Genomic DNA, 57,671 nt, shown 5'->3' on the forward strand with positions numbered 1-57,671 from the left:
GTCGAATGGCGGCTGCAGGCTGGCGTGTGGGGCGCGGTGATTCTGACGCTGCTGTCTGCCTGCGTCAGCGGGCCGTGGCTGCACGGTTTGATCCGCTTTGTGATTGGCGGTGCCAGCGGTTGGGCCATGGTGCTAATCGCTGCTTGGAGTAATGAGCAACTGCTGCATCATGGACGGCCAGGCTTGTCGGCGGCGGTGTTTGCCGGACCCGGCACCGGGATTTTCATCAGCGGAATGCTGGCGGTGGCGCTGCATGCCAGCGGGGCCAGCGCGGCACTGGGCTGGGCGGCTTATGGTTTGCTGGCGCTGCTGTTCATCGCCGCCATTGCGCGTTTTTTACCGCGCACGGGACAGTTACATCGTCCCGATCAGGCGCCTGCGCCGCTGGTGCTCAACGGTAACCTGAAACGCCTGGTACTGAGCTACAGTCTCGCCGGTTTTGGTTATATTCTGCCCGCAACCTTCTTATCGCAGATGACCGCCGCGCGTTTCCCGGACAGTGCGCTGGCGCAGTTTGTCTGGCCGGTGTTTGGCTGCGCAGCGGTGATCGGCATTGTGCTCGGCATTTTGACGCGGCGCTGGGGCAGCAGCCATCTGCGGCTGGCAGTGGTGCTCTGGGCGCAGGCTTTGGGCGTGATCTCCGCCATTGTCCTGCCAGGGCTGGATGGGCTGTTGATTAGCGCGCTGTTAGTTGGCGGCGGATTCTTATGTGTGGTGCAGCTGACACTGCAATACGGTCGCGAGCTGGCGCCGCATCACGCGCGCTATCTGGCCGGTCTGCTGACCACCGGCTACGCAGTCGGTCAGTTGGGCGGGCCGTTGCTGTCATGGATCTCCAGTTTGCTGTGGCACCGCCTCGATCCTGCCTTGTGGGTAGCGGGTGGTGCACTGATTCTGGCGGGCTTACTGGTGTTACGCCGTTCGGCACCATGAAAAGCTTTCATCTCCGATTGGATTGATTGCTGGATTACGCGCGCGTTGTGTTTCACAATACGCGCTCAGAATTTCCCCCGCAGGCGACGATCTGCGGGCGCATCACCTGCCGGAGAAAGAGTACGATGAGCACCTTAAGTCAGGAAGCCGCCCTGGTTCACGAAGCGCTGCTGGCGCGTGGCCTGGAAACGCCGTTACGCGCCCCGGTGCGCGAGATGGATGACGAAACCCGCAAGCGTGAAATCGCCGGTCATATGACCCAAATCATGCAGCTGCTGAATCTGGATCTGGAAGATGACAGCCTGATGGAGACGCCACATCGCATCGCCAAGATGTACGTGGACGAGATCTTCTCAGGCCTCGATTACGCCAACTTCCCGAAAATCACCGTCATCGAAAACAAGATGAAGGTGGATGAGATGGTCACCGTGCGTGATATCACCCTGACCAGCACCTGTGAGCACCACTTCGTGATTATCGACGGTAAAGCCACCGTCGCTTATATCCCGAAAGAGAAGGTGATTGGTCTGTCGAAGATCAACCGCATCGTGCAGTTCTTTGCCCAGCGTCCACAGGTGCAAGAGCGCTTAACCCAGCAAGTGCTGGTGGCGCTGCAAACTTTGCTTGGCACCAACAACGTGGCGGTGTCGATTGATGCGGTGCACTACTGCGTGAAAGCGCGTGGCGTGAAAGATGCCACCAGCGCCACCACCACCACATCACTGGGTGGCCTGTTCAAGTCCAGCCAGAATACGCGCCAGGAGTTCTTACGCGCGGTGCGTCACAGCTAATCCTTTGGGCGGCTTATTGCCGCCCGTTTTCTCTCTCCGTCAGGTCACTCGATGCAACGCTATCTTGCGCTGGATTTCATTCGTGGTTGCGCCATTCTCGGCATTCTGCTGCTCAATATCGTGGGTTTTGGCTTGCCATCGGCTGCCTATCTCAATCCGGCGTGGCAGGGCACTATCTCGCTTTCCGATGCCTGGACCTGGGCGATCATGGATGGCCTGGCGCAACTGAAATTCCTCACGCTGTTTGCGCTGTTGTTCGGTGGTGGCCTGTGTCTGCAGATCCCGCGTGGCAGTCGCTGGATGTCGGCGCGCCTGACGTTGCTGGTGCTGCTGGGTTTTATTCACAGCATCTTCTTCTGGGAAGGGGATATCCTGCTGGATTACGGTCTGACCGGGCTGATTATCTGGCGGATGCTGCGTGAAGTGCCTTCGGACAAAGCTCTGCTGCAAACTGGCGTGTTGCTTTACCTGATCGGTTGCGGCGTACTGCTGGTATTTTGGGGCATTTCCAGCCCGGAACCGGGCCGTTCGTGGCTGCCGGGTGCTGCCGATATCGAGTATGAAAGCTACTGGAAACTGGTCGGCGGCTGGGAAGCGATTCAGAACCGCCTCGACCATCTTTCATCCGGCTTGATGGCGCTGGCCGCGCAGTACGGCTGGCAGCTGGCGGGATTGATGCTGATTGGCGCGGCGTTGATGCGCAGCGGCTGGCTGAAAGGCGAGTTCAGCGTGCAGCACTATCGTCGCTCGGCCGCGCTGCTGCTGACGATCGGCTGGCTGATAGCCATTCCCGGCATTGTGGCGCAATGGTTACTGGACTGGGAGTTTCGCTGGAGCGGCTTCTTACTGCAGGTGCCGCGCGATCTCGCCAGCCCGTTTATCAGTCTCGGCTATGCGGCGCTCTGTTTTGGCTTCTGGCCGCAAATCGGTGCCACACGTTTCAGTTATGCGCTGCAATGCGTTGGCCGCATGGCACTCAGCAACTACCTGTTACAGACGCTGATCTGCACCACGCTGTTCTATCGCTTCAATCTGTTCCTCAAGTTTGATCGCCTGCATCTGCTGGCACTGGTCCCGGCTATCTGGTTGGTTAACATCCTGTTTTCTGTACTCTGGCTGCGCTTTTTCCCGCAGGGCCCAATGGAGTGGATCTGGCGCAAACTGACACGTCTCGCCGCCGGCAAAACGGAACCTTCCTCCCGCATCAGATAATGATGTTCATCACAAAGGTTGCAGATTTGTATGTAACCGTTTTCATCTGTGTGACGTGATTCACGCAGCTGAATAAAATGCCCTGACAAAATAGCGCCGTTACGCGCTTGTCGCGCATTTTCTCCTCTGTGGAACAGCTGCATGATAACGATTCGAGATGTCGCCCGTCAGGCCGGTGTATCAGTAGCCACCGTGTCGCGTGTGCTCAATAACAGCAGTGCAGTCACCCCTGATACCCGTGAAGCCGTACTCCAGGCGGCGGAATCACTGGGTTATCGCCCGAACGCCAACGCGCAGGCACTGGCCACCCAGGTCAGTGACACTATTGGCGTGGTGGTGATGGACGTATCCGATCCCTTCTTTGGCGCGTTAGTAAAAGCGGTAGATACCGTGGCGCAGCGCGTGCACAAACACGTGTTAATCAGCAATTCATGGCATCAGGAAGAGAAAGAACGTCATGCGATTGAAGTGCTGATCCGTCAACGATGTAACGCTTTAGTGGTCCACGCGAAAACGCTTTCAGACGCTGAACTAACTCAGTTTATGGATCAGGTTCCCGGTATGGTGCTGATTAACCGGACTATTCCCGGGTACGAACATCGTTGCGTTTGCCTGGATAATGTAACGGGATCTCTGATGGCAACGCGCATGTTGTTACAACAGGGACATCAACGCATTGGTTATCTCAGCTCCAGCCACCCGATTGAAGATGTGACGCAACGGCGTGAAGGCTGGCTGCAGGCCTTGTCAGAGCAGGGGATTCGCCCCCAGGAGTCCTGGATTGCCCATGGCGAACCGGACATGCAGGGTGGGGAAGCGGCGATGGTGGAGTTACTGGGCCGTAACCTGCATCTAACCGGCATCTTCTCCTACTGCGACGGTATGGCCGCTGGGGCGCTGACCGCATTGAAAGATAATGGCATTCAGGTGCCACAGCACTTCTCCGTCATCGGCTTTGATGATATTCCCATCTCACGTTACACCGATCCGCAACTCACGACTGTGCGATATCCTATTGTTTCTATGGCTAAATTGGCCACGGAGTTGGCCTTAAAAGGCGCAGCGGGCGAACTCGATCCCGACGCCACACACTGCTTTATGCCGACCCTGGTACGCCGCCATTCCGTTGCTCAGCGGCAAATTGTGGAGTCGGTCACTAATTCGGGCGATAGCGCTGTGTAACCGTTTCCAATCTGTGATTACATTCACAGTTAATTAACATGGCGCTCACTATGATGGCAGCGTCTTACCGGACTGAAACATCATGTAACGCCGGGTTCTCCTTCTCCGGTCAGGTTTCAGTAGCCGATTGAAATAGTTCACAACACTCTTCAGGAAGCGTTTACGTACAGGGAAGTCAGGATAGCGATGGTGGCCCGGCTTTGCGTTACGCGTCCGCCCCATAAATGAGTTTGAACCGACTGCGCTGGTTGCCCGCAGGCAGCACAGCGCGATGATATGCCCTACATAAAAAACCGGAGATACCATGAATAAGAAGGTTTTCACGCTCACAGCACTGGTTGCCAGCATGATGTTTGGTGCAACTGCGCACGCCGCCGATACCCGCATTGGCGTGACAATTTATAAATACGACGACAACTTTATGTCTATGGTTCGCAAGGACATCGACAGCGAAGCCAAAAAACTGGGCGGCATCCAACTGCTGATGAATGACTCGCAGAACAGCCAGTCCACCCAGAACGACCAGATTGACGTACTGATGGCCAAAGGCGTGAAAGCGCTGGCAATCAACCTGGTTGACCCTGCTGCTGCGGCAGTGGTGATCGACAAAGCGAAAGCGAATGATGTGCCAGTGGTGTTCTTCAACAAAGAGCCGAATGCCAAAGTGCTGGCCAGCTACCCGAAAGCCTACTACGTGGGTACCGACTCTAAAGAGTCAGGCATCATCCAGGCCAAACTGATTGAGAAGCACTGGAAAGCCACCCCAGCCTGGGATCTGAACAAAGATGGTCAGATTCAGTTTGCTCTGCTGAAAGGTGAGCCGGGCCACCCGGATGCTGAAGCACGTACCAAATACGTGATCGAAACCCTGAACACCGATGGTTTCAAAACTCAGCAGCTGGCGATGGATACCGCGATGTGGGACACCGCACAGGCAAAAGACAAAGTTGACGCCTGGCTGTCTGGCCCGAACGGCAACAAAATTGAAGTGATCATCGCGAACAATGATGCGATGGCAATGGGCGCAGTAGAAGCCCTGAAAGCGCACAACAAAACCAGCATTCCTGTGTTTGGTGTGGATGCGCTGCCAGAAGCGCTGGCACTGGTGAAATCCGGTGCGATGGCCGGTACCGTGCTGAACGATGCGGAAAACCAGGCGAAAGCCACCATTGATATCGCGAAGAACCTGGCCGATGGCAAAGAGCCAACCGCCGGTACTAACTTCAAGATGGAAAACAAAATCGTACGTGTTCCTTACGTACCAGTCGATAAAGAAAACCTGTCTCAGTTTGTGAAGTAATACGTACCGGGCGCGGCAGCACGCCGCGCCTTATTGCATCTGACCCACGTTTTATTTAGCCAGGTAAATTATGGCCAGTGAGAATCCGACCGCACAGCGTGAATATCTGCTGGAGATGACGAATGTCTCGAAATCATTTCCAGGGGTGAAAGCCTTAGATAATGTGAATTTGAAAGTGCGGCCGCACTCCGTCCATGCCTTAATGGGCGAAAACGGCGCCGGAAAATCCACATTATTAAAATGCCTGTTTGGTATTTATAAAAAGGATACGGGGAGCATCCTGTTTCAGGGTGAAGAAATTGATTATAAAAGTTCCAAAGAAGCGCTGGAGAATGGCGTTTCAATGGTGCATCAGGAATTAAACCTGGTTTTACAACGCAACGTGATGGATAACATGTGGCTTGGCCGCTATCCACGTAAAGGCGTGTTTGTTGATCAGGATAAAATGTATCGCGATACCAAAGCGATCTTTGACGAATTAGATATTGATATCGATCCACGCGATAAAGTGGCTAATCTGTCTGTTTCGCAAATGCAGATGATTGAAATTGCCAAGGCATTTTCCTATGACGCGAAAATCGTCATCATGGATGAGCCAACATCGTCGCTGACCGAAAAAGAAGTGAATCACTTGTTCACTATTATCCGTAAGCTGAAAGATCGTGGCTGCGGTATTGTGTATATCTCACACAAGATGGAAGAGATTTTCCAACTGTGTGATGAGATTACGATTTTGCGTGATGGACAGTGGATTGCCACCCAGCCGCTGGAAGGGCTGGATATGGACAAGATCATCGCCATGATGGTCGGTCGTTCACTGAACCAGCGTTTCCCGGATAAGACCAACGTGCCGGGCGAAACTATTCTTGAGGTGCGTCATTTAACCTCGCTGCGTCAGCCGTCGATTCGCGATATTTCCTTCGACCTGCGCAAAGGTGAGATTTTAGGCATCGCCGGATTGGTGGGCGCTAAACGTACTGACATCGTTGAGACTTTATTTGGTATTCGCGAGAAGTCAGGCGGTACCATTAAGCTGCACGGTAAAGCGATTAATAACCACAGTGCCAATGAAGCGATTAACCACGGCTTTGCGCTGGTAACGGAAGAGCGTCGTTCAACCGGGATTTATGCTTATCTGGATATTGGTTTTAACTCGCTTATTTCCAATATTAAAAAATACAAATCCAGCATGGGCTTGCTTGATAATAAGCGCATGAAGAGTGATACCCAGTGGGTGATTGATTCAATGCGCGTGAAAACGCCAGGTCATCATACGCAAATTGGTTCGCTTTCCGGTGGTAACCAGCAGAAGGTTATTATTGGTCGCTGGTTATTAACCCAGCCGGAAATTCTGATGCTGGATGAACCGACGCGCGGTATTGACGTTGGTGCTAAGTTCGAAATTTATCAGTTAATTTCTGAGTTGGCGAAGAAAGAGAAGGGCATCATTATTATCTCTTCTGAAATGCCAGAATTGCTGGGAATTACCGATCGTATTTTAGTGATGAGTAATGGCCTGGTAGCGGGCATTGTCGAGACCAAAACGACCTCGCAGAATGAAATCCTGCGTTTAGCGTCATTACACCTTTAATGAAGCAAGGGCTTTAACATGAAAGCGACTACTAAAAAGAATGCGCTAACCTGGTTAAAAGAGGGCGGCATTTACGTTGTCCTGTTGGTACTGCTGGCAATTATTATTTTCCAGGACCCGACGTTTTTAAGTTTGATGAACCTGAGTAACATTCTGACCCAATCTTCAGTGCGTATTATTATTGCACTGGGCGTGGCCGGATTGATCGTGACGCAGGGTACTGACCTGTCAGCCGGGCGCCAGGTTGGTCTGGCCGCGGTGGTTGCGGCGACCTTGCTGCAATCCATGGATAACGCCAATAAGGTGTTCCCACACCTGGATACCGTACCGATTCCACTGGTTATCCTGACCGTGTGCATTATCGGTGGTGTGATTGGCCTGGTGAACGGCGTAATCATCGCTTATCTGAAAGTGACGCCATTTATCACCACGTTGGGCACCATGATTATCGTTTACGGCATTAACTCGCTGTATTACGACTTTGTTGGCGCATCACCGGTGGCCGGTTTTGACGCGGGCTTCTCGACCTTTGCTCAGGGCTTCTTCCGTTTCGGTGATTTCAAGCTGTCGTTCATTACCTTCTACGCGTTCATTGCCATTATTTTCGTGTGGATTCTGTGGAATAAAACGCGCTTCGGTAAGAACATCTTTGCCATCGGCGGTAACCCGGAAGCCGCTCGTGTTTCAGGCGTTAACGTGCCGCTGAACCTGATTCTGGTGTATGCGCTGTCAGGTGTGTTCTACGCCTTCGGCGGGATGCTGGAAGCGGGCCGCATCGGCAGTGCCACCAACAACCTCGGCTTTATGTATGAGCTGGATGCGATTGCGGCCTGTGTGGTCGGCGGCGTGTCATTTGCGGGTGGTGTGGGTACAGTTGCGGGCGTGGTGACCGGTGTGATCATCTTCACCGTTATCAACTACGGTTTGACCTACATCGGCGTGAACCCTTACTGGCAGTACATTATCAAGGGCGGCATTATCATCTTCGCTGTAGCCCTGGATTCACTGAAGTACGCACGTAAAAAATAAGACTGACACACAGCAACACATCACTGCAAAAGGCTGCCATTTTATAAATGGTGGCCTTTTTTATTTGTGCAAACTGCGAAGGGCGAAGGGCGAAGGGCGAAGGGCGGGTGCGGTGTGGGCTCAAAGCCCCTCTGCTGCTGCCGGGCAGTCCTCGCGCCGCTGACGCGGTGCCCTCGGCTTACACGTCGTGCCGACGGAACGTTCGGGGATCGACCATCCCTGGTCGGCCCCGAACTGATCCACGCATCCCTGCGTGGATCTCCTGGCCCAACGTAAAAGCCTCAGCGCTGCGGATAGCCCTTGCATCAGCAGAGGTGCTTTGGCCTCAAACGTTGTGCCCGTTTTTTCAAAAATATGCGGCTTCTGCGAATACTTCTTTCAGCGGTGAAGGGACATGGCTTCAAACATCGAGCCCGTTTTCTGAACGGATATTGTACTTTTTGCAGATGGCTTTTGTGGTGGAAAAAAGCGGAAGCAACATCGTTGTGCCTGTCTTGATACCAAATGCACGGCATCCGAGCACAGCCTTACAGCTATTCGGCTATGGTCTGACGCTGTGTGCTCTTTTTTAACAGCACGCAATTAAGCTCAATAGCAGGCTGGTGCCGCTTTGGGGGCAGGCTTTTCGCAGCGCTGAACAGAGTGAGGATGCCAGGATAGCCCGCAGGGATGCGGGCGGAAGGCGGGGCGGCACATGGATGTGCCATCCCCGCCGTTCCGTAAGGCAGACGAACGGCGTGAAGGCACCGCGTCAGCGGCGCGAGGACCGCCAGCCCCCAAAGCGACACCAGACAGCGTTATAACAGTAACCTAAAGCGACACCAGACAGCGTTATAACAGTAACCTGAGGCGATACCCGACAGCGTTATAACAGTAAACTGAAGCAGCACCAGATAGCGTCACCACAACAACCAAGCGACACCAGATGGCATCAACGCAATATTTTCAGGTAGCGTTACTTCTGCAGCTTCTCTTCCAAATCCAGCAACTGCTCTGGCGTCACCGCCGGATAACTCTGTGCATCTTCCGGCACTTCATGCACCGCCGGAATCGGCACCAGCGGGCCGAGGAAACGAGGTTCACGTTTCATCAGATACAAATCGGCTAATGCGCCTAAACGAGCACCAACCTCGCGGAAACGCACCGACAGCATATTTTTCGGAGACGGAACCGCATAACACTGCGCCTGAATTCCCAGATGTTGGGCGATATACAGCGCGCGCTCACAGTGGAAGCGTTGTGTGATGATGATGAAATCATTGGTGTCGAACACTTTGCGGGTGCGTACAATCGAGTCCAGCGTACGGAATCCGGCATAGTCGAGCACGATATCGGCAGGATCGACACCGGCTTTGATCAAATCGCGGCGCATGGTCATCGGTTCGTTATAACTTTGCAGCGCGTTGTCACCACTCAGCAGCAGATAATTCACCTTGCCGCTGTTATACGCGTTTAGCGCACCTTGAATGCGATAAAGGTAATACTGATTGATCACGCCGGTGCGGTAATACTTGGCGGTGCCTAAGACCACCCCGACCTGACGATGCGGTAGCGAGGTGACATCTTCATAAATAAACGGGGCAGTTTTCCAGCTGATCCAGCGATCCAGGCCGAGCGCGGTCGCCACCATCAATAAGATGATGAAAAACAGACCAAAGAAAACGCGTTTAATCATGCGCGTAAGCACTCGGTTGGCGGAAAAAAGGATGGCTAAAGGCTACTTGAGGTGGGGGCGCTAAGCAAGTTTACGCCGGTTGGCTGGCGATATTTTAAGCGCAGCCGGTACTGAATTTACCGGCTGCGCTGCCTGCTTAGATAGACGTGCGGCGATAATGACGATACTGCGGCAGCCAGAAGTTGTTGTTAACGGCTTTTGACAGCACGTCTTCTGAGGTCACAACGGCCACGCCAGCCAACTGCGCTGCTTTACCCACTTCCATAGCGATCAGCTTCGAAACGCCCTGAATGTGTTTCAATTCTGGCAGCACCGGGCCTTCGCCATCGTTCACCAGCGGTGAGCAGTCAGCCAGGGCGCGGCTGGCGGTCATCAGCATCGAATCGGTGATGCGGGTAGCACCGGCGGCAATCACACCCAAACCAATACCTGGGAAGATATAGGAGTTGTTGCACTGGGCAATCGGGTAGGTTTTACCCTTCCAGGTCACCGGTGCAAATGGGCTGCCAGTCGCGACCAGCGCTTCACCGTCGGTCCAGGAGATGATATCCGCAGGGGTGGCTTCAACGCGTGAGGTTGGGTTTGACAGCGGCATCACGATCGGACGCTTAGTGTGCTTGTGCATCTCGCGGATGATCTCTTCGGTGAACAGACCCGGCTGACCTGACACACCAATCAGAATGTCTGGCTTCGCGTTGCGCACCACATCCAGCAGTGAAATAGAATCGCTGGTCACATCCCAGTCCTTCATGTTTTCACTCTTCTGCACCAGTTTGCCCTGGAAATCGAGCAAATTAGGCAGTTTGTCGGTCAACAGACCAAAGCGATCGACCATCATCACGCGGGAACGTGCTTCGTCGTCGCTCAGGCCTTCGGACTTCATCTGCGCGATGATCTGCTCAGCGATACCACAACCGGCGGAACCGGCGCCGAGGAACACCACTTTCTGCTCGCACAGACGGCTGCCTGCGGCACGGCTGGCGGCGATCAGGGTGCCAACGGTAACGGCGGCAGTGCCCTGAATGTCATCGTTAAAGCAGCACACCTCATCGCGATAACGCTCCAGCAGCGGCATAGCGTTCTTTTGTGCAAAGTCTTCAAACTGCAGCAGCACATTTGGCCAGCGGCGTTTCACTGCCTGGATAAATTCATCAACGAAGGCTTCGTACTCTTCGCCGGTGATACGCGGATGGCGCCAGCCCATATACAGCGGGTCATTCAGCAACTGCTGATTGTTGGTACCGACATCCAGCACCACGGGCAGGGTATACGCCGGGCTGATCCCGCCACACGCGGTGTACAGCGACAGCTTACCGATTGGGATACCCATACCGCCGATGCCGAGGTCGCCGAGGCCGAGAATACGCTCGCCATCGGTCACCACGATCACTTTCACGTTCTGCTTAGTGGCGTTTTGCAGCATGTCTTCAATGCGATCGCGATTGTTATACGAGATGAAAACACCGCGCGCACGACGATAAATTTCAGAGAAGTGTTCACAGGCCGCGCCGACGGTTGGGGTATAAATAATCGGCATCATCTCTTCCAGATGATTATCCAGCAGGCGGTAGAACAGCGTTTCGTTGGTGTCCTGAATGTTGCGCAGATAGACGTGCTTGTCGTTATTGTTTTTGAAATCCAGGAACTGACGCCAGGCACGCTCGGCCTGCTCTTCGATGGTTTCAACGGCTTCGGGTAACAGGCCATTGAGGTTAAATTCGTTGCGTTCTTCCAGGGTGAAGGCGCTGCCTTTGTTCAGCAGCGGAAATTCCAGCAGAATCGGACCCGCGTAAGGAATATACAGCGGACGTTTACTTTCGTAGTCGAGTTCCATGCAGTCTTTGCTCCGGTTGCAGTGTTTTCTGACGTGTCACCGGGAAAAGGTAACGCCAGACCTGTTTCTTGTGAAGTAGTTCTGGCGCCCGATCCTATGAGGATTCTTGCGGATGTACAGCTTTTGTTAATAGAAAGTCACAAAAGCGATGAAAGGATCACTAAACTGATGTTTTCGAAACTAAAGTAAGTGAGAAATCTTCACAGCCCAGTGCCGCCAGCGTAGCGCGCGTGGCATCGCGCTGGCTTAACGTACTACCTTCACATTCGACTAATACTGCCTGTTTAATCGTATCCAGCGCTTCATTACGCATGTTCATCATAATCAGCGCTGCCTGCAATGGCGGCAAACTTGGATTGAAAGCGGCGTTTTCTGCATAGCGACCGGTGAAGAGGTTACCGCTCTGGCTGCGCAGGGCCACACCACTGTAGCTGTGACTGTAGGGGGCATGACTGTTGTTCGCCGCCTCAATCGCCGCTTGCTGTAATGCATCACCTTGCGCAGCGAAGCCGTGATGAATCGGTGTCAGCAGACGTTCCGTGATATTCAGATCGGCGGGGCCAAACGCATCCGGCAGATAATCGCCCAATGTACTCACTGCACGACCTGGCAGACTGATGCGGATCGCCGTGCCGCTGTTAAGCTCGTTCATAAACTGACGGCAGTGGCCGCAAGGCGTGTAATTGACGGTGATGGCATCCAGTTTCTCTTCGCCGTGCAGCCAGGCATGAGTAATGGCGCTCTGCTCCGCATGCACGGTTTGCTGCAGCGGCGCATGTTCGAATTCCATGTTGGCACCGAAATACCAGTGACCACTCACTCCGCGTGAAATCGCACCCACATTGAAGTGAGACACCGGTGCCACCGCACAGCAGGCGGCAATCGGCAGCAGTGCCAGCGCCAGGGCATCATCATCCAGCCCCGTTTCCTGCTTCAGGCGCGCCACGTCTTGCGGGCGCAGTACGCCGTCAAAATCAGCTGCATCCAGCAAGGGATGAATCGCAGTTTGCAAGTTAGCGGGCAGGGCGGAGAAAGCAGCAGTAAATCGTGGATGCATGATGTGATGACCTCATTAACGCGTTAGCGGCGATGCGCCGCCTATGGGGTTATATGTGATCTGTGTCGCTATGACAATGTAAGCTGATTGAGTTGTTTCAACTTTGCGAGATCTCTCGCAAGTTTTAGCCCAACCAGTGCATCAGCAGCGGGAAAAGGAAGGGGGCCAGCAGCGATGTGATAATGCCGCAAATCACTAATGCCAAAGAGCTAAATGCTCCTTCCTGATAATCGATCTCTGCCGCGCGCGCCGTGCCTAAGGCATGCGATGCGTTGCCAATCGCCAGGCCGCGTGAAGACTTGCTGTGCACCTTAAACAGATTCAGCAGCATATGGCCGAACACTGCGCCGAGCACGCCGGCAATCAACACACAGATGGCGCTGATGGCGGGAATACCGTGCAGCGAACCGGATACTGCCATGGCAATCGGCGTGGTGACGGATTTCGGCATAATCGTCGCGGCAATTTCTGGCGTAGCTCCCATCCATAGCGCAATAGCGGTGCCGGAGACCATCGCGGTGATGCTGCCAATAAAACAGACGCTGATGATGGTTTTCCAGCGCGCGCGAATCTGATGCATCTGCTCATACAGCGGCAATGCGAGCGCGACCACCGCAGGTTGCAGCAGCTGATTAAGGAAGGTGCTGCCGGCAAAATAGCGGGTATAAGGGATATGGGTTAGCAGCAGGATCGGAATCACAATCGCCATCGCCACCAACAGCGGATTGATGATCGAGATATTGATTTTGGCTGCCAGCTTACGCGCCAGCAGATACGCCACCACGGTGAGCGGCAGTGACCACCAGGCGTCAGTCATGAGGATGCTCCTTCGGGCGCTGCAAACGTTCGGCGCTCAGGCCAACGATTAACAGCACCATAAAGGTACTTACCACGCAGGAGACGACAATCGGTCCAAACTGCGCGCTCAGGATATCGGTATAACCCATCACGCCGACACTGATCGGGACAAACAGCAGCGCCATATAACGTATCAGCAAATGACAGCCCGGTTTCACCCAACCGACCGGCAGGATTTGCAGCGCCAGCAAGGTAAACAGCAGCAGCATGCCGATAATGCTGCCCGGAATGGTAAACGGCAGCAGGGCTGCAATACCGTTTCCGGCATAGAGCGCGGCATAGATAATCACAAAGGCACGCAAATAGTGCCAGCAAGCAGTTAGCACGACAGGCTCCACAACAGAGGGTCGATAAAAAAGCCGCCCTGAAGGCGGCTTGTTCAATTACTTCACCTGCATTCCAGGCTGTGCACCGCTATCAACGGACAACACAAACAGATCTGAACCGCCGGAACCGGCTGACAGCACCATGCCTTCTGAGATGCCGAAACGCATCTTACGCGGTGCCAGGTTAGCGACAATGATGGTCATCTTGCCGACCAGCACTGACGGATCCGGATAGGCCGCGCGAATGCCCGAGAAGATCTGGCGCTTCTCGCCGCCAAGATCCAGTTCCAGACGCAGCAGCTTGTCAGATCCTTCAACCAGCTCGGCTTTCTCGATCAGTGCTACACGCATATCAACTTTAGCGAAATCGTCGATAGTGATGGCTTCGCCAATCGGCGCATCCGCCAGAGGGCCGGTTACTGCTGGCTTGTTCGCCGCAGCTGCATCTTCTTTAGATGCTTCAATCAGGCCTTCAACTTTGGCCATTTCGATACGGCCATACAAGGCTTTGAAAGGCGCCACATCGTGATCCAGCAGCGGCTGTGCAATCGCATCCCAGCTCAGTTCCGTATTAAGGAAGGCTTCGGTACGCGCGCTCAGTGAAGGTAGCACCGGCTTCAGCCAGGTCATCAGAATGCGGAACAGGTTGATACCCATTGAGCAGATCGCTTGCAGGTCAGCATCTCGGCCTTCCTGTTTCGCCACCACCCACGGTGCCTGCTCATCCACATAGCGGTTAGCGATATCCGCCAGCGCCATGATTTCACGAATCGCGCGGTTGTACTCGCGGCTCGCCCAGGCTTCGCCAATCTTCTCTGAGGCATCGACAAAGGTCTGATACAGCGCCGGATCGGCCAGTTCGCTCGCCAGTTTGCCGCCAAAACGCTTAGTGATGAATCCAGCGTTGCGGGACGCGAGGTTCACCACCTTGTTGACGATATCGGCATTCACACGCTGCACGAAATCTTCCAGATTCAGGTCGATGTCGTCGATGCGTGAAGAGAGTTTCGCTGCGTAGTAATAACGCAGGCTGTCCGCATCAAGATGCTGCAGCCAGGTGCTGGCCTTAATGAAGGTGCCGCGTGATTTGGACATCTTCGCGCCGTTCACCGTCACATAACCGTGCACGAACAGGTTGGTCGGCTTGCGGAAGTTGCTGCCTTCCAGCATTGCAGGCCAGAACAGGCTGTGGAAGTAAACGATGTCTTTACCGATGAAGTGATACAGCTCGGTAGAAGAATCTTTTTTCCAGAACTCGTCGAAATCGATGTTACCGCGCTTGTCGCACAGGTTCTTGAAGGAACCCATGTAACCGATTGGCGCATCCAGCCACACGTAGAAGTATTTGCCCGGCGCGCCTGGAATTTCGAAACCGAAATAAGGCGCATCGCGGGAAATATCCCACTGCTGCAAGCCTGATTCGAACCATTCCTGCATTTTGTTCGCCACCTGCTCCTGCAACGCACCTGAACGAGTCCAGGTCTGCAACATCGCGCTGAATGAAGGCAGGTCGAAGAAGAAGTGCTCTGAATCACGCAGTACCGGCGACGCGCCAGAGACCACGGATTTCGGATCGATCAGTTCGGTTGGGCTGTAGGTCGCGCTGCACACTTCGCAGTTATCGCCGTACTGATCCGGTGACTTACATTTCGGGCAGGTGCCTTTGACAAAACGGTCCGGCAGGAACATGCCTTTTTCCGGATCGTACAGCTGTGAAATGGTACGGTTCTTAATAAAACCGTTCTCTTTCAGACGACCGTAGATTAACTCTGACAGCTCACGGTTTTCATCGCCGTGCGTGGAGTGATAGTTGTCGTAGCTGATGTCGAAGCCAGCGAAGTCAGTTTCGTGCTCCTGCTTCATCTCGGCGATCATCTGCTCAGGTGGGATACCGAGTTGCTGGGCTTTCAGCATGATCGGCGTGCCGTGGGCATCGTCTGCGCAGATGAAGTAAACCTGGTTGCCACGCATTCGCTGGTAACGGACCCAAATGTCAGCCTGAATGTGCTCAAGCATGTGACCGAGATGGATTGAACCGTTTGCGTACGGCAGTGCGCACGTTACCAGAATTTTTTTAGCGACTTGAGTCATAGTTTGCGTAGCGTTCCGTGAATAAAAATCGGGCTTAGATGTTACCCGAAGCACCCTCTGGCGTAAACACAACTGGACGGCATCTGATATTATTGAAAGCACATCGCCGATATCTGGCGTGATGAAAACACAAGGAGTTGGGATGACTTCACAATCCCGGGAACATCATTCACCCGAAGCATTGCGCGCGGTAGTTATCGGCGTACTGAGTGACTTTGAACATCCGACGCTGCATCACAATCTGACGACCTTGAAAGCCCTGCGCCATGTGGCACTGCTGGACGGCAAGCTGCACATCGAACTGGTGATGCCGTTTGCCTGGGCCTCGGCCTTCGAAGAGCTGAAGGCACAAGTCAGCGCCGAACTGCTGCGTCTCACCCACGCCAGCGCTATCGACTGGCGTTTGCGCCACGACATTGCCACGCTGAAGCGCGTGAAAAATCATCCTGGCGCAACAGGTGTGAAGAACATCATTGCGGTGAGTTCCGGTAAAGGCGGCGTGGGCAAATCCAGCACCGCGGTGAACATGGCGCTGGCGCTGATTGCCGAAGGTGCGAAGGTCGGTATTCTCGATGCCGATATTTACGGCCCGTCGATTCCCAATATGCTCGGCACCGAGAGCCAGCGGCCAACCTCGCCGGATGGCACGCACATGGCGCCGATCATGGCGCACGGACTGGCGACCAACTCGATTGGCTACCTGGTCACCGATGAAAATGCCATGGTGTGGCGCGGCCCGATGGCCAGCAAAGCGCTGATGCAGCTGCTCAACGAGACGATGTGGCCGGATCTGGATTACCTGATTCTCGATATGCCACCGGGCACCGGGGATATCCAGTTGACGCTGGCGCAAAACGTCCCGGTGACGGGCGCGCTGGTGGTCACCACGCCACAGGACATCGCCCTGATTGATGCGCGTAAAGGCATTGTGATGTTTGAGAAGGTCAGCGTGCCAGTGTTGGGGGTGGTGGAGAACATGAGCATTCATATTTGCAGCGAATGCGGCCATCATGAGCCGATTTTTGGCACCGGCGGCGCGCAGAAACTGGCGGCGGATTACCACACGCAGCTGCTGGCGCAACTGCCGCTGCATATCAATCTGCGTGAGGATCTGGATGATGGTGAACCAACGGTGATCCGCCGTCCGGACAGCGAATTCACTGCACTGTATCGCCAGTTAGCCGGTCGCGTGGCGGCACAGCTTTACTGGCAGGGCGAAGTGATTCCGGCCGATATCGCCTTCCGCGCGGTTTAACGCTTCACTTTTCCGCTGGCGCGCGCCGTCAGCGGAAAATGCATCAGCACATATTTTCCTTGCTCGCTCTCACCGGTGGCTTCACGCTGCCAGCCATGTTTTAGGTAAAACGCCTGCGCTAACTCATTCAGCATCAGACATTTAAGCACGCCGGTTGAGGTAAAGCGCTTCTGCACCGCCTCCAGCAGGGCGCTACCGACGCCACGGCCCTGAAAGTCGGGGTCGACATACAGGCTGTGCAGGAAGTTGTCATTAGGAAGGATGCCCGCGAACCCGGCACGATGCCCATCGACCAACGCGACTAACACCGTCTCCCCCAAAATCACGCCATCCAGATCTTCCAGTGCCCAATCATCGCCATCCAGCCAGGTCCAGTTGTGACGACGTGCTGCAAGAAACAGTGTGCGCAGAAAAGGGCGGTCGGCTTCCTCAAATAATCGAATGTCCAAGCATGGGCTCCATCATAAACAAGATTAGGCAGCGTGGCGGTCGCTTTAAATGGCAACCCCAGGTAACACTAGACGACGAAAAAAGATAAAGCCTGTCAAATCATCAGGCTTTCTGTGTAGAATGCCGCGGCAAGCCGCATGGAATCTGGCATCAGCACTTTGATAGCTTTTGATTATCTGATTGATAACGACTGCATATTAGAAGTTGGCCCGGAAAAACTGTAACTTGCATCACATCTTTTAACGGAGGTCACCATGTCCATCATTAATACCAAAATCAAACCATTCAAAAACGCAGCGTTCAAAAACGGCGAATTCATCGACGTAACCGAGAAAGACGTTGAAGGTAAATGGAGTGTATTCTTCTTCTACCCGGCTGACTTCACCTTCGTTTGCCCAACTGAGCTGGGTGACGTGGCAGACCATCACGAAGAACTGCAGAAACTGGGCGTAGACATCTACTCTGTTTCTACCGACACGCACTTTACCCACAAAGCCTGGCACGGTTCTTCCGAAACCATCGCAAAAATCAAATACGCGATGATCGGCGACCCAACTGGCGCACTGACCCGTAACTTCGAAATCATGCGCGAAGACGAAGGTCTGGCGGATCGCGGTACCTTCATTGTTGACCCACAGGGCATCATCCAGGCTATCGAAATCACCGCTGAAGGCATTGGCCGTGACGCATCTGACCTGATCCGCAAAATTAAAGCGGCTCAGTATGTGGCTTCTCACCCAGGTGAAGTTTGCCCAGCTAAATGGAAAGAAGGCGAAGCAACACTGGCTCCATCTCTGGACCTGGTTGGCAAAATCTAAGCAACACGCAGCCATTCGATCTTTCTCAATCGGGTGCTACGGCACCCGATTTTCTTGACAGGAACTCACTATGCTCGATACCAATTTAAAAACACAGCTCAAGGCTTACCTTGAGAAATTAAAGAAACCGGTTGAGTTGATTGCCACACTGGATGATGGCGCTAAATCTGCGGAGATTCGTTCTCTGCTAGCCGATATCGCGAGCTTGTCAGAAAAAGTCAGCTTCCGTGAAGAGAATGATCGTCCGGTTCGTAAACCCTCTTTCCTGATCACTAACCCAGGCAGCCAGAGCGGCCCACGCTTCGCCGGTTCGCCAATGGGGCACGAATTTACTTCACTGGTGCTGGCCCTGCTGCAGACCGGTGGACACCCTTCGAAAGAGTCGCAGAGCCTGCTGGAGCAAGTGGTTGCTCTGGACACCGACCTGCATTTCGAAACCTATTACTCGCTGTCATGCCACAACTGCCCTGACGTGGTACAGGCGCTGAACCTGATGGCGGTGCTGAACCCACGCATCAGCCACACCGCGATTGACGGTGGCATGTTCCAGAACGAAATCACCGAACGTAACGTGATGGGCGTTCCAGCGGTATTCCTGAACGGCAAAGAGTTCGGTCAGGGCCGTCTGAGCCTGGCGGAAATCGTTGGCAAAGTGGACACCAACGCTGAGAAACGTGCAGCAGAAGAGCTGAACAAGCGTGACGCCTATGAAGTGCTGATCGTCGGCAGCGGCCCAGCGGGCGCAGCGGCAGCGATTTACTCGGCACGTAAAGGTATCCGCACTGGCCTGATGGGCGAGCGTTTTGGTGGTCAGGTGCTCGACACCGTGGACATCGAAAACTACATCTCCGTACAGAAAACCGAAGGCGCGAAGTTGGCCGGTTCACTGCGTGCCCACGTCGATGATTACGATGTTGACGTCATCGACACCCAGAGCGCCATCAAGCTGATTCCTGCAGCGAAAGAGGGCGGCTTGCACGCGATTGAGACCGCGTCTGGCGCAGTCCTGAAATCACGCAGCATCATCATTGCCACTGGCGCACGCTGGCGCAACATGGGCGTGCCGGGCGAAGAGCAGTATCGCACCAAAGGCGTGACTTACTGCCCACACTGCGATGGCCCGCTGTTCAAAGGCAAGCGCACGGCAGTTATCGGCGGCGGTAACTCCGGCGTTGAAGCGGCTATCGACCTCGCGGGTCTGGTTGAGCACGTGACGCTGCTGGAATTCGCCAGCGAAATGCGCGCCGACAAAGTGCTGCAGGACAAACTGCGCAGCCTGAAAAACGTCGATGTGATTCTGAATGCGCAGACCACCGAAGTGAAAGGTGACGGCAGCAAAGTGACCGGGTTGAGCTACATCGACCGTAACAACCAGACCAGCCACGAGATCGCGCTGAGCGGCATCTTCGTGCAGATTGGTCTGTTGCCGAACACCACCTTCCTGGAAGGCGCGGTAGAACGTAACAAGATGGGCGAAATCATTATCGATGCCAAATGCGAAACCAGCCTGAAAGGCGTGTTCGCAGCGGGTGACTGCACCACGGTGCCGTACAAGCAGATCATCATCGCCAGCGGTGAAGGCGCGAAAGCCTCACTCAGCGCGTTCGATTACCTGATCCGCACCCAACCGGCTGAATAAGTTTTATTGCGATAGCCACGCAGCAGCCCCGTAACGGATGTTACGGGGCTTTTTTTTGCCTGTTTTTCATCCCAACCAACGCCGTGCTTCCGCATCGCTCACGTCGCGGTAATAAACTTTATGCAAACGTTCGCCGCAACTTTTACATCGAGCTTCAACATGGGTGGAAAAATAGTGGCGACCGGAAGGGCAAATAGCGCCTTTGCGCGAAATACGAATGTCGTGCCATTTATGGGCGTGCGGAATAAAGCTGAATAATTTTGAGATCATTATCGATTCCGGAATTGGATAGGCAGTGACTCTGTTCAAGTCCGGAGGGGGATTAGGCCTTGCTACGCCTGGCAGGGCGTTGATGTGCATCAATGAATATGGAGGCGCGTGTTGATTAGTCGATTTTTCAGTGATTAGAATAAATCTGGAAAATTCAGAAGAGAGTTAATTAATGATGATAATTGATCGAAACGGCTCTTTTTAAAATTTAGCCTGTCGAATTATTTTAACTATTTTGATTTAGTGCCGTTTTCAGCATCCTTCAAACGACCACGATTTACAATCCTTCACGCTCGCCTTATCCTGTGTGCGGCATGTTCACCATGCCATGACTCGGGGTGCCCCTGTTAAACAGGGCTGAGATACACCCGCTGACCTGATCTGGATAATGCCAGCGTAGGGAAGTCAGATGCCTGACCGCATTCGCCTTCTTGATCGCCGGTTGGGAGTTTTATGACACAGCCTGACCTTCTTACCTCCGCGCAATTCGCGCAATCCCTGCAGCTGCTGCGTCAGCAGGCACCGCTGGTGCACTGCATGACCAATGACGTGGTGCAAATCTTTACCGCCAATGTGCTGCTGGCTTTGCAAGCCTCTCCCGCGATGGTGATCGATGCCGAGGAAGCCGCGCAGTTCGTGAGTTTTGCCGATGCGCTGCTGATCAACGTCGGCACCTTAACCCGCGACCGTCGCGATGCGATGCTGGCGGCGGTGCAGTCCGCCTCTAAAGTCGGCACGCCCTGGACGCTCGATCCGGTGGCCGTGGGTGCACTCTCATTCCGCACCGAATTCTGCCAGCAGCTGCTGAGCCTGCATCCCGCCGCGATTCGTGGCAACGGCTCGGAAATCCTCGCGCTGGCTAACCAGGCTGCGGGCGGGCGCGGCGTGGACAGCGTGCATCAGGCCGATGCCGCACTCAGCGCGGCGCAACAGTTGGCACAGGATTACCACACGCTGGTGGCGGTCACAGGCGAAGTCGATTACGTCACTGATGGCAAACGCACGCTGGCGATTCCAGGCGGCAGCCCGCTGATGACGCGCGTGGTCGGCACCGGCTGCGCGCTTTCCGCCGTGGTCGCGGCCTTCAGCAGCTTACCGGGCGACCGCTTGCAGCATGTGGCGGCGGCATGTCGCGTGATGTCGCTGGCGGGCGAGCAGGCGGCGCGTGCTGTTCAGGGGCCAGGCAGCTTTGTCGCGGCTTTCCTCGATAACCTCTGGACGCTGGAGGTTGCCGTATGAAGCGCATCAACGCGTTAACCATTGCAGGTACTGACCCGAGCGGTGGCGCAGGCATTCAGGCCGATCTCAAAGCCTTCTCCGCATTGGGCGCCTATGGCACCAGTGTGATCACCGCGCTGGTGGCGCAGAACACCTGCGGCGTGCAGTCGGTGTATCGCATTGAACCCGATTTCGTGGGCGCGCAACTGGATTCGGTGCTGGACGATGTGCGTATTGATGCCGCCAAAATCGGCATGCTGTCGGAATGTGCGATTGTCGAAGTGGTGGCCGAGCGGCTGAAACGCGCCAGCCTGCCGTTTGTGGTGCTGGATACGGTGATGATTGCTAAGAGTGGCGATCCGCTGCTGTCGCCCGATGCGGTGGCCAGCGTGCGTGAACTGCTGATGCCGCAGGTGTCTTTGATCACGCCCAATTTGCCCGAAGCCGCTGCGCTACTGGGACGTGATATGGCGCAGGATGAGAAAACCATGCTGATGCAGGGCGATGCGCTGTTGGATCTTGGTTGTGAAGCGGTATTGATGAAAGGCGGTCATCTCAGTGATGCCGAAAGTCCGGATTGGCTAATCACCCGCGCAGGACGTCAGCGCTTCACCGCACCACGCGTCAATACGCGCCATACCCACGGCACCGGTTGTTCGCTGTCCGCCGCTTTAGCGGCGCTGCGTCCACGTCACGATAACTGGGCGGATACGGTGACCGAAGCCAAAGCCTGGTTGCAGCAGGCCTTGCTGCACGCCGACTCGCTGGAAGTCGGCAAGGGCATTGGGCCGGTGCACCATTTCCATCAGTGGTGGTAAGGCAGCAAAACGGCGATTAAGGCGTGCCTCTGCGTTGCAGGATTCAATCTGAAGGCCGCCCATCGCAAGGTGGCAGAATTTTTTTACTGCGTATCCGTCTGAAAAATGGAGTCAGCAATTTGCCAGCCTGGCGCTTTTCGGTCCAGGCTGTTGGGGGCGAATCGGCCATTGCCGGTTCCATTCCAGCCATTTATTTCAGGAGCCAACATGACGGACATCGTACAGTTATTGGGCAAAGAAGCGGATTCACTTCTTCAACATCGCTGCATGACCATTCCAGCGGACAGCCTTTATTTACCGGGCGCGGATTTCGTCGATCGTGTGATGATCGACAACAATCGTTCTCCTGCCGTATTACGCAATATGCAAACCCTGTATAACACTGGTCGCCTGGCGGGCACCGGCTATCTGTCGATTCTGCCGGTCGATCAGGGCGTTGAGCACTCAGCGGGTGCCTCTTTTGCCGCCAACCCGGCTTACTTCGATCCGAAGAACATTGTTGAGCTGGCGATTGAAGCCGGCTGTAACTGTGTCGCCTCTACCTATGGTGTGCTGGCCTCAGTTTCACGCCGCTATGCACACCGCATTCCGTTTATGGTGAAACTTAACCACAACGAAACCCTGAGCTATCCCACCCAGTACGATCAAACGCTGTATGCTAGCGTCGAGCAGGCATTCAACCTGGGGGCGATTGCGGTGGGCGCGACCATCTATTTTGGTTCTGAGCAGTCACGTCGTCAGATTGAAGAGATCTCGGCTGCTTTCGAGCGTGCGCATGAACTGGGCATGGTGACCGTGCTGTGGGCCTATTTGCGCAATGATGGCTTCAAGAAAGACGGCGTAGATTACCATGCCAGCGCTGATTTGACCGGCCAGGCCAACCATCTGGCAGCCACCATTGGCGCAGACATCGTGAAGCAGAAAATGGCCGAGAACAACGGCGGCTACAAGGCGGTGAAATTCGGCCATACCGATGAGCGCGTCTACAGCAAGCTGACCACGGAGAACCCGATCGATCTGGTGCGTTATCAGCTGGCGAACTGCTATATGGGCCGTGCTGGATTGATCAACTCCGGTGGCGCATCAGCCGGAGACACTGACATTGCCGAATCGGTGCGTACTGCGGTGATCAACAAACGTGCGGGCGGTATGGGGCTGATACTGGGCCGTAAGGCGTTTAAGAAGTCGCTGAAAGAGGGCGTACAGCTGATTAATGCGGTGCAGGATGTTTATCTGGCGAAAGATGTCACAATTGCGTAATTGATTGCCCAAATCCCTTCCCGCAAGCGGGAGGGGAATCGGTCAGCGGAGTAATGATTGGGGATTGATCGAGAGCATGGGGACGAAATCTTATCTGCAAAGCTCTCTATTGAGCGGCAACACGCGCTTCACTCGCTCGCCAATCGCACTTTGCTTGGGTCTCCCCCTTTATATGGGAGAGGACCAGGTTGAGGGCATCTAATCGCAGACAATCTAAGGCGCTTCAAACCATTCGCTATTACGCTCAGCAATCGGCGTAATGGTCAAAATCATTTCCTGCAGATGACGTCGCATCGCCGCTTCTGCCGCTTCAACATCTTGCGCTTTTAACGCCTGGTAGATGTTTTCATGCTGCTGAATCAGGCTTTCCGGTGGCGACACTTCACTCAGGGTCAGGAAGCGCACGCGGTCCATGGTGGCTTTAATGTTCTCCACCGTTTCCCATGCCAGCAGGCAGTTAATCCCTTCGGCAATCAGGCGGTGAAACTCATCGTCCAGCGCTAAGAATGCCTGGCTGTCGTGACGTTCTGCCGCCAGACGCTGCAACTGAAGATTGTGCTCCAGCGCCATCAAGCCCTCGGGAGTAATCTCCTGTGCCGCACGTCGCACCACGGCGATCTCCACCGCTTCACGAATAAAACGGCCGTCGGCCACACGCTGGGCGGAAATTTTACGCACGAAAGTGCCGCGCTGCGGCAGCACCTGCACCAGGCCCGCTTCCGCCAGTTTGATAAAGGCTTCTCGGACTGGCTGGCGCGACACATTAAAGCGCGCGGACACTTCTTTTTCCGACAGCAACGAGCCGGGATGAATGGCGCAGGTCACGATATCTTTGCGCAGATAACGATAGATCTGCTGATTTACGGGTTCGCTGGTGGTAATGGTATAGGCAATCGACATGCAGCAATATCCGTATTACGGCTGGCCTACGCCAGCCCGATGAGAAAGGTTCAGTCTAATCAGCACGCTGCATCTGCGCTACACATTTGTGAAGGCACTTATGCCTGTGTCACAAGGGCCTGTACCGTGGCGCGTGCACCCTGTACAACCAGTTGCTGATAGAGTTCCGTAACGCGTGCCACGAAGGCGGTTTGATGCAGCAGGTCATCGCCAAACACCGCTTTCAAGCCGATCAACGCCTTCACGCGATCTGCGCCATCTTCACTATGTGCCACGATGCTCGCCAGCTGATCTTTTAGCGGGTCGCGAATTTCTATCGTCTGGCCCTGTTCATCGACACCGCTGACATAGCGAATCCAACCCGCCACACCGAGCAGCAGATAGTCGCAAGAGGTGCCGTTACGCAGATGCCAGCGCACGCTGTCCAGCAAACGCTGCGGCAACTTCTGCGTGCCATCGGTGGCAATTTGATAAGTGCGATGCTTGATGGCGCGGTTTTCGTAGCGAGCGATCAGCGAGTCGGCATAGGCGGTGAGATCCACGCCCTGAGTACGCAGCGTCGGGGCCTGATCCTGTAACATCAGCGCGCGCGCCGCCGTGCGGAAGTGGTTATCGGCCATGCAATCGCTGATGTGTTCGTATCCGGCGAGGAAGCCGAGATAGGCGAGGAACGAGTGGCTGCCGTTGAGCATGCGCAGCTTCATCTCTTCAAACGGTAATACATCACTGACCAGCTCAGCACCGGCATTTTCCCACGCCGGGCGACCGTTAACGAAGTTATCTTCGATGATCCATTGGAAGAAGGGTTCTGCTTCTACCGCCACCGGATCGCTGCTGCCTAAGCGCGCTTCCAGCGCATCAAATGCCGCATCGGTCATGGCGGGAACGATGCGATCCACCATGGTGGAGGGGAAGGTGATGTGCGTTTGAATGTACTCTGCCAGTTCGTGGCTATGGCGTTCTGCCAGCTGGGTGACGACATTGCGCGTGACGTGACCGTTCTCTGGCATGTTGTCGCAGGACATTACGCTGAATGGCGTTAATCCACGTTCGCGGCGACGGATAATCGCCGCCAGAATCAGGCCCGGCAGCGAACGCGGCTGCGTGGGGTTTTCCAGGTCATGCACGATATCAGGATGATCCGGATTGAGCTTGCCGCTGGAAGGCATGTAGCAATAGCCTTTCTCGGTCACCGTCATCGAGACAATCGCCACATCCGGCTGGCTCATCGCCTCAATCACCGCATCAATGCCGTCGCCTTTGCCATGCAGCGCTTGCGTCACCACGCCAATCACGCGGGTGTGCAGGCTGCTATCGGCCATCTCGGTGAGGGTATAGAGCAAATCCTGTTGGCGCAGCGCCTGGATCAGTGCGCCGCTGTTGAGATTCACTTCGCAGTAGCCCCAGTCGCTGCCTTTCGTTGCCAGTTTATCGGTCGCGAGCGCCTGATGGGCACGGTGAAAAGCACCAAAGCCGATATGTACCATGCGGGTTTTTAACTGGCTGCGGTCGTAAGCGGGACGTTGGACGTCGGCGGGGAGGCGATCAAGTTCTAACATGCGTTTTCCTTTTAGCAAACGGGGCGCTGAGCGCCCCATTATGGTCAATCTGTTATGCGGACACCGGTTTATCTACGGTCTTTGGGCTGCGAATCACAAACAGCACCAGCATCGCACCAATCCCGGCGACACAGCCCGCCAGAATAAAGGCGCTGTCGAATTTACCGGTGTGCTGCACGATATAGCCCGTGACAATTGGCCCAACAATCCCGGACAGGCTACCAATCAGATGGATAAAGCCACTGATGCTGCCGACACGGCTTTTGTGCACCACATCCTGAATAATCGCCCAGTAAATCGCACCGGTAATGTAGAGGAAGAAGATGGAGATCGACATCATGATCACCGCGGAATTCACCTCTTTAATCGTTCCCGCCAGTGCTACACAGATGGCGGCAGCCAGCAGCGAGACCACCAGAACAATTTTGCGCGACAGCAGCAACTTGCCGGTGATGTTGAAAATCTTATCCGAGATCCAACCGCCCAACGCCAGGCCGACAAAGCCGACAATCCACGGGATCATGGTGGTGATACTCATGGATTTAATATCCAGGCCGTGCGCCTGCACCAGATAAGCCGGGAACCAGCTCAGGAAGAAGAACAGAATATAGTTGTAGCAGAAGAAGGCAAAAGCGGTGACCAGAATAATCGGCTGACGCAGGTAGTAACCCATACCGTGTGCTTTACCGGTCGGGTCGATGACATCAGCCGGTTCTTCTGCTTTCAGTTTCTCGACCAGCGCGCGCTCTTCTGCAGAGACTTTTTTGCTGCGCGCCGGGTTATCAGCGGCGAAGAAGAACCACAGACCCATCCACACCAGGCCAATCACGCAGATCACCACGAACGCTGGACGCCAGCCAAATGACAACGCCAGATAACCCACAATCGGGCCTGCCACTGCGCCACCCAGCGGCGAACCGGCGCTGAGTAAGCCCATTGCGGTAGCAGCCTGTTTTTTCGGGAACCAGCCGTTGATGGCCTTGTTTGCCGAGGCGCAGATTGGGCCTTCCGCCATGCCAAACAGCACGCGCAGAATCATCATCGACCAGAAACCGGTCGCCAGCGCGGTCATGCCGCAGAACAGCGACCACATACCGACGGCGGTGCCGAGCACGATAGTCGGGCCGAATTTATCGGTCGCCAGGCCACCGATAAAGTTAAACAGCGCGTAGCCAAAGAAGAAGCTACCGAAAATCATGCCGAACTGTTCGGCGTTGATCATCAGGTCTTTTTCTACCAGCGGTACAGTCAGAGAAAGGGCAATACGATCGAGGTAGTTGATCATATAAACCAGGAACAACAGCAGTACGAGGGTCCAGCGTAGATTCTTTAACATAGAAACTCCGTTTCCCCATCATGCTTCAATCTGTTTCTGTGTGGCCTGTTTAATCTCATCCCCTTCGGGGATTTAATCACTTGCCGCTTTGATACAGCCTGAAGCATTGAGAGGATTATTATATTGGCCGGCGGGTACGCACCGGATTAAGGACACCTGGTGTGAAGATTAACTTAACCCATGTGCAGAATCACTTTGCAGCAGGTGCGCGGATCTTTTTCGAACAGCGTCATCGCTTTTTCAATCTCAGCCAGCGGGAAATAGTGGGTGACTAATTTCTCTGGCTGAATCTGACCTTTCTCCATCCACTCAATCACCTGCGGGAAGCGATTGCTGTTCAGGCGCGAGGTAAACAGTGATAACTCTTTGCTGGTTAACGCCTGCTGCGTGATGTTGCAAGGCTCACCGGAGAAGCCGAGTAGGCCAATACGCGCCGCCGGCGAGGCGAGGGCAGCGGCTTCTGCCAGAATGGTCGGATGGCAGGCGGCATCGATGATCAATGTTGGCTGCACGCCTTCCAGCTGTGCGGCCAGCGGAATCTCACTGTTGTTGAATACCTGATCAGCGCCATTTTCCTGCGCCAGCGCCAGACGTTCCGGCAGACGGTCCACCACCAGCACTTTTTCCACGCCGTAGACGCCTTTCAGCACCTGTATGGCGGTTAAGCCCATCGGGCCTGCGCCGTAAATCAGTGCCACGTCATTGGCCTGCGGTTTGAGGAAGGCGGTGATGTTCGCCGCGATGGTGAACGGTTCCACCAGGCTGGCGAGTTTGTCCGGAATAGAAGCGGGCAGAGTAAAAGCGTTTTTCGCCGGTGCCACCGCAAATTCGCTGAAACCACCGTCACGGTGCACACCGATTACCTGCAGTTCTTTACAGACGTTTGGGCGACCGATGGAGCAGGGGTAGCAGTGTCCGCAGCTGACGACCGGATCCACCGCCACACGCTCGCCGATACGCGCGGCATCCACGCCTTCACCCACCGCATCGATCAGGCCAAAGAATTCGTGGCCAATCACGCGCGGGTATTTGGCGAATGGGTTGTGGCCGTGCCAGATGTGCACATCTGAACCGCAGATACTGGCAAACTGCACTTTGACGCGCACTTCGCCTGCGGCTGGTTCAGGCAATGCGCGTTCTGCCACTACCAATTCACCCGGTTGTTCAATTACGACACTTTTCATCATCTACTCCTTGCCAGATACACACTTAATTGGTGGATTTGGCAGCAACGGGAATGCAATGAATGAAAAATACGCTTGCTAATACTACCATACAAGTCGGCGTTAAAGAGTTGTGAAGAGAGTCACAGAGTGCAGGGAGAGGGAGCGAAGAACTGTGGCAGTTTGGAAGATGGGGCAGTGGAGTTGGAGTGGGGCTGAAATATGCAGAGATTTGAGATGTGGGATTTTCAGTTTGGGTTGAGATTCCAGGCAGGCCGAAGATATTCAAACAGGGTTATGGTGATGAGTGGGTTGCGATGTTCAGAGTGATATGAGGTCTTCAAGCTATGTTGGGGGTGAATTGGGTTTGAGATGTTCAGGCTGTGATGAGATGTGCAGGTTTGGCTGAGATTTTCAGATTGAGCCGACAATGACTTTAGATAGGACATCGCCCAACTATTCCATTCATCGCCTCCCAAATTGCAGGCATAAAAAAAGCAGCCTGATAGGCTGCTCTTTTCAAGAATTTGGCTCCTCTGACTGGACTCGAACCAGTGACATACGGATTAACAGTCCGCCGTTCTACCGACTGAACTACAGAGGAATCGTTTGGAACGGGGCGCATAGTAACGAGCAGGCTCTGGGTTGTCAAAGGCCTTTTCTACATTTTTAACTGACTGCTGAATAAAGCGTCAATTTTGCGATTCTCTCGGCCATAGCACGCTGAATGCCCCCCCATGACAGGATGATTTGTGATGCAAGTCACTAATGTTATGCAAAATTACATTCTGATTTGTCGATTTTGTCAGATCCCTCGCATGTATGATCACAGATATTTCATTTCGCCGTTGTGGCGGCCAAAAGCGAAACATATATTCCAGATCAATTCCCACCCACAACTCCAGGTGCAGCATGAACAAAGTCAGAATCGGAATGATCGGCAGTGGTTACATTGGTCGTTGTCACGCCATTGCTTACGCGCAGGCTCCCACTGTTTTTGCGCTGAAAGGCGAAATCGTGCGTGAAATGCTGGCAGAGGTGAATCCAGAGCTGGCCGCGAAACAGGCGGCAACCTTTGGCTTTGCCCGTTCAATTGGCGACTGGCACGAGCTGGTGCGCGATCCCAACATCGATGTGGTCGACATCTGTGCCCCGAACTTCCTGCACAAAGAGATGGCGCTGGAAGCGATTCGTAACGGCAAACACGTTTACTCTGAGAAGCCGCTGTCGTTGTCTGTGGCAGACGCAGAAGAGATGGTGCAGGCCGCGCAGCAGGCAGGCGTCAAAACGCTGGTGGGCTTCAACTATATGAAAAACCCGACCAGCCAGCTGGCGCGTGAAATCATTGCGCGCGGTGAAATTGGCGAAGTGATCCATTTCTACGGCACTCACAACGAAGATTATCTGGCACGCCCGGAAACCCCGCTCGACTGGCACTGCCAGAAAGCGCTGGCCGGCTTGGGTGCGTTAGGCGATCTGGCGGCGCATATCGTCAACATGGCGCACTATCTGGTGGGCGACATCGAAGAAGTCAGCGGCGATATGATGACGGTAATTAAACAGCGGCCCGATCCCAAAGACCCTTCACGTCTGCTGCCGGTAGAGAACGAAGATCAGGCCAGCGCGCTGCTGCGCTTTAAAAATGGTGCACACGGCGTGTTTGAGACCTCGCGCATCGCCTGTGGCAGCAAAATGGGCCTCACCTACGTGGTCACCGGCACCAAAGGCACGCTACGCTACACCCAGGAGCGCATGGCCGAGCTGGAGCTGTATATCCATGATGAGCCCGCTGGACGTCAGGGCTTCAAAACCATTCTGACTGGCCCGGCCCATCCGGATTACGCTAACTTCTGCGTATCAGCGGGTCACGGTATTGGTTTTAACGATCAGAAAACCGTGGAGATCCGTGACTTGATCAACGGTATCGCAGCCGGCGATCGTATGTGGCCAGATTTTGCCGAAGGCTTGCAGGTACAGAAAGTACTGGAAGCGGTGGCGGTGTCCGCCGTCGAGCGTCGTTGGATGAAAGTGTAAAGGCCTTCTTGCAGCATGCAATCAAGCTATTCAGCAGGCTAGGGCAGCTTCTGAGCCGGTAGTGAGCGGTGCTAAAGAGTGATTCTGGCAGCAGCCAAAGTTAGCCAATGAGCGCAATGTCTAACAGGCAGCACCTCTGACAGCACGCATTAAAGCTAATGAGCAGGCTGGGGTCGCTTTGGGGCTGGCATTTCGCAGCGCTGAACGGAATGAGGAAACCAGGAGAGCCAGCATGGATGCTGGCGAAAGGCGCAGCCGGAACAGGGATGTTCCGTCTGCGCCGGTCCGTCCGGCTGACGAGTGAAGTGAAGGCACCGCGTCAGCGGCGCGAGGACCGCCAGCCCCAAAGCGACCCCAGACTGCGTTATCACCAGCAACCCAGACTGCGTTATCACCAGCAACCCAGACTGCGTTTCTTCCGAATCTAACCGACTAACATCACGCCAGTAGCGGGCACTGCGGCGGCAGGCGGCAGCTCAGCGCGCCTGGCATCACTTCAATTTCAAATTCGCTGCCGGTCAGCGGTTCGCCATCCAGATTGAACGTCATCTCGTGCGGTGAACGAATGCTCAGCGACTGCAACTGCGCCGAAACAATATTCGGATTCTCATCATTACGCGTCAGCGAATGCAGCAACGTCGGCAACAACTCCTGCGCGGTGACGATGCTCAGATTCAGCTGCCCATCATTGATCAACGCATCCGGACACAGCTTCTGTCCGCCACCTGCCTGACGACCATTACCAATGCCGATCACCAGTGCATCACCTTGCCACTCAAAGCCCGGACCGCTGATCTCACAGCTATCCGGCTTCAGCGCATCTACTCGCATCAAACCATGAATAAAATACGACACGCCGCCTAAAGCCGATTTCAATTTCTCCGGCGTCTCCGTGGTAATACGCGTGCCAAAGCCGCCGGTCGCCATATTGATAAAGTAGCGATCGCCATTTACCCGCGCCAAATCTATCGCGCTGGCTTTACCCAACACCGCCAGACGCAGCGCCGGTTCCATCTCCTCTGGAATCCCCACGCTGGTGGCGAAATCATTGGCCGTGCCAAGCGGCAGAATACCCAGTGCTGGACGCTGCTCTGCAGGCACTGCCGCCAGCGCTGTGGCGATTTCATTGATGGTGCCATCGCCGCCGCCCGCTACCACGGTTTCAGCCTGCAACGCCACCGCTTCCTGCACGTAACGGTCACCGTCGCCCTTTTCCCAGGTCACGCGTACCGCCAGATTAAAACCTTCATCGCGCAGCGTATTCACCGCCGCACGCAAATCTTCATTGCCCGCGCCTTTCCCATTGAGGATTAGCAGCGTCAGTGGTTTATTTTGCATAATCAGTTCCTTGAGGCGAAATACGATGCAGAGGTTATAGCATAGCTGGGCGAGGAACTTTATCGGCGGGCGATGAAAAAAAGAAAACCCGCACGGGGGAGCCGGGCGGGTGAATGAGGTGGGTCCTGGTACTACCTGCTGTTTATTGTTACTCGTTAGCAGCAGGCGGGATTCTAAAGCGAGGCGCAGCGGCGGTCTGTGATCCTGTTCTAACTTCGCGCCTTTCTTTTCATTATGTGCGCTTTTTTCCGTGCGGATCGTAGGTGCTGTTGCCGTCAGTGAAATTTCGCATTAACAAAGCAAAGGCCAGATCCACCGATTCCGGCACCGGGATCCACACCTTATGTCCATCTCCCGGCGCGACATCTACCGCTGCGCCCTTATCATTTTGCATCGATTCCAGCTTACAGTTCAGATTGCCCTGCGGTGTCATGATCTCCACAGAATCACCGAGCAAAAACTTATTCTTCACGGCAATTTGCGCCCAGTCGCCGCGACGCTCACCGGTAAACTCTCCCACAAACTGCTGGCGATCGGATACCGAAAAACCCTGTTCATAGTTCTGATAACTGTCATGCGTATGACGACGCAGGAAACCTTCGGTATAGCCACGATGCGCCAAACCTTCTAGCGTCTCGAGCAGCGCCGGATCGAACGGCTTGCCGGCTGCCGCATCATCGATGGCGCGACGATAAACCTGCGCGGTGCGAGCACAGTAATAGAAAGATTTAGTGCGGCCTTCAATTTTCAGCGAATGTACGCCCATCTGGCTCAGGCGCTCGACATGGGCCACCGCGCGTAAATCCTTTGAGTTCATGATGTAAGTGCCGTGCTCATCTTCAAAGGCACTCATCACTTCACCGGGCTTCATCTTCTCTTCTAACAAGAATACACGGTCGGTCGTCGCGCCAACGCCCAGCGTGGGCTCCTGCACCTCAACCGGCTGGTGGAAGCCGACAATATTGCCCACCTCATCCTGTTTGCCTTCTTCCACTTTGTATTCCCAGCGGCAGGCGTTAGTACAGGTTCCCTGATTCGGATCGCGCTTATTGAGATAACCGGAAAGCAGACAGCGCCCGGAGTAGGCCATGCACAGTGCGCCGTGTACGAAGATCTCAATCTCCATTTCTGGCACCTGCTGGCGAATCTCAGCAATCTCATCCAGCGACAGTTCGCGCGACAGAATCACGCGGGTCAGCCCCATCTGCTGCCAGAACTTCACCGTCGCCCAGTTCACCGCATTGGCCTGCACCGATAGATGAATCGGCATCTCCGGAAAAGCTTCACGCACCAGCATAATCAGGCCGGGATCGGACATGATTAGCGCATCGGGCTGCATCTCCACCACCGGCGTCAGGTCGCGGATAAAGGTTTTCAGCTTGGCGTTATGCGGCGCGATGTTCACCACTACGTAGAATTTCTTGCCCAGCTGGTGCGCTTCTTCAATGCCCTTGGCCAGCACTTCGTGGGTAAATTCATTATTACGCACGCGCAGGCTGTAGCGCGGTTGACCGGCATACACCGCGTCTGCGCCATAGGCAAAGGCATAGCGCATATTCTTCAGCGATCCCGCTGGAGAAAGGAGTTCGGGTTTAAACATGGAGGGAATTCTCACTGATGTCAGGTCAGCATGCCATCGACGATGGCAGGTGCACGAGCCGCATCAAACGGCCCTGCAAAAGGTGGGGAATTGTAGGCAGGGCCGTCGCTGAAGTAAATTGATCTACATCAAGCGAGCGCTACATCAGGCGACAGACGTCCGCTTCCCAGCGATAACCCATGCCGTACACCGCACGAATAAACGGTTGCTCCGCATCGAGGTTTTCCAGCTTGCGACGCAGATTCTTGATATGGCTATCAATAGTGCGGTCAGTGACCACGCGATAATCGTCATAAAGATGATTCAGTAACTGTTCACGCGAGAACACTTTACCCGGCTCCAGCGCCAGGGTTTTCAGCAAGCGGAATTCAGCAGGCGTCAGTTCCAGTTGCTGTTCGCGCCAGCTGGCCTGAAAACGCCCTTCATCAATCAGCAGATGCGAGGCGAGTTGCGCCTCTTCCGGCGAACGTTTCACGCGGCGCAGAATAGTTTTCACACGTGCCACCACTTCACGCGGGCTGAACGGTTTGCAGATGTAATCATCCGCGCCGATTTCCAGCCCCAGCAGGCGGTCGATCTCCTCGGTGCGCGCGGTGACCATAATGATCGGCAGCTCGGAGAAACGGCGGATTTCACGACACAGCGTTAAGCCATCGCGACCCGGCAGCATCAAATCCAGCAGCATCAAATCCGGCGGTGAGTGCTGCACGTAGTTCAGCACTTCATTGCCATCGGCAATATGGTGGGTGCGATAGTTGGACGCCTGCAAATAATCGATCATCAGCTGCGCCAGTTTCGGTTCGTCTTCAACAATAAGAATCAGGGGATCGTGATTATCCGGGCTCATAAGCTATTTCTGGTGAGGAACATACGGCAAGTTTAGCGCGATTTGTAGTCCACCTAAATCAGAGTGCTCCGCAGAAATGCTGCCGCTATGTGCTTCAACAATGTTTTTACAGATCGCCAGGCCTAATCCAGAGCCGCCGCTGGCGCGATTGCGTGAACTTTCAGCACGGAAAAAACGCTCAAAAAGATGTGCCTGATGTTCAGCATCGACGCCGGGCGCGCTATCCGCAAAGCGTAACTGCCAGTAGTCGCCGTGTTGCTGCAGGCTGACCCGTACTTCGCCACCGGCATCGGTATAACGCAGGCTATTCTCCAGCAGATTGGTGAACAACTGCATCAAACGATCCGGATCGCCAAAACTTTCCGCTTTGGTCGGCAGCGCAAGGGTGAGCGTCAAATCCCGGCTGCGATAGCGTTCGCCAAAGCTGCCTGCCACCACTTCCAGCAGATTCACCACATCCACCGGCTGTTTGCGATAGGCGAGGGCGCCCGCGTCAGACAGCGACAGCTGATGCAAATCATCCACCAGTTTAGTCAGCACCACCACTTCACTCTGCAGTGAGGTGATGGCCTCCGGCGTCAGCTTGCGCACACCATCCTGCATCGCCTCCAGCTCACCGCGCATGATCGCCAGCGGTGTGCGCAGCTCGTGGGAGATGTCGGCCATAAAGGCGCGGCGGTTACTTTCGTTCTTCTCCAGCGAACTGGCGAGCTGGTTAAAGTCACGCGCCAGCTGGCCGATTTCATCACTGCTGCCCACTTCCACGCGTGTGGAAAATTTGCCTGCCGCCAGTTCATGGGTGCCATCCACCAGCCGCTTCACCGGGGCCAATAAGCCGCGCGCCAGCAGCCAGGTGACCAGCGCCGCCAGCAGCGTGGTGAGGGTGACGATCATCCAGCTGGTGCGGCGCTGCTGCAGATCAAAGTTGATATCGGTGCTGCGCGTCAGTCGTTCAGCGGGCGAGGCGATCACCCAACCCACCACTTTGCCGGTGCTGGTGGTGATGTTGCGCCGCGTGCCTTCCGGCGGCACCGGTGAGTGTGGCCCGGACAGCACTTTATACTGCTGATCGATAATCCAGAATTGGGTGCGCCAGCCGTGTGGCGGCAACTGCGTACTGCTGCCGGGATTTTGCTCCATCGATCGCAGAATAGTGAAAATCAGGCGGTCGTTGTTCCGCAGGAAATCCCAGTTGCCGTGCTGCTCATACTGATCCGCCAGCGCATCGCTCAGCAGGGTTAAACGCTGTTCATTGCCTTTCTTGATGTAATCAACAAAGCCGTGCTCAAAGCTGAGGCGCACGCCCCAGTGCATGGTGATGATCACCAGCATGCAGGTGGAAAAAATCGCCACAAACAACTTGGCACCAATGCCGAGTTTCAACGGCTGCTTCATGCTTTTCTCCTGCCTCTGAGATCCACGTTCTTACTCACATCTTTGGGTACGCGCCAGAACACCAGTGCTGGCAACACAATCACCAGCGCCATGCACAGGTAGGTATAAATAAAGGTTTGATGTGCGGCGGCGCTGTTGGTCACGGCGCCGTGGGCGAACGCACCCAGCAGCAAGCCTGCCACCGTGACGCCAATACTCATCGACAACTGCATGATCATCGAGAGCAAGCTGTTGCCGCTTGAAGCCAGATCATCCGGTAACTCTTTCAGCGTTAAGGTGTTCATTGAGGAGAAGCGGATGGCATTCACCATGCCTTGCAGCAGCAGGACCACTGGCAGCATCCACACCCATCCGAGCAGCGCCACTGCCGGAAACAGCAACACCACCAGCGCCAGTGCGATAGTCGCCCCGACCAGCGCATTGCGATAGCCAAACAGGTTAACGATGCGCACCACCACGCGTTTGGTGCCCATATTGCCCAGCACCATCGGAATCATCATTAAACCCGCGTGGAACGGGCTGTAGCCGAGGCCCACCTGCAAAAAGATCGGTGTCATAAAGGGCAGCATGCCGCTACCGATGCGTCCGGTGAAGCTGCCGAGCAGGCCAATCGAGTAGATGCGGTTGTCGAACAGCTTCAGGCTAAACAGCGCGTTGTCGTTGTTGCGGCCGTGCATCAGGTAAAACAGCAGGGAGAACACGCCGACCAGAATCAGTGCGCCGAGCAGCAGCGGGGAGCCGCCGGTGCTGCGCTGGCCGTCGAGCGCCAGCGTCAGGGTCGCCATGCCCACTGCCAGCAGCACAAAACCGAGGAAGTCGAAGCGTTTGGTTTGCATGGTGTAATTCGGCATCAGCATCAGGGTGGCAATCGCGCCGATGATGCCGACCGGAATATTAATCAGGAAGATCCAGTGCCAGCTGGCGTATTGCACTAAAATCCCGCCCAGCGCCGGACCGAGCAGCGGACCGATTTGCCCGGGGGTTGTCACAAAGGTCATCGCCGACATGTACTGCTCGCGCGGCACAATTTTCATCACCGTCAAACGCCCGACCGGCACCATCATCGCACCGCCGACGCCTTGCACCACGCGCGCCATCACCAGTTGATCGAGCGAGGTGGAGAAGGCGCACAGCAGCGAACCGATGCTGAACAGCACAATGGCGCAGAAGAAAATGTTACGCACGCCAAAGCGATCCGCCAGCCAGCCGCTGATCGGCAACGTCACGGCCACCGTCAGCACATACGACACGATCACCGAGTGCATGTTGAGTGGGCTGACATTGAGATCGCGCGCCATCGAAGGGATGGCGGTGTTGACGATAGTGGTATCCAGCGCCTGCATAAAGAAGCCGAAGGCGACGATCCACAGCTGCCAGCGCACGGTGGCGTTTTGCGAGTTCATGAAGATTACCGTTATATTAAAGCCAGTTTTCGCTGATTAACCCGTTCACCCGTGAAAATTCGCGCAGGTTGTTGGTAATGAGTGTTAGCGCTTCACTCCGCGCGTGTGCAGCAATGTGTAAATCATTCAGACCGATGGGTGTGCCTTTCTTTTCCAGGTCAGCGCGAATCGAGCCGTATTGAAATGCTGCCCTTTGGTCGTAACTGAGTACGTCCAGACGGGAAACAAAGTCTTCAACAGTGCGTAAATTCCTTTCAGGAAAAGCACTTTTCTCCGCACCATGAACGAGTTCAGCAAGCGTAATCGATGAGATGACCATGCGCCCGACATTGGCATTAAAGCGTTCCAAAACCTCAATCGGGCGGCGTTTGATGACATAGATAACGATGTTGGTATCCAGCATATAGCGATGCATTAAAAATCTTCCCTGTCAGATTGCTCCTGTGACGCACGCTCATTCATAAAATCATCGCTTACGCTGGGGCCATCGAGGAAAAAGCTATCCCAGGCGTTTTCTATTGGTGTGAGAATGCGCTCTTTGCCAATCGCACGCACCGTGACATTTTTCACGTTGTCGGGAAAGCGCACGTCAGCAGGAATACGCACGTTTTGCGTACGATTATTGGTAAACACTGTACCTTGAGACATATAAACCTCCTTCATAGTGACTGGATAAAGTTTACTCGCTTTATGCTATGTAGCAAAGGTGTATGGCATGGTCATTCGGTAATCAATGCCGCTTTTTTACGCCGACTCAGCTTATCCATCATCAGAAACACCACCGGTGTGGTGTAGAGCGTGAGTAGCTGACTCATCACCAGGCCGCCGGCAATAGTGATGCCCAGCGGTTGACGCAGTTCGGCACCGTCGCCGCTGGTCAGCACCAGCGGCAGTGCGCCAAACAGCGCTGCCAGCGTGGTCATCAGAATCGGGCGGAAACGCATCTGGCAGGCCTGGAAAATGGCGTCACGCGCGCTGAGATTGCCGTTGCGCTGTGCCTCCAGCGCGAAATCCACCATCATGATGGCGTTCTTTTTCACGATGCCAATCAGCAGCAATATCCCTATCAGCGCAATCAAACTGAACGGCGTATTAAACAATTCCAGCGCCAGCAGCGCGCCCACGCCGGCCGAAGGCAGGGTGGAAAGAATGGTCAGCGGATGCACGTAGCTCTCATACAAAATCCCCAGCACGATATACACCGCTGCAATTGCCGCCAGCATCAGATACAGCTGGTTGGATTGTGACTGTTCAAATACCTGCGCCGTACCGGCAAAGCTGCCGCGCACGCTGGAGGGCACGCCGAGCGCCGTCATGGTGCGTTCAACGGCGGCTGAAGCCTGGGATAACGACACGCCTTCCGGCAGGTTAAAGGAGATAGTCGAGGCGGCGGACAGGCCTTCGTGGTTCACCGACAGTGGCGCGTTAGCTGGTTGCCATTTGGCGAACCAGCTCAGCGGAATGGCTTTGCCATCGCTGTTGATCACGAACATCTGATCGAGGGCGCTGATATCCTGGGTGTAGCGCGGATCGACCTCCATCACCACTTTGTACTGATTGAGCGGCTGGTAAATGGTGGAGATTTGCCGTTGACCAAAGGCGTTGTTCAGCAGCGCATTGGCGGCCGAGACTTCAATACCCAGCCGCGCCATGCTTTCCCGATCGTAGGTCAGATCCATTTCGCTGCCTTTGTCCTGCTGATCGGAGTTCACGTCCACCAGTTCTGGCAACGCGGCAAACGCCTGACGAATTTTCGGCTCCCACTCACGCAGGTCGGCGAGATTATCCGACAGCAGGCTGTATTGGTAGCTGGCGTTAGATTCACGTCCGCCGATGCGAATATCCTGCACCGCATTGAGATACAGGTTAGCGCCGGGCTCTTTCGCCAGCTTGGTGCGCAGGCGGGCAATCACCTCCTGCGCGTTTTCACTGCGTTCCGACAGCGGCTTAAGTGACACGAACATCGATCCGCTGTTGGTACGCGAACCGCCGGTAAAGCCGGTGACGTTATCCACCGCCGGATCGGCTTTGATGATGTTCATAAAGTCCTGCAGCTTGCCACGCATCGCCTGGAACGAAATGCTCTGATCCGCCGAGATAAAACCGTTTAAGCGGCCGGTGTCTTGTTCCGGCATAAAAGTTTTGGGGATCGAGATAAACAGATACACCGTCAGCCCGACGGTGGCGAGCAGTAGCATCAGCACCCAGATGGCATGATTCAGCACCCAACCCAGCGAGCGCGCGTAGCCGTTTTGCACGCTCAGCATCACTTTGGCAAAACCCCGCGTGCGCGGCTGGCTGCGCTTTTCCTGCGGCTTCAGCAGGTAGGCGCACATCATCGGCGTCAACGTAATCGAAATAAACAGCGAGATGAGGATCGCCACCGACAGCGTGATGGCAAATTCCGAGAAGAAGCGCCCGATAATGCCGCCCAGCATCAGCAGTGGCAGGAACACGGCAATCAGCGACAGACTCATCGACAGCACGGTAAAGCCCACTTCGCGCACGCCGGTTAGCGCCGCCTGTAGCGGTTTCATCCCCGCTTCAACGTGACGCGCGATATTTTCCAGCACCACAATCGCATCATCGACCACGAACCCGGTGGCGATGGTCAGCGCCATCAGTGAGAGGTTGTTGAGGCTGAATCCACACAGATACATGGCGGCAAAGGTGCCAATCAGCGAAACCGGCACGGCGGCGGCCGGGATCAGGGTGGCACGGCCGTCGCGCAGGAACACAAACACCACCAGAATCACCAGCGCCACCGCAATCATCAATGACTGCTCCACTTCTTGCAGCGAGGCGCGAATGGTGGGGGAGCGGTCTTGAGCGATCTGTAAATCGATGGCGGCGGGGATCACCTCATGCAGCAGCGGCATCTCGCTGCGGATGCGATCCACGGTTTCGATGATATTGGCAGCCGGCGATTTGCGCACCACCAGCAGCACGGCCGGTTTGCCATTGGTCATCCCGGCGTTGCGCACGTCCTGCACCGAGTCCTGCACGTTAGCCACATCGCTTAGGCGGACCGCCGCGCCGTTGCTGTAATGCACCACCAGCGGCTGATATTCGCTGGCGGTTTGCAGCTCATCGTTGGTACGTACCTGCCAGCGCTGCTGCACATCATCAATCGCCCCTTGCGGACGGCGCTGGTTGGCATTGCTGATGGCAGTACGGACCGCATCCAGTGATACGCCCTGATTAAATAGCGCCTGCGGATTAAGATCGACGCGCACCGCAGGCAATGAACTGCCGCCCACGGTGACATCACCAACGCCCTGAATCTGCGACAGCTTCTGCGCCAGTTGCGTTGAGGCGTAATCATACAGCTGACCGGGATTATAAATATCCGAGGTCAGCGTCAGGATCATGATCGGTGCATCCGATGGGTTGGCTTTGCGATAGGTCGGACGGCTTGGCATGCCGGTCGGCAGCAGGCTTTGGGCGGCGTTGATGGCGGCCTGCACGTCACGCGCGGCACCGTTGATATCGCGGTCAAAATCGAACACCAGAATCACGCGCGTGCTGCCGAGAGAACTGGTGGAGGTCATTTCACTGACACCGGCTATGCGCCCCAGCGAACGTTCCAGCGGCGTGGCGACCGAAGCAGCCATGGTTTCCGGCGACGCACCGGGCAGCGAAGCGGTAATCACGATCACCGGAAAATCCAGCTGCGGCAGCGGAGCGACTGGCAGCAGACGGAAACCGAGAATACCGGCCAGCGCGATTGCCAGCGTCAGCAGCGTGGTCGCCACTGGCCGATGGATAAACAGCGCGAAGAACTTCACGGCTGCGCCTCGGAACGCTTAAAGCGACGGCGCGTGGCGTGGGCCAGTCGGTCAAACAGCAGATAGATCACTGGCGTGGTAAACAACGTCAGGATTTGGCTGAGGATCAAGCCGCCGACCATGGCAATACCTAACGGATGACGCAGCTCTGCGCCAACACCGGTGCTCAACATCAATGGCAAGGCACCGAGCAGTGCCGCCATCGTGGTCATCAGAATCGGACGGAAACGCAGTAAACAGGCCTGATAGATCGCTTCACGTGGTGCCATACCTTGCTCACGCTCGGCGGCCAGCGCGAAATCGATCATCATGATGGCGTTTTTCTTCACGATACCGATCAGCAAGATAATGCCGATGATGGCGATGATATCCAGCTCGTTGCCGCTCAGCATCAGCGCCAGCAACGCGCCCACGCCCGCCGTCGGTAGTGTGGAGAGAATAGTGATCGGATGGATAAAGCTCTCATACAGCACGCCGAGCACGATATACATTGCCACCACCGCCGCAATAATCAGCCACACGGTACTGGTGAGCGCCGCTTCAAACGCCAGCGTGCTGCCCTGGAACTGCGTCATCATTTCGGCGGGCATGCCGACCTGATCTTCGGCTGCGCTGATGGCTTTCACCGCTTCGCCCAGTGAATAGCCTTCGGCGACATCAAACGAGAAGGTGGCTGACGGGAATTGATCGAGGTGGTTAATGCTCAACGCCGCATGACGCTCTTCGATCTGTGCGATGGCACTCAACGGCACGCTGCCGCCGTCCGTACTGGCCAGGCGAATACCGTCGAGACTGGCCAGGCCCGGCGTTTGCTCATTGTTCTGCTCCAGCACCACGCGATACTGATTGGCCTGAGTATAAATGGTGGAGATCAATCGTTGACCGAAAGCGTTATACAACGCGTTATCGACATCCGCCATGGTGATGCCGAGGCGGCTGGCACTGTCACGATCGACACGGATAAAGGCTTCCAGCCCCTGATCCTGCCAGTCGCTGCTGACGTCACGCAGCTGCGGTAAGCTATTGAGTTGTGCCAGCAGCTTCGGTACCCAGGTGCTGAGTGATTCCAGCGAGCCCGATTGCAGCGTGAACTGGTACGGCGTGCGGCTCGCCTGGGTTTCAATAGTCAGATCCTGCACCGGCTGCAGCCACAGTGAGACGCCAGGCACTTTATCAATCTCTTGCTGCAGGCGTTTCTGTACCGCGGGAATGCGGTCATCACGCTCGCTGAGCGGTTTAAGGTTGATCTGCAAACGCGCGCTGTTCAGTGCCGCATTGGTGCCATCGACGCCGACAAATGACGTCATGCTCTGCACCGCCGGATCTTTCATGATGATCGACGCCAAATCGCGCGTGCGTTCCGCCATGCTGCTGTACGACACCGACTGCGGCGCCTGCAAGGTGCCCTGAATAATGCCGTTGTCCTGCTGCGGGAAGAAGCCTTTCGGTATAGCAATCCACATCACTACCGTCAGCAGCAGCGTGCCGAGCGCCACCGACAGTGTGATCCACGGATGCTGCAATACGCGGGTCAGCCAGCGGCCATAACCGGCAATCACCCGATCAAACATCGCTTCACTGGCTCGCGAGAAGCGGTTCTGCTTGCGCAGCGATTCGGCGCTGAGCATGCGTGCACACATCATCGGCGTGAGCGTGAGCGACACCACGGCTGAGATCAGAATCGCCACCGCCAGCGTCACAGCAAACTCACGGAACAGGCGACCAATCACATCGCCCATAAACAGCAGCGGGATCAGCACCGCAATCAGCGAGAAGGTGAGGGAGATAATGGTGAAGCCGATTTCGCCCGCGCCCTTCAGCGCTGCCGTCATCGGCTTTTCGCCTTTTTCGATATAGCGCGAGATGTTCTCGATCACCACGATGGCATCGTCGACCACAAAGCCGGTGGCAATGGTGAGTGCCATCAGCGTCAGGTTATTGATCGAGAAGCCGAGGAAATACATGGCCGCAAACGTCCCGACCAGCGACAGCGGTACTGCCACGGCCGGGATGATGGTGGCAGGCACGTTACGCAGAAACAGATAGATGATCATCACCACCAGACCAATCGCCAGCATCAGCTCGTGCTGCGTATCCGCTACTGATGCTCGGATATTGGTGGTGCGGTCGGTGAGCAGTTTCACGTCTACCGATTTGGGCAGTGTGGCGGTAAGTGAGGGCAGCACTGTACGAATACTATCAGCGGTGGCAATGATATTGGCACCCGGCTGGCGCTGTACGTTGAGCACAATCGCCTGCTGACGGTTAGCCCAGGCCCCGAGCCAGCTGTTTTCCGCACCTTGTTCAATGGAGGCGACATCACCAAGACGCACTGGCGCACCGTTGTTATAGCTGATGATCAGCTTGCGGTAATCCTCGGCGGAGGTCATCTGATCGTTGGCGGCCAGCGTAATCGATCGCGTTGGGCCATCCAGGCTACCTTTGGCGGAGTTGACGTTGGCGTTGGTAATCGCGGTGCGCACCGTCTCGCTGGTCAAGCCTAACGCGGCCAGTGCCTGGGTGTTCATTTTCACGCGCACAGCTGGGCGTTGTCCGCCGGACAGCGTCACCAGGCCCACACCGGTCACCTGCGAAATTTTCTGCGCCACACGCGTCTCCACCATGTCCTGCACCTGGGTCAGCGGCATGCTGGTGGTGGTGACGGCGAGCGTCATGATCGGTGGATCGGCAGGATTGACCTTGCTGTAGACCGGCGGGTTGGGCAGATCGCTGGGCAGCAGATTGGTGGCAGAGTTGATCGCCGCCTGCACTTCCTGCTCGGCGACATCCAAAGAGAGTGAAAGCTGGAACTGCAAGGTCACCACGGAAGCACCGCCGGAACTCTGCGATGCCATCTGCTTCAGCCCTGACATCTGGCCGAACTGACGTTCAAGCGGGGCGGTAATCGAGGACGTCACCACATCCGGGCTGGCGCCAGGATAGAGCGTGACCACCTGAATCGTCGGGTAATCCACTTCGGGCAGCGCCGATACCGGCAGAAAGCGGTAACCGAGCACGCCCGCCAGCAGAATGGCAATCATCAGCAGCGTGGTCGCCACCGGGCGCAGAATAAACAGGCGTGACGGACCGCCGCTGCTGTCCTGAGGCATCACCTGCATTATTGACGCTCTCCGCGCGCAGGCTGGGCGGCGCGCGTGCTGTGTGTGGCGGTACTTTGCGGTGATACCACTTCAACGGTGGCACCTTCGGTCAGACGATCCAATCCGTCAGTGACCACGCGCTCACCGGCGTCGAGCCCGGCGCTGATTACCACTTTCTGGCTGTCCTGCAAGCCCGCCGTTACGCGCTTCTTGCTCACTTTGTTTTCGCTGTTGACCACCCAGACAAAGTGACCGTCGTTGCTCATTTGTAGCGCAGCCGTTGGGATCACCACCGCATCCTGCAGCGTGTCCACTTTCAGACGCGCATTCACAAACTGATTGGGGAACAGCGTGTCATCCTGATTATCAAATCGCGCTTTGAGTTTGATGGTGCCGGTAGTGGCATCAATCTGGTTATCTAGGCTGAGCAGGGTGCCGCTGGTGAGCAGGGTTTTGTTGCTGCGATCCCAGGCTTCGACTATCAGCGGCTGGCCGCTTTTTTGTGCCTTGAGGATCTGGCTGATGTTGTTCTCGGCGACGCTAAACACCACGTCAATCGGATGGGTTTCAGTGATCACGACCAGGCCAGTGGTATCGCCGGACGTAATGTAGTTGCCGACATCGACCTGCTTCAGGCCTACGCGACCGGAGATCGGCGCGGTAATGCGGCTGTAGGTGAGATTGAGCTGCGCGCTGGCGACGTTGCCTTCATCGGCTTTAATCGTGCCCAGCGTTTCACTCACCAGCGAACGTTGCGTGTCCAGTTCCTGCTGCGACACCAGTGAGGTTTTCGCCAGTTTTTCATAGCGACTGAGATCGCGGCGTGCATTGGCCAGCGTGGCCTGATCTTTTGCCAGCTGGCCTTGTGCCTGAATCAACGCCACCTGATACGGACGGGGATCGATCTCGGCAAGCAGCGCACCCGCTGCGACCTGCTGACCTTCCTTGAAATGTAATGCCATCAGCTGGCCGTCAACGCGACTGCGTACCGTCACGGTATTGGCGGCGGTAACGGTGCCAAGCCCGCTGAGATAGTAGGGAACGCTCTGGGTCGTTGCGGCAGCGGCCTGCACCGGTGCTAAAGGACGGCGATTAGCCCCGCCTGCGCCGCGGCCATGATGCTGCTGGCCTTCGGCTTGCGGCTGCTTACTCGGTTCCGCAGGATGCTGCCACCAATAATATCCACCCGCCAGTGCGGCAATCACGACAACGGTTATCAGGCTTTTTTTCATTCGGCTGTTCATTGCTATGTTGCTCTCCAGCGGTTTCGTATTCCCCAAATGCGAAAGCAAAATGGCCGTTTCGCAAACGAAATGATTGTAGACGCCCGGGCCGGGCAAAAATTGAAGGAATTAAGAATATCTCCGCTAGCGGGCTAAGTATTCATATTGTGTAAACATTTTGGCAGGAAAACGCATAAGCGCAGCGATTTCCTTTGCTAAGCTCAAAGGCAGTCATGTCTCGTTTCAATAAGGAGAACAAAATGAGTCAACAGAAAACCCGTCAGCTTGGCGACAGTGGTATTCAGGTTCCGCTTCTCACTTTTGGCGGCAACGTTTTCGGCTGGACAGTCGACGAGAAAACCTCGTTCTCACTGCTCGACGCGCTGGTAGAAAAAGGACTGTTCTTTATCGATACCGCGGACGTTTATTCGCGCTGGGCTCCCGGTAATGAAGGGGGCGAGTCTGAAACTATCATTGGTAAATGGCTGAAAAAAAGCGGCAAGCGCGACAGTATTGTGCTGGCGACGAAAGTGGGAATGGAGCTGTCTCCGGAGAAAACCGGGCTAAAACCGGCTTACATCCGTCAGGCAGTGGAAGATTCGCTGCGCCGTTTGCAAACTGATGTGATCGATCTCTATCAGGCGCACCGCGACGACCAGGATACGCCGCTGGTCGATACACTTAAAGCCTTTGATTCGCTGATTAAAGAAGGCAAAGTGCGTGCAATTGGCGCCTCCAACTACAATGCTAAACGCCTGCAGGAAGCGCTGGATATCAGTAAAAAAGAGGGGCTGGCGCGCTATGAAACGCTACAGCCAGAATACAACCTGTATGACCGCCAGGAGTATGAAGGTGGGCTGGAGCAGGTGGCGGTTAAAAATGGCCTCGGCGTGATCAACTACTACTCGTTGGCCAGCGGATTCCTGAGCGGCAAATACAAAAAGCCGGAAGATGCCAGCAAGAGTAAACGCGGGCAGGGCATCGTCGAGAAGTATCTTAACGAGCGCGGCAAGCGCATTGTCGAAGCGCTGGAGGATGTGGCGGCTTCACACGATGCATCAGCGACTCAGGTCGCGCTGGCGTGGCAGATTGCTCGTCCGAGCATCACCGCACCTATCGTCAGTGCCACCTCGCTGGAGCAGATTAACGAACTGGTGAAAGCCACTGAGTTAGAGTTGAGTAAGCAAGAGATCGAGGAACTGGCGAGCGCCAGTAAGGCGTAATCCTCACGGGACGCGACGGCGTCCCGCTTTATTTTGTTTTTTTGCCATGCAAAAAATGCCATTTCTGTAAAAACATATTCATTCATAGACCCTTGTCACAGTTGCGTTAATTAACTATCACCCAGCCAATGAGTGCGCACATATTTGCAAAAATTGACATAGCGCCAGCACTATCCTCTGTTCGATCCTTTCCCGTTACATCACAAAAGAATAAAGATCATGAACAGAAAAAAAGCAGTGCAGCATATGCCCCGTCTGGCAGCGGGCACCCTGATGTTTGCGATGTTGAGTACATCAGCAATGGCGGCTGATGCATTCAGCTATGACTCACCTTACATGTTCGGCGATTGGGGTGGTTCCCGAACGCAGCTGGAAAAAGACGGCATCAAATTCGACGTCAACTACACCATGGAGAGCGCTTCTAACCTCGGCGGCGGCGCGGATACCAACACTTCCATGCGTTACAGCGATCAGTGGGCGTTTGGCGCCAACTTTGACCTGGAAAAACTGCTGAACTGGCAGGATGCGCAATTCCAGATGACCATCACTGACCGTAATGGGCAAAACATCTCCGATCAGGTCGCCGATCGTCGCACGGGCATGCTCTCTTCAACGCAGGAAGTGTATGGCCGTGGACAAACCTGGCGCCTGACGCAGTTCTGGCTGAGCAAAGGTTTGTTTGATGACGCGGTTAACCTGAAAGCCGGTCGTGTCACTGTCGGTGAAGACTTCGATAACTTCGACAGTAAGTTCCAGAACCTGGCCTTTGGTAGTGGTCAGGCGGGTAACTGGCGTGGCGATCGCTGGTTTAACTGGCCGGTTTCCCAGTGGGGCGGCCGTGTGAAATTCAACATCACCCCGGAAGTGTTCTTCCAGGTCGGCTTTTATAACCAGAACAGTTCCAACTACGATCGCGGCGATGGCTTCCGTCTCGACACCAGCAATTCCGAAGGCAATATGGTGCCGGTGGAACTGGGCTGGAAACCGACTTTCGGTGCCGACAAACTGCCGGGTAACTACCGTATCGGGTATTACTACTCGTCAGCCAACAGCGATAACTATGGCAGCTGGCGCGATGGCGCTTATCAGAGCCAGGATCACGCCTACGGTGGCTACGTGCTGTTGCAACAGCAGCTGACAGCGCAGGGCGGTGACGCCAGCCGTGGTTTGGGCGTGACGGTACAGGCAGTGATGAACGACCACAAAACCTCGAAAACCGACAACTACCAGTCCATTAGCTTCACCTGGAAAGGGCCGTTTGATGCGCGTCCACAGGATGAAATCGGTGTCGGTGCGGCGCGTATCCACGTGAATAGCGCCTATACCCGTTCGCTGCGTGAGCAGAACAACGCTAACGGCGAAACTGACTTCAACAGCCCGACCTATTTGCCGATTCAGGATGGCTCGGAATATAACTATGAGATCTATTACAACGCTCAGCTGACCAAATGGCTGCAGCTGCGTCCGAACCTGCAGTATGTGGTGGCACCGGGTGCAGTGAGTGAAGTGAAAGATGCGTTTGTCGGTGGCATCGCGGCGAATATTAATTTCTGATTCGCGGATGCACATGAAAATGGCGGCCAGGGTGGCCGCCATTTTTTGTCGCTTACCCATAGTGGCACAACGCCATTCGCCTCAGCCGGCGAGTCAGTCGCTTGTGCGGTGGCCGAGGGTGCAGGTCGCGGTTGCGATTAACGGAACATCACTTCTGCCCAGCGCGCCAGACCGGCGGTCACTGAGCCAAAGTCATCACCACCCGCAATTGGCGTGTCCGGCAAGGCCTGCTGCAATGCCGCACGCAGCACTGGCGAACGCGCACTGCCGCCGGTCAGGTAGATCACTTCCGGTTTGGTTTCACAGGTGGCGAGTGCCAGATGCACCTGCTCCAGGATGCGCTCCAGTGGCTGGTTGATGGCTTCTTCCAGTTGCGTGGCGCTGATATCAGCCTGCAGTGACTGGGCGATAAACGCCAGCGACGCTTCGGTTTCCGGCAATTCGGACAAGGCGATTTTGCTCTCTTCCGCCGCACGCACCAGACGATAACTCAGCTTCTGCTGCCACACTTTCAGCAGGTGCGCCACTTTGTCACCTTGCTCTGCATCGCGAATCAAATCGCGCAGCAGTTTACCGCTCGCGGCAGAGTAGAAGTCGCTTTGCGCCGGAACATCGTTAATCGCCACCGCGTTCCACCACGGCAGTGCGGGCAGGGCGGTGCCTTTTTGCGTGTTACCGCCCAGACCCAGTAAAGGCATCAGGGTTTTGAACGCGAGGATAATATCCAGATCGTTACCGCCCACGCGGCAACCTGAATGGCCCAGTAAACTTTCGCGGCGGTCGGTTTTATTGCGCCACTCTGGACCCATCAACAGCATCGAGCAGTCGGTGGTTCCGCCGCCGATATCGACCACCAGCACGCGCGTTTCTTTCTCTAACGTTGCTTCAAAGTCCAGCCCGGCGGCAACCGGTTCAAACTGGAATTCCACGTCGCGGAAACCCGCACGCTTCGCTGCACGCAACAGAATACCCTGCGCCTGCTGGTTTGCCTCTTCGCCGCCAAGGCCCTGGAAGTTGATCGGGCGGCCGATCACGGCTTGCTCAATCGGACGGTCGAGTTGGGTTTCGCCCTGCTGGCGAATGTGCAGCATCATGGCGCACACCAGATCTTCGAAGAAGGCGATTTGCTGTGGTTTTAAGCCGTTGGCACCAAGGAAGGATTTCGGTGATTTCACGAACCACACTTCTTCCGGATCGACCATATATTGTTGCAGCGCGGTCAGGCCGAACTGCACGCTGCCTGGCGTGACATCGATATCTTCTTCACGGTTGTAACGCAGTGCGCGCTGAAGCAGCGCGGTACCCTCTGTATCCGGTGTCGGCACCTGATGATGGCGGTGCAGCCATTCGCTGATTGCTTCACGCGTGGGTGCACAAATCATGGAGGGAAGCAGGCGCTGACCCTTCTCCAGTGTCAGCAGGCGCGGTGTACCGTTATCGCTGACCGCGATAGAACAGTTGGCCGTGCCGTAATCGAATCCGATGAACATTTTATCCCCCATGCCAGAAAAAAGGGGGCGACTTTAGCGCAGCCAGCGCGGGCTGGCAATGATCACATTTGTACTTCCTGATAAACGTGATATTGACCACGGCCCGCATGTTTCGCGCTATAGCAGGCGACATCCGCCTGTGACATCACCACATTGCGGATGCAGTTGTGCTGATCAATCTGCGTGATCCCGGCGCTGGCGCCCACATGATAAGGATGATCGTGCCACAGGAAAGTGTATTCGTTGACCGAAGTGACAATACGCTGAACCACCTCGCGCACCTGGTCAACGTGACTGTTCGGTAGCAATACGCCAAATTCATCGCCGCCCAAACGCGCCAGCAGATCGCTGCTGCGCAGGTGTTTTTGCATCAACTCCGCCAGTTCACGCAGCAGGGCGTCGCCTGCCGCATGACCTGCGTTGTCATTCACCGCTTTGAATTTATCCAGATCGATAAACACCAGCACATGCTGAGTGTTGTTGGCCGCAGCATCGTTCACCACGCGTTTGAGTTGCTGTTCAAAGCTATGGCGATTCGGTAGCCGCGTCAGCATATCGTGTGAAGCACTGTAGCTGAGGCGTTTCATCATTTTGCGTGATTCACTGACATCCTGAATAACCATCACCGCACCGATGCTGGCGCCGGTGAGGGTTTTCAAAGGGGTAATGCTGTAGTGAATTTCCACCTGCACACCCTCCGGCGTGTGCAGCACCAGCTCTTCTTCCAGGTCGGGTGAGGTTTTTATGCCCGGCAAGTTACACAGCAGTAAATTCTCTACGCGCGGACCGTTAGCACCACGCGTGATATTTAACAGCTCGCTTAACGCCACTCCCGCCGCTTTTTCCTGAGGCCAGCCGCTCAGCGTTTCGGCCACCGGGTTCATAAAGGTCACGCGCATCTCATCGTCGGTACTTATCACCGCTTCGCCAATCGAATCGAGGGTGATCGCCATACGCTCTTTTTCCTGGAATAGTGCTTCGTTGAGCGCGCGCAGTGGTGTAATGTCCTGACAGATGCCGAGCATGCGTTCGATTTGACCATCCTGGCTGAGAATGCGGTTAGCCTCGGTGCGCACATAGCGCGAGCCACTGGGCAGATTGACACGGTATTCCATTTGGAAAGCGCTGCGCTGTTCAATCGCCTGCTGCACGATGAGTGCGGCCGTTTCGCGTTCTGTTGGTTCTATCAGATGCAACCACACGTCATAGGTGGGCACCTGATGCGGACCGAGCGCAAATAGCTCGTACATGCGCTTGTCCCACAGCATCTCACCGCTCAGCAGGTTCCACTCCCATACGCCGATACCGCCCGCCTCGTTAGCCAGCGTGATGCGTTCCATCAGGCGGCGATTCACTTGTTCACTCTGTTTGAGTTCAGAAATATCGACTATCTGCGCAATAAAATAGAGCGGCTGGTCTTCAGCATCGCGCACCATAGAAACCGTGAGGCGCGCCCAGACAATTTCGCCATCTTTGCGGAAATAGCGCTTCTCCAAGGTGTAGCTCATGATGTCACCCGCCACCAAACGCTCCAGCTGTTGCAGGTCGCTGTTGAGATCATCAGGATGGGTAATCTGCTGGAAAGTGAGTTTTTTCAGCTCGTCAGCCGGAAAGCCCAGCGTGTGACATAGCGATTGATTGACCTGCTGCCAGCCGCCATTGGGCGACACCAGCGCCATGCCAATCGCCGAATACTCCATCGCATGGCGGAAGCGGGTCTCCTTCTCGCTGATATGATGCTTTTCGCGCTGGAACGCATCCATCACCAGCGCCATCACATGACTGGGTAGCAGCACTAACAGGAATGGTAACCAGGTGCTGACCTGGCCGAGTAACAGACCGGTCTGTGCCAGGTTAACGAAACTGAATGCCAGCAGAATGGAGATAAAACTGGCATTGAGAAAGAACAGTAAAAAGGCTTCGAACTTCGGTAGCCGCACCGCGCACCAAAACAGGATGACCACAATAAAGGTGAAAGGCCACGGCAGAAAACGCAGCGACAAATAGCTGGCCAGTAGGGTGACGATCAGTGTCAGCAGCGTTTCCAGCTGACGACCGGGGGTGATTAATTGACGCAGCGGCTTGTTGGGCCATAACAACAGCACGGGGCCGAATGCCAGCACGCCAATCACTTCGGAGATCACCCAGGTAGAAAAGAAGGGCAACGACGCACGATGCCCCACCTGCAGCATCCAGACGGCCACCACACCGCCAATCAGCGGCGCAATCAACCCGGCGCAGACGGCAAATCGCACCCAATCGAGCAGCGAATTCAGGGGATTTCTGCGATCCAGCAGCGCGCGCAACATCAGGCCGCCGAGAATGGCCTGCACCATATTCAGGATGGCAAATTTAAGGTTGCTCAGCGCCGGACCGATGACGATTAAATTGGCCAGCGAGGTGCCGATGACACAGCTGAGCAGCAGCAGCGGAACATGTTTTGAGGGGGCACGAAAAACCACCACCGTCATCAGGGCGGTGGAGTACCAAAGCGGGGAAATGCGTCCGCTGACCACAATCAGTTCGAGACAAAACAGCGTCAGTAAAAAGGCCAATGCACCCAAAAACAGTGCGTTGAGCCATTTTCTTTGCGGTCTATCCTGTGAGGTTAATATTTCCAGGGTCATGCACGAATCCAGCAGCGCGCATTCGTTACACGTCGAAAAATGCGCCAATCATTCTCTGTTTTGCATGCTAGCACATCTGTCTAAGATGTCTGCGCAGAATCTAGTTTAGCCCTGATTCAATGAAAGTTTTGGCCCTGACAGAAAAATGATTAATCGCGAAACAGATCGGCGCGCGTATAGGGTTTTTCTAATCCGGCGAGATGGGCGGAAAAACGTTCAAGAAATTGCTGCGTGGTGGCCACGCGGCCATGACTCATCAACACCAGCGGCACCAGCAGGGCGACACACACTTGCGCCAGGCTGAAGCCCTTCAGAGCGGTGCGGCGCTGTGTCAACAGGAATGCACTGCTCAGCGTAAAGCCCAGCATCAGGCCGGTGAGCACTTCACTGAAGGAGTGCGCGTGGATCACGAGGCGAGACAGGCCGACCATCATCGGGATCAGATAGCCAATACCAATGGTCAGTGTGCGCCAAAAGGTCGGAAAACGGCCTGAAACCAGCCACATCATCACCGGCCAGAGCGTTGCTGACATGGCGCTGTGGCCGCTGAATCCGGTGAAGTTAAATCTGGCGCTGCCAATGCCAAACCCAAGAAACAGGATTTTAGACAGGCTAACCAGCAGGCCCGCCAGGCCAAAAGCGAGCAGCCAATACCAGACAGTCTGGCGGTTGTCGCTTTTCCACTGCAACACCAGCGCGATAATCACGGCGGTCGGGATCAGCAACATGCTGTCACCAAAATAGGTCAGGGTTTTCCAACTCATATTTTTCCTTGGGCTTTATTGAGTCAACCTGGGGGGTACACCACTCAGGCAGGAGAACAGTGTATCGATTAAGCATCTGGCTGCAAAAGGGGATATTCTGAAAAGCGGCGGGCCCATTTCTCTGGCATCAAACAGGTGAAATACCTATAATTGCCGCCAACTAACCCTCTCAATCGGCCCATTGCGGTTTCGGCTTCAATTGGCTCCAGTTATCAGGTCTTAAAAAAGTATGACTGACAAGTCTCATCAGTGCGTGATCGTTGGCATCGCAGGTGCATCCGCATCCGGAAAAAGTCTTATTGCCAGCACGCTCTATCGTGAAATCCGTGACCAGGTCGGTGACGAGCATATCGGTGTGATCCCCGAAGATGCCTACTACAAAGATCAGAGCCACCTCACCATGGAAGAGAGGGTGAAAACCAACTATGACCATCCCAGCGCGATGGACCACGATCTGCTGTTGCAGCATCTGCGCGCGTTAAAGGCGGGTCAGGATATTGAGTTGCCGGTTTATAGCTACGTTGAACACACGCGCACCAGTGACTGTATTCATCTTAAGCCGAAAAAAGTGATCATCCTTGAGGGCATTCTGCTGCTGACCGATGCGCGTCTGCGTCAGGAGATGAACTTCTCTATCTTCGTAGATACCCCGCTGGATATCTGTCTGATGCGTCGCATGAAGCGCGATGTGAATGAGCGTGGTCGTTCCATGGATTCGGTGATGAGCCAGTATCAGAAGACCGTGCGTCCAATGTTCCTGCAGTTTATCGAGCCTTCCAAACAATACGCTGACATTATCGTGCCGCGTGGCGGGAAGAACCGCATCGCCATCGATATTCTCAAAGCCAAGATTAACCAATATCTTTGAAAATACTGCGTCCGGATGGACGTGACGCGTGAAGGTTGTCACAACAGTGGCGACCTTTCGCTACACTTAAAGCATGGAGACTCTGCGATGAGATTATGCGATCGCGACATTGAAGCCTGGCTCGACAACGGTAAACTGGCGATTGATCCGCGCCCACCGGTTGAGCGCATTAATGGCGCAACCGTGGACGTGCGCCTCGGCAATCAGTTCCGCACCTTCAGTGGTCACACTGCGCCATTTATTGATTTGAGTGGTCCAAAACACGAAGTCAGCGCCGCACTGGATCGCGTAATGAGCGATGAGATTGTGCTGCCGGAAGGGGAAGCGTTCTTCCTGCATCCGGGTGAGTTAGCGCTGGCAGTGACGCTGGAATCGGTCACGATTCCGGATGATCTGGTGGGTTGGCTGGATGGCCGCTCCTCGCTGGCGCGTCTGGGCTTGATGGTGCACGTGACGGCACACCGTATCGATCCAGGCTGGCAGGGCCGCATTGTGCTGGAATTCTACAACTCCGGAAAGCTGCCGCTGGCGCTGCGTCCGGGTATGCTGATTGGCGCATTGAGCTTTGAACCGTTGTCTGGCCCTGCGGCACGCCCTTATAACCGCCGCGAAGATGCAAAATATCGTGGTCAGCAGGGTGCCGATGCCAGTCGTATCGACAAAGACTGATGTTCGCCTAAATGATTCAACGTGCGGCAAAGCGGTAAGAGGGTGAATCCCCGGTAGCTGTCATCAGTGTGTGACTGGGGTAAATGAACGCAGCCAACGCCGCTGCAGCATGAAGAATGACGGTGATGAGGGATTATGAGAAGAGTGATAACGACGCTGGCCATCCTGTTAGTGGTGGTCGTGGCGGGCATGACGGCACTGGTGTTGCTGGTCAATCCCAACGACTTTCGTACCTATATGGTACAGCAGGTAGAACAGCGCAGTGGTTATCAACTTGAAGTCAGCGGTGGCCTGCGCTGGCACGTCTGGCCGCAACTCAGTATTCTCGCCGGGCGCATGAGCTTGACCGCACCTGGCGCCAGCCAGCCGATGGTCACTGCAGAAAATATGCGTCTGGATGTCAACCTCTGGCCGCTACTGTCGCATCAGCTAAGCGTCAGCCAGGTGATGCTGAAAAATGCCGTCATTCGGGTCACGCCTGATAGCGCCGCCCAGAAACCGAGCGGTTCACCGGTGGCGCCCACGGACGCGGAACCGGTGGTGACGCGGACCAATGGTTGGTCATTCGACATTGCTAAACTGCGCCTCGCCGACAGTCTGATGATCTGGCAGCAGCCCGGTGGCGATGAATATAACTTCCGTAATCTCAATCTCAACCTCGATCAGGATGCCAGCAAAAATGCCAGCATCGAACTCGCCACGCGCATTTCACGCAATCAGCGCAATGTTAGCGTCAACCTTAAAGGGCAGATGAATGTGGCGCAGTATCCGCATCGGCTGGTGGGGCAGATAGAAGAGATGGATTACACGCTGGACGGCGCTAACCTCCCGCCGCAGGGCATCAAAGGGGCGCTAAGCGGGCAGGGTGAGTGGAATGCCGATAAACAGCAATTCTCGTTGCAAAAGATGCAGCTGACGGCCAACGACAGCACGCTGGATGGCAGTGCCGAAGGGCGTTTAATGTTGCCGCAGCAGCTCAATCTGGCTTTACACGCCACGACATTGAATCTTGATAATCTGATGGCCAGCGCGCCCGCCAGCGACAACAGCACCCCACAGCACGCCAGCGTGACGCGCACGCCGGTGATTGCTGAACCACGCACGCGTACCAACGCTGACTCGCCGTTAAATCTGATGGATTTAACGCTGAGTCTGAATGCGGATTCCAGCGTGTGGCGCGGATTGACGCTGAGCAATCTGCAGATCGATGCCAGCAATCAGGAAGGGTTGATGATCCTGAACAAACTGCAGGGGAAAATTGGTGATGGGCACTTCTCGATCCCGGGCAGCATTGATATCCGCCAGCCGGTGACGAAAGTCGCCTTGCAGCCGGAGATCGAAAACATCGCCATTGCACCCTTAATGAAAGCGCTGGAACTGCCGGAGAGTTTGCAGGGCACGGTCTCCCTGAAAGGCGATCTCAGCGGCACGGGCCTGAGCGTGGATGAAGCGAAGCGTAACTGGCAGGGTAATGCCGAGCTGGAGGCCACCAACCTGCAACTCGCCCAACTTAATCTGCAACAGATGGTGCGCCGTGCCGTGGCGCGCGTGAGCAATAGCGTGACCAATGATGAGCCGGACGAACAGGGGATTCAGCAGTTGAGCGGTCGTATTAGCCTGAATCAGGGCAAGGTTGTCATGCCAGATCTGCAGGGTGGCAGTAACCGGCTGGCAGTGCAGACCAAAGGCACGGTTGATGTGGTGAACCAACAGCTCGACGTCACCTTCCATATGATGCTGCGCGGCTGGAAAGGCGACGATAAGTTAGCGACTCTGCTCAATGGCCAGGCAATTCCACTGCGGATGTACGGTGGCTGGAACAACTTGCAGTACTCACTGCCGGTTGACGATGTGGTGCGCCAGCAGTTGCAGAGTGAAGCGAAGTCGCGCCTTAACGAGTGGCTGGATCGCCAAAAGCCTGAGGTACAACAACCTTAATCCACGTAAAATGCCGTTATGCCTGGTTTGATTAGGCATAACGGCGTTGGTTACCTTGCCAGCTCAGGCGCGGGCACAATCTCCACTTTCTGTACCCGATGATTTTCCACCTGCAGCGTGCGCAATAAATAATCCCCTACCTGTAACTCTTCTCCCTCTTCTGGCACATGTTGCAGGCTGTCCATTAATAATCCGGCCAGCGTGTGGTAATTACGTTTCTCATCCAGTGGCAAATGCACATAGGCTGCCAAATCTTCCAGAGGAATATGTCCGTTCGCCACCCAACCTCCATGCGGCAACGGCTGGATATCATAACGCGCATCAATCTCCTCACCTTCATTCGGCAGATTCCCGGCGATGGTTTCCATCAGGTCACTCAGGGTGACCACGCCTTCCACCGATCCAAACTCATCGACCACAAACGCAAAATGGGTGCGGGCGTGGCGGAACTGCTCCAGTGCCTGCAATAACGTCAGGCGTTCGGGAAAGATCAGCGGCTGTTTCACCAAAGCACGTAAATCGAGAGAATGGCTGTGCAGCGACTGATGGAGCAAATCAATCACATGCACCACGCCGAGCGGATCGTGCCCGCGTTCGGTAATCAGGATGCGGGTGTGCTGATTGTTATCCAGCTTAGCCATGATCGCGGCGGGATCTTCACTCAGATCGATGTGCTCAATATCGTGGCGTGACGTCATGATGCTGCTGATCTGCCGCTGCCCTAAACCGAGTACGCGGGCAATCATGCGCCGCTCCTGGCGATTGAATAACGCACCTTCATCACTGTCGCTGATCAATGAGGCGGTATCGGCGTCCAGTTCGGCGCGCTGGGCTTCACCGCGCAATATGCGCAGCACGGCTTCAGAGGTACGCTGGCGCAGCGGGCGTCCGGCGGTGAGGAAGCGGCGGCGATTAAACAGCGCCAGCTGATTAAACATCTCGATCACGATTGAGAAACCAATCGCCGCGTAGAGATAGCCCTTCGGAATAATAAAGCCGAGGCCTTCCGCCACCAGACTGAAGCCAATCATCAGCAGGAAACTCAGGCAGAGAATCACAATGGTTGGATGACCATTCACAAAGCGCGTGAGCGGCTTACTCGCCAGCAGCATGAGTAAAATGGCAATGGTGACCGCCGCCATCATCACCGGCAGTTCGTTCACCATGCCTACAGCGGTAATCACCGCATCAAGCGAGAAGATGGCATCCAGCACCACAATTTGCGCGACCACTGGCCAGAATTT

45 protein-coding genes, 1 tRNA gene and 1 riboswitch (2 of these 47 cut by a window edge) are annotated in these 57,671 nt (G+C 55.3%); of the genes, 19 read left to right on the forward strand and 27 right to left on the reverse strand.

The genetic code is table 11. The annotated features are described in order from the left end of the window. From CRO33_RS00795 to mglC, 7 genes are all read left to right on the forward strand, one after another. Positions 1-933, forward strand: partial view of a YbfB/YjiJ family MFS transporter gene (locus tag CRO33_RS00795; RefSeq protein ID WP_097116613.1) — the 3' portion only. Its footprint begins 198 nt before the window's first position; the window shows 933 of its 1,131 coding nt (coding positions 199-1,131); its start codon lies off the left edge, out of view; it ends in the stop codon at positions 931-933. 125 nt (positions 934-1,058) lie between these two features. After that, positions 1,059-1,724, forward strand: coding sequence for a GTP cyclohydrolase I FolE (gene folE / locus CRO33_RS00800; RefSeq protein ID WP_034824925.1), 666 nt, complete (start codon positions 1,059-1,061; stop codon positions 1,722-1,724). Between the two features lie 51 nt (positions 1,725-1,775). Continuing rightward, positions 1,776-2,936 (forward strand): DUF418 domain-containing protein YeiB, encoded by a 1,161-nt coding sequence (yeiB, locus tag CRO33_RS00805; RefSeq protein WP_097116614.1) that lies wholly within the window; start codon positions 1,776-1,778, stop codon positions 2,934-2,936. Between the two features lie 141 nt (positions 2,937-3,077). Next, positions 3,078-4,118 (forward strand): HTH-type transcriptional regulator GalS, encoded by a 1,041-nt coding sequence (galS, locus tag CRO33_RS00810; RefSeq protein ID WP_097116615.1) that lies wholly within the window; start codon positions 3,078-3,080, stop codon positions 4,116-4,118. A gap of 304 nt (positions 4,119-4,422) precedes the next feature. After that, positions 4,423-5,418: a galactose/glucose ABC transporter substrate-binding protein MglB gene (mglB, locus tag CRO33_RS00815; RefSeq protein WP_034824919.1), complete on the forward strand. Its 996-nt coding sequence runs from the start codon at positions 4,423-4,425 to the stop codon at positions 5,416-5,418. 70 nt (positions 5,419-5,488) lie between these two features. Further along, the gene (gene mglA, locus CRO33_RS00820; protein WP_034824907.1) at positions 5,489-7,009 is read left to right on the forward strand and encodes a galactose/methyl galactoside ABC transporter ATP-binding protein MglA; all 1,521 of its coding nucleotides are present in this window, start codon (positions 5,489-5,491) and stop codon (positions 7,007-7,009) included. Positions 7,010-7,027: 18 nt separating this feature from the next. After that, positions 7,028-8,038, forward strand: coding sequence for a galactose/methyl galactoside ABC transporter permease MglC (mglC, locus tag CRO33_RS00825; RefSeq protein WP_034824905.1), 1,011 nt, complete (start codon positions 7,028-7,030; stop codon positions 8,036-8,038). A gap of 955 nt (positions 8,039-8,993) precedes the next feature. Here mglC and sanA read toward each other — a convergent pair. The 6 genes from sanA to metG all read right to left on the reverse strand — a co-directional run bounded on the left by sanA (position 8,994) and on the right by metG (position 15,933). Beyond that, entirely contained in the window at positions 8,994-9,713 is a 720-nt protein-coding gene (sanA, locus tag CRO33_RS00835) for an outer membrane permeability protein SanA (RefSeq protein WP_034824903.1), read from the reverse strand. A gap of 136 nt (positions 9,714-9,849) precedes the next feature. Further along, complete coding sequence (locus CRO33_RS00840; RefSeq protein ID WP_097116616.1) at positions 9,850-11,547, reverse strand: NAD-dependent malic enzyme; 1,698 nt, start codon at positions 11,545-11,547, stop codon at positions 9,850-9,852. Between the two features lie 160 nt (positions 11,548-11,707). After that, a complete protein-coding gene (gene cdd, locus CRO33_RS00845; RefSeq protein ID WP_097116617.1) occupies positions 11,708-12,604 on the reverse strand; it encodes a cytidine deaminase in 897 nt (298 codons plus the stop codon). A 124-nt stretch (positions 12,605-12,728) separates the two neighbouring features. Further along, entirely contained in the window at positions 12,729-13,421 is a 693-nt protein-coding gene (locus CRO33_RS00850; RefSeq protein ID WP_097116618.1) for a CidB/LrgB family autolysis modulator, read from the reverse strand. Beyond that, positions 13,414-13,788 (reverse strand): CidA/LrgA family protein, encoded by a 375-nt coding sequence (locus tag CRO33_RS00855; protein ID WP_097116619.1) that lies wholly within the window; start codon positions 13,786-13,788, stop codon positions 13,414-13,416. The genes CRO33_RS00850 and CRO33_RS00855 overlap by 8 nt, the downstream gene beginning before the upstream one ends. A gap of 57 nt (positions 13,789-13,845) precedes the next feature. After that, the gene (gene metG, locus CRO33_RS00860; RefSeq protein WP_255253235.1) at positions 13,846-15,933 is read right to left on the reverse strand and encodes a methionine--tRNA ligase; all 2,088 of its coding nucleotides are present in this window, start codon (positions 15,931-15,933) and stop codon (positions 13,846-13,848) included. Between the two features lie 88 nt (positions 15,934-16,021). Here metG and apbC point away from each other — a divergent pair, with 88 nt between their 5' ends. Continuing rightward, the gene (gene apbC, locus CRO33_RS00865) at positions 16,022-17,134 is read left to right on the forward strand and encodes an iron-sulfur cluster carrier protein ApbC (protein WP_097116621.1); all 1,113 of its coding nucleotides are present in this window, start codon (positions 16,022-16,024) and stop codon (positions 17,132-17,134) included. On the opposite strand, the gene CRO33_RS00870 is transcribed toward apbC, so the two are convergent. Further along, entirely contained in the window at positions 17,131-17,583 is a 453-nt protein-coding gene (locus tag CRO33_RS00870; protein WP_097116622.1) for a GNAT family N-acetyltransferase, read from the reverse strand. The two genes, apbC and CRO33_RS00870, sit on opposite strands and share 4 nt — an antisense overlap. Positions 17,584-17,838: 255 nt before the next feature. Between CRO33_RS00870 and ahpC the strand changes: the two genes are divergently transcribed. Together ahpC and ahpF are read left to right on the forward strand one after the other, a co-directional pair. After that, positions 17,839-18,402 (forward strand): alkyl hydroperoxide reductase subunit C, encoded by a 564-nt coding sequence (ahpC, locus tag CRO33_RS00875; protein ID WP_034824884.1) that lies wholly within the window; start codon positions 17,839-17,841, stop codon positions 18,400-18,402. Between the two features lie 70 nt (positions 18,403-18,472). Next, the gene (gene ahpF / locus CRO33_RS00880; protein WP_097116623.1) at positions 18,473-20,041 is read left to right on the forward strand and encodes an alkyl hydroperoxide reductase subunit F; all 1,569 of its coding nucleotides are present in this window, start codon (positions 18,473-18,475) and stop codon (positions 20,039-20,041) included. A 66-nt stretch (positions 20,042-20,107) separates the two neighbouring features. Here ahpF and CRO33_RS00885 read toward each other — a convergent pair whose 3' ends face one another. Next, positions 20,108-20,311: a hypothetical protein gene (locus CRO33_RS00885; RefSeq protein ID WP_072226590.1), complete on the reverse strand. Its 204-nt coding sequence runs from the start codon at positions 20,309-20,311 to the stop codon at positions 20,108-20,110. A 324-nt stretch (positions 20,312-20,635) separates the two neighbouring features. Continuing rightward, positions 20,636-20,731: riboswitch (TPP riboswitch) on the forward strand. A gap of 33 nt (positions 20,732-20,764) precedes the next feature. Between CRO33_RS00885 and thiM the strand changes: the two genes are divergently transcribed. The 3 genes from thiM to fbaB all read left to right on the forward strand — a co-directional run bounded on the left by thiM (position 20,765) and on the right by fbaB (position 23,607). Beyond that, the gene (gene thiM / locus CRO33_RS00890) at positions 20,765-21,550 is read left to right on the forward strand and encodes a hydroxyethylthiazole kinase (protein WP_097116624.1); all 786 of its coding nucleotides are present in this window, start codon (positions 20,765-20,767) and stop codon (positions 21,548-21,550) included. Next, positions 21,547-22,347 carry a bifunctional hydroxymethylpyrimidine kinase/phosphomethylpyrimidine kinase gene (gene thiD, locus CRO33_RS00895; RefSeq protein ID WP_097116625.1) on the forward strand — a complete coding sequence of 267 codons (801 nt, stop codon included), beginning with the start codon at positions 21,547-21,549 and terminating at the stop codon, positions 22,345-22,347. Before thiM ends, thiD begins: the two co-directional genes overlap by 4 nt. 207 nt (positions 22,348-22,554) lie before the next feature. Further along, positions 22,555-23,607 carry a class I fructose-bisphosphate aldolase gene (fbaB, locus tag CRO33_RS00900; protein WP_045832840.1) on the forward strand — a complete coding sequence of 351 codons (1,053 nt, stop codon included), beginning with the start codon at positions 22,555-22,557 and terminating at the stop codon, positions 23,605-23,607. Between the two features lie 213 nt (positions 23,608-23,820). Here the strand turns inward: fbaB and CRO33_RS00905 are convergent, their stop codons facing one another. The 5 genes from CRO33_RS00905 to CRO33_RS00925 all read right to left on the reverse strand — a co-directional run bounded on the left by CRO33_RS00905 (position 23,821) and on the right by CRO33_RS00925 (position 29,169). Continuing rightward, positions 23,821-24,507, reverse strand: a complete 687-nt coding sequence (locus tag CRO33_RS00905; protein WP_034824871.1) for a GntR family transcriptional regulator — start codon at positions 24,505-24,507, stop codon at positions 23,821-23,823. A gap of 98 nt (positions 24,508-24,605) precedes the next feature. Continuing rightward, the gene (locus tag CRO33_RS00910; protein WP_097116626.1) at positions 24,606-26,066 is read right to left on the reverse strand and encodes a mannitol dehydrogenase family protein; all 1,461 of its coding nucleotides are present in this window, start codon (positions 26,064-26,066) and stop codon (positions 24,606-24,608) included. Between the two features lie 52 nt (positions 26,067-26,118). After that, a complete protein-coding gene (locus CRO33_RS00915) occupies positions 26,119-27,402 on the reverse strand; it encodes an MFS transporter (protein ID WP_097116627.1) in 1,284 nt (427 codons plus the stop codon). A 173-nt stretch (positions 27,403-27,575) separates the two neighbouring features. Further along, entirely contained in the window at positions 27,576-28,586 is a 1,011-nt protein-coding gene (locus CRO33_RS00920; protein ID WP_097116628.1) for a Zn-dependent oxidoreductase, read from the reverse strand. Positions 28,587-29,093: 507 nt separating this feature from the next. Next, positions 29,094-29,169: transfer RNA gene (locus CRO33_RS00925), tRNA-Asn, on the reverse strand. Between the two features lie 308 nt (positions 29,170-29,477). On the opposite strand from CRO33_RS00925, the gene CRO33_RS00930 reads away from it, so the two are divergent. Continuing rightward, positions 29,478-30,599: a Gfo/Idh/MocA family protein gene (locus tag CRO33_RS00930; RefSeq protein WP_097116629.1), complete on the forward strand. Its 1,122-nt coding sequence runs from the start codon at positions 29,478-29,480 to the stop codon at positions 30,597-30,599. Between the two features lie 438 nt (positions 30,600-31,037). Here the strand turns inward: CRO33_RS00930 and yegS are convergent, their stop codons facing one another. The 10 genes from yegS to CRO33_RS00985 form a co-directional block, all read right to left on the reverse strand. Continuing rightward, positions 31,038-31,937: a lipid kinase YegS gene (gene yegS, locus CRO33_RS00940; RefSeq protein WP_034824860.1), complete on the reverse strand. Its 900-nt coding sequence runs from the start codon at positions 31,935-31,937 to the stop codon at positions 31,038-31,040. A 232-nt stretch (positions 31,938-32,169) separates the two neighbouring features. After that, complete coding sequence (gene trhP / locus CRO33_RS00945; RefSeq protein WP_097116630.1) at positions 32,170-33,537, reverse strand: prephenate-dependent tRNA uridine(34) hydroxylase TrhP; 1,368 nt, start codon at positions 33,535-33,537, stop codon at positions 32,170-32,172. 139 nt (positions 33,538-33,676) lie between these two features. After that, on the reverse strand, positions 33,677-34,384 hold the full coding sequence (baeR, locus tag CRO33_RS00950) for a two-component system response regulator BaeR (protein ID WP_097116631.1): 708 nt from the start codon (positions 34,382-34,384) through the stop codon (positions 33,677-33,679). 3 nt (positions 34,385-34,387) lie between these two features. Continuing rightward, complete coding sequence (gene baeS, locus CRO33_RS00955) at positions 34,388-35,779, reverse strand: two-component system sensor histidine kinase BaeS (RefSeq protein ID WP_097116632.1); 1,392 nt, start codon at positions 35,777-35,779, stop codon at positions 34,388-34,390. Beyond that, positions 35,776-37,182: an MFS transporter gene (locus CRO33_RS00960; protein WP_058961407.1), complete on the reverse strand. Its 1,407-nt coding sequence runs from the start codon at positions 37,180-37,182 to the stop codon at positions 35,776-35,778. Before CRO33_RS00960 ends, baeS begins: the two co-directional genes overlap by 4 nt. Positions 37,183-37,198: 16 nt before the next feature. Further along, positions 37,199-37,597, reverse strand: coding sequence for a type II toxin-antitoxin system tRNA(fMet)-specific endonuclease VapC (vapC, locus tag CRO33_RS00965; RefSeq protein WP_097116633.1), 399 nt, complete (start codon positions 37,595-37,597; stop codon positions 37,199-37,201). After that, complete coding sequence (vapB, locus tag CRO33_RS00970; protein WP_034824846.1) at positions 37,597-37,830, reverse strand: type II toxin-antitoxin system VapB family antitoxin; 234 nt, start codon at positions 37,828-37,830, stop codon at positions 37,597-37,599. The genes vapC and vapB overlap by 1 nt, the downstream gene beginning before the upstream one ends. A gap of 71 nt (positions 37,831-37,901) precedes the next feature. Next, on the reverse strand, positions 37,902-40,970 hold the full coding sequence (mdtC, locus tag CRO33_RS00975) for a multidrug efflux RND transporter permease subunit MdtC (protein WP_097116634.1): 3,069 nt from the start codon (positions 40,968-40,970) through the stop codon (positions 37,902-37,904). Further along, a complete protein-coding gene (locus CRO33_RS00980; RefSeq protein WP_097116635.1) occupies positions 40,967-44,089 on the reverse strand; it encodes an MdtB/MuxB family multidrug efflux RND transporter permease subunit in 3,123 nt (1,040 codons plus the stop codon). Before CRO33_RS00980 ends, mdtC begins: the two co-directional genes overlap by 4 nt. Then, the gene (locus CRO33_RS00985; RefSeq protein WP_097116636.1) at positions 44,089-45,315 is read right to left on the reverse strand and encodes an MdtA/MuxA family multidrug efflux RND transporter periplasmic adaptor subunit; all 1,227 of its coding nucleotides are present in this window, start codon (positions 45,313-45,315) and stop codon (positions 44,089-44,091) included. The genes CRO33_RS00980 and CRO33_RS00985 overlap by 1 nt, the downstream gene beginning before the upstream one ends. Before the next feature lie 239 nt (positions 45,316-45,554). Between CRO33_RS00985 and CRO33_RS00990 the strand changes: the two genes are divergently transcribed. Beyond that, positions 45,555-46,517, forward strand: coding sequence for an aldo/keto reductase (locus CRO33_RS00990; protein ID WP_097116637.1), 963 nt, complete (start codon positions 45,555-45,557; stop codon positions 46,515-46,517). Positions 46,518-46,736: 219 nt separating this feature from the next. Next, positions 46,737-48,071, forward strand: coding sequence for a carbohydrate porin (locus CRO33_RS00995; RefSeq protein WP_176505709.1), 1,335 nt, complete (start codon positions 46,737-46,739; stop codon positions 48,069-48,071). 137 nt (positions 48,072-48,208) lie between these two features. Here CRO33_RS00995 and yegD read toward each other — a convergent pair whose 3' ends face one another. From yegD to CRO33_RS01010, 3 genes are all read right to left on the reverse strand, one after another. Further along, positions 48,209-49,561, reverse strand: coding sequence for a molecular chaperone (yegD, locus tag CRO33_RS01000; protein ID WP_097116638.1), 1,353 nt, complete (start codon positions 49,559-49,561; stop codon positions 48,209-48,211). A 62-nt stretch (positions 49,562-49,623) separates the two neighbouring features. After that, positions 49,624-52,188, reverse strand: a complete 2,565-nt coding sequence (locus tag CRO33_RS01005) for a diguanylate cyclase (protein WP_097116639.1) — start codon at positions 52,186-52,188, stop codon at positions 49,624-49,626. Positions 52,189-52,337: 149 nt separating this feature from the next. Next, the gene (locus tag CRO33_RS01010; protein WP_097116640.1) at positions 52,338-52,952 is read right to left on the reverse strand and encodes a phosphatase PAP2 family protein; all 615 of its coding nucleotides are present in this window, start codon (positions 52,950-52,952) and stop codon (positions 52,338-52,340) included. A gap of 229 nt (positions 52,953-53,181) precedes the next feature. Between CRO33_RS01010 and udk the strand changes: the two genes are divergently transcribed. The 3 genes from udk (at position 53,182) to asmA (ending at position 56,427) form a co-directional block, all read left to right on the forward strand. Then, positions 53,182-53,820 carry a uridine kinase gene (udk, locus tag CRO33_RS01015; protein ID WP_034824830.1) on the forward strand — a complete coding sequence of 213 codons (639 nt, stop codon included), beginning with the start codon at positions 53,182-53,184 and terminating at the stop codon, positions 53,818-53,820. An 87-nt stretch (positions 53,821-53,907) separates the two neighbouring features. Continuing rightward, a complete protein-coding gene (gene dcd, locus CRO33_RS01020) occupies positions 53,908-54,489 on the forward strand; it encodes a dCTP deaminase (RefSeq protein ID WP_034824828.1) in 582 nt (193 codons plus the stop codon). A gap of 135 nt (positions 54,490-54,624) precedes the next feature. Next, positions 54,625-56,427 (forward strand): outer membrane assembly protein AsmA, encoded by a 1,803-nt coding sequence (gene asmA, locus CRO33_RS01025; protein ID WP_097116641.1) that lies wholly within the window; start codon positions 54,625-54,627, stop codon positions 56,425-56,427. Positions 56,428-56,477: 50 nt separating this feature from the next. Here asmA and CRO33_RS01030 read toward each other — a convergent pair whose 3' ends face one another. Then, a protein-coding gene (locus CRO33_RS01030; protein ID WP_097116642.1) for a TerC family protein crosses the window boundary here: on the reverse strand, positions 56,478-57,671 show its 3' portion. The gene runs 372 nt beyond the window's last position; 1,194 of the gene's 1,566 nt are visible here — the last part of the coding sequence; the start codon falls outside the window, past its right edge; its stop codon occupies positions 56,478-56,480.

This window comes from Pantoea sp. GL120224-02, from assembly GCF_900215395.1.
Taxonomy (GTDB): domain Bacteria; phylum Pseudomonadota; class Gammaproteobacteria; order Enterobacterales; family Enterobacteriaceae; genus Pantoea; species Pantoea communis.

Bases quoted from the DNA above. Each gene is read 5' to 3' on its own strand.
- folE (WP_034824925.1), top strand. From the start codon at position 1,059: ATGAGCACCTTAAGTCAGGAAGCCGCCCTGGTTCACGAAGCGCTGCTG.
- yeiB (WP_097116614.1), top strand. From the start codon at position 1,776: ATGCAACGCTATCTTGCGCTGGATTTCATTCGTGGTTGCGCCATTCTC.
- galS (WP_097116615.1), top strand. From the start codon at position 3,078: ATGATAACGATTCGAGATGTCGCCCGTCAGGCCGGTGTATCAGTAGCC.
- mglB (WP_034824919.1), top strand. From the start codon at position 4,423: ATGAATAAGAAGGTTTTCACGCTCACAGCACTGGTTGCCAGCATGATG.
- mglA (WP_034824907.1), top strand. From the start codon at position 5,489: ATGGCCAGTGAGAATCCGACCGCACAGCGTGAATATCTGCTGGAGATG.
- mglC (WP_034824905.1), top strand. From the start codon at position 7,028: ATGAAAGCGACTACTAAAAAGAATGCGCTAACCTGGTTAAAAGAGGGC.
- sanA (WP_034824903.1), bottom strand. From the start codon at position 9,713: ATGATTAAACGCGTTTTCTTTGGTCTGTTTTTCATCATCTTATTGATG.
- CRO33_RS00840 (WP_097116616.1), bottom strand. From the start codon at position 11,547: ATGGAACTCGACTACGAAAGTAAACGTCCGCTGTATATTCCTTACGCG.
- cdd (WP_097116617.1), bottom strand. From the start codon at position 12,604: ATGCATCCACGATTTACTGCTGCTTTCTCCGCCCTGCCCGCTAACTTG.
- CRO33_RS00850 (WP_097116618.1), bottom strand. From the start codon at position 13,421: ATGACTGACGCCTGGTGGTCACTGCCGCTCACCGTGGTGGCGTATCTG.
- apbC (WP_097116621.1), top strand. From the start codon at position 16,022: ATGACTTCACAATCCCGGGAACATCATTCACCCGAAGCATTGCGCGCG.
- ahpC (WP_034824884.1), top strand. From the start codon at position 17,839: ATGTCCATCATTAATACCAAAATCAAACCATTCAAAAACGCAGCGTTC.
- ahpF (WP_097116623.1), top strand. From the start codon at position 18,473: ATGCTCGATACCAATTTAAAAACACAGCTCAAGGCTTACCTTGAGAAA.
- CRO33_RS00885 (WP_072226590.1), bottom strand. From the start codon at position 20,311: ATGATCTCAAAATTATTCAGCTTTATTCCGCACGCCCATAAATGGCAC.
- thiM (WP_097116624.1), top strand. From the start codon at position 20,765: ATGACACAGCCTGACCTTCTTACCTCCGCGCAATTCGCGCAATCCCTG.
- thiD (WP_097116625.1), top strand. From the start codon at position 21,547: ATGAAGCGCATCAACGCGTTAACCATTGCAGGTACTGACCCGAGCGGT.
- fbaB (WP_045832840.1), top strand. From the start codon at position 22,555: ATGACGGACATCGTACAGTTATTGGGCAAAGAAGCGGATTCACTTCTT.
- CRO33_RS00905 (WP_034824871.1), bottom strand. From the start codon at position 24,507: ATGTCGATTGCCTATACCATTACCACCAGCGAACCCGTAAATCAGCAG.
- CRO33_RS00910 (WP_097116626.1), bottom strand. From the start codon at position 26,066: ATGTTAGAACTTGATCGCCTCCCCGCCGACGTCCAACGTCCCGCTTAC.
- CRO33_RS00915 (WP_097116627.1), bottom strand. From the start codon at position 27,402: ATGTTAAAGAATCTACGCTGGACCCTCGTACTGCTGTTGTTCCTGGTT.
- CRO33_RS00920 (WP_097116628.1), bottom strand. From the start codon at position 28,586: ATGAAAAGTGTCGTAATTGAACAACCGGGTGAATTGGTAGTGGCAGAA.
- CRO33_RS00930 (WP_097116629.1), top strand. From the start codon at position 29,478: ATGAACAAAGTCAGAATCGGAATGATCGGCAGTGGTTACATTGGTCGT.
- yegS (WP_034824860.1), bottom strand. From the start codon at position 31,937: ATGCAAAATAAACCACTGACGCTGCTAATCCTCAATGGGAAAGGCGCG.
- trhP (WP_097116630.1), bottom strand. From the start codon at position 33,537: ATGTTTAAACCCGAACTCCTTTCTCCAGCGGGATCGCTGAAGAATATG.
- baeR (WP_097116631.1), bottom strand. From the start codon at position 34,384: ATGAGCCCGGATAATCACGATCCCCTGATTCTTATTGTTGAAGACGAA.
- baeS (WP_097116632.1), bottom strand. From the start codon at position 35,779: ATGAAGCAGCCGTTGAAACTCGGCATTGGTGCCAAGTTGTTTGTGGCG.
- CRO33_RS00960 (WP_058961407.1), bottom strand. From the start codon at position 37,182: ATGAACTCGCAAAACGCCACCGTGCGCTGGCAGCTGTGGATCGTCGCC.
- vapC (WP_097116633.1), bottom strand. From the start codon at position 37,597: ATGCATCGCTATATGCTGGATACCAACATCGTTATCTATGTCATCAAA.
- vapB (WP_034824846.1), bottom strand. From the start codon at position 37,830: ATGTCTCAAGGTACAGTGTTTACCAATAATCGTACGCAAAACGTGCGT.
- CRO33_RS00980 (WP_097116635.1), bottom strand. From the start codon at position 44,089: ATGCAGGTGATGCCTCAGGACAGCAGCGGCGGTCCGTCACGCCTGTTT.
- CRO33_RS00985 (WP_097116636.1), bottom strand. From the start codon at position 45,315: ATGAACAGCCGAATGAAAAAAAGCCTGATAACCGTTGTCGTGATTGCC.
- CRO33_RS00990 (WP_097116637.1), top strand. From the start codon at position 45,555: ATGAGTCAACAGAAAACCCGTCAGCTTGGCGACAGTGGTATTCAGGTT.
- CRO33_RS00995 (WP_176505709.1), top strand. From the start codon at position 46,737: ATGAACAGAAAAAAAGCAGTGCAGCATATGCCCCGTCTGGCAGCGGGC.
- yegD (WP_097116638.1), bottom strand. From the start codon at position 49,561: ATGTTCATCGGATTCGATTACGGCACGGCCAACTGTTCTATCGCGGTC.
- CRO33_RS01005 (WP_097116639.1), bottom strand. From the start codon at position 52,188: ATGACCCTGGAAATATTAACCTCACAGGATAGACCGCAAAGAAAATGG.
- CRO33_RS01010 (WP_097116640.1), bottom strand. From the start codon at position 52,952: ATGAGTTGGAAAACCCTGACCTATTTTGGTGACAGCATGTTGCTGATC.
- udk (WP_034824830.1), top strand. From the start codon at position 53,182: ATGACTGACAAGTCTCATCAGTGCGTGATCGTTGGCATCGCAGGTGCA.
- dcd (WP_034824828.1), top strand. From the start codon at position 53,908: ATGAGATTATGCGATCGCGACATTGAAGCCTGGCTCGACAACGGTAAA.
- asmA (WP_097116641.1), top strand. From the start codon at position 54,625: ATGAGAAGAGTGATAACGACGCTGGCCATCCTGTTAGTGGTGGTCGTG.